Below are 55,431 nucleotides of genomic sequence, written 5' to 3'. Positions count from 1 at the left end.
CGTACGACGGGAGCGTACGGACCCCATACGTCCACGCGCACCAGGCGCCGGTCCACGGCGACCGTGACCGGCCCGGCGGGCCCCGGCGCGAACCGCCGCGCGATCCACAGCGGTACGCCCTCGGCCCGGGCCCGGGCCCCCAGAGCGGCCACCTGATCCGGCCCGCCGCACCGCCAGACCGCCAACTCCCCCAGCCTGTGGGCGAACTCGGCGGCCCGGCGCACCCTCACCGGTGTGGTGGTGCCGGTGACGCGGGTGACGGGGACGATCCCGGTCCCCTCCGCCACCCGCTGGAGCGGGCGCTCCGCCCCACCGCCCCCGAGCCACCACCCGCGCTGGAACGCCTCGGCCATGGCGCCGAAGTTCAGCTCACTCGACGGTGTGGTCCTGCCGCCCCTCCGCAGCCGGTCCTCGGTCAACTCCACGGTCCGCGCCAGCGGATTCCACGACTGCTCGCTGTAGAGAACCTGGCTCACCACAACCCCCATCCCCCGCGGCCGGCTCAGCACGGCCCACCTTCACACGCTCCGCTCCCGCCCCGCTGTCGGGGCGTGGCGCTCTGCCGGGCCATGCGTGCGGCTTTCTTCGCTTCGCGGTGCCTGTCGCCCAGCCGCGTCGAATGATGTCAGGAGACTCCCTCGACGCGGCAGTTGGGCCGACCGTGCCGGGCTTTCGGTGCAGGTGCCTACGGCGTAGCCGCGGACATCGAGATCGGGCGGGCTCACATCATCGCGCGGTTCTGCCCGCTCCCCTCTCGCTGTGGCGTACGGCACAGGGAGCAGCCGCATATGACCGCCGTCCGTCATACAAATCGGCGTACTCAAGACGTCCTTGCAGTGAACGACTAGCATCCGCCGGAAACCGTGGCCGGGGCGAAGTGACGGAATGAGGGCTGGACATGACGGAACCGAGGATCGCCGTCGCCGTGGTGACCATGGGCAACCGCCCCGCCGAGGTCGACGCGCTGCTCGAGTCCGTGGCCAAGCAGGACCTCGCCCCCACCCGGATCGTCATCGTCGGCAACGGCTGCCCGCTGCCCGAGTTCGCCGAACGGCTGGGCCTGCCCGGCGAGGTCACGCCGATCGAGCTCGACGAGAACCTCGGCTGCCCCGGCGGGCGCAACGCGGCCCTCGCGCGGCTGCGGGAGTTCGGGGACGTCGACGTCGTGGTCGACCTGGACGACGACGGGCTCCTCGTCGACGCCGACGTACTGCGCCGCGTACGCGACCTGTACGCCGCCGACGACCGGCTCGGCATCGTCGGCTTCCGCATCGCCGACGAGTACGGCGAGACACAGCAGCGGCACGTGCCCAGGATCGGCAAGTCGGATCCGCTGCGGGGCGGTTACGTCACCGGCTTCCTCGGCGGCGGGCACGCGCTGAGCATGGCGATGCTGGACGAAACCGGGGACTGGCCCGCCGAGTTCTTCTTCGCCCACGAGGAGACGGACCTGGCCTGGCGGGCGGCCGACGCCGGCTGGCGCATTCTCTACGCCCCCGAACTCCTCCTCCAGCACCCGAAGACCTCGCCCGCCCGGCACGCCATCTACTACCGCGTGACCGCCCGCAACCGCGTCTGGCTGACCCGCCGCCGACTCCCGCTCGCCCTCGTTCCCGTCCACCTGGGCATCTGGATCCTGCTCACCCTCGCCCGCAACCGGTCGCCCGCCGGCCTGCGCGCCTGGTTCGGCGGCTTCCTGGAAGGCGTACGGGAACCGGCGGGCGAGCGACGCCCCATGCGCTGGCGCACGGTGTGGCGGCTCTGCCGACTGGGCCGGCCGCCGGTCATCTGACCGAAGCCATTGGTCGCCGGTCAAAAAGCCAAAGCCATCGGCCGCCGCTCATGTGGCCAAGCCCATCGGCCGACAGTCACGCGACCACGCCATCGGCCGACCGTCATCCGACCAGGCCCGTCGACTGACGGGACGCGGGCCCCGGCCGTTCACCTCTGACGACCGGGACCCACACGCGCCCCCGGATCCGGCCACGGCGGCGACGCTCCCCCGAGCTGCGTGTCTACGCACGCACCGTCGGGCCGGACCCGATGTAGTGAGATTAAGCCATGTTGACGGAACGCCAACAACTGGCCAAAGGTGTTTTTTGACACTCGATCACTTCGCGTCGGCATAACACTCCACCACCGCAGTGGTGAACGGAAACCGCACCGGCGTCTCCCCGAACGTCAGCCGCCCGGCCAGGTCCGCCGCCTCGCGGATCGCCGTCACCACCGCCTCGGCCTCCTCCTCGGGACAGTGCACGATCACCTCGTCGTGCTGGAAGAAGACCAGTTCCGCCGCCATGCCCGCACAGGTCTGCCGCAGCGCGGCGAGCAGCAGCAGGGTCCAGTCGGCGGCGCTGCCCTGGACGACGAAGTTGCGGGCGAAGCGGCCCCGGGCACGGGCGTTGGTGGAGGCGTAGCCCGGCACCCACTCCTGCGGCCCGGAGCCGTCGGCCGACTCCTCGCGCGCCTCCGGTATCGGGATCCCCGCCTCCTCGGCCGCGTCGTCCGACGCCCCGGCCGCCGGGGGACACGTCCGCCCCAGCCAGGTCCGCACGAGCCGCCCCTCCTCCCCGGCCCGCGCCGCGTCGTCGACGTACGCCACCGCCCTCGGGAAACGGCGTCTGAGCGCGGCGAGGTTCTTGAGTCCGTCGCCGGAGGTCTGGCCGTAGACGGCGCCCAGCACGGCGAGCTTGGCCTGATCGCGGTCGCCGGAGAATGCGCGGTCGGAGACGGACTGGTAGAGGTCGTCCGCGCGCCCGGCCACCTCCATCAGCCCGGGATCACGCGAGATCGCGGCGAGCACCCGCGGCTCCATCTGGTCGGCGTCGGCCACGACGAGCCGCCAGCCCGGGTCGGCGACCACCGCACGCCGGATGACCTTCGGAATCTGCAGCGCGCCCCCGCCGTTGGTCACCCACCGCCCGGTGACCGTCCCGCCCGCGAGGAACTCCGGCCGGAACCGCCCGTCCCGCACCCAGTCCTGCAGCCAGGACCAGCCGTGCGCCACCCAGATGCGGTACAGCTTCTTGTACTCGACCAGCGGTTTCACGGCCGGATGGTCGAGGGACTCGATCTCCCAGCGGCGCGTCGATCTGATCCTGATCCCGGCCTGCGCGAAGGCTTTGACGACGTCCGCGGGGAGATCGGGCCGCACCCGGCGCCCGAACGCGGCCGACACCTCGTCCGCCAGCTCGGCCAGTCGGCGCGGCTCCCCACCGCCGGCATACCGCTCACCCAACAGCTCGTGCAGCACCCGGCGGTGCACCTCGGCGCTCCAGGGCAGCCCGGCCCGGTTCATCTCGGCGGCGACGAGCATGCCCGCCGACTCGGCCGCGGTCAGCAGCCGCATCCGCTCCGGGTGGGCGGTCGCCTCGTGCCGGCGCTGCTGGTCGGCGTACACCTCGACGAGGTCGGCGAGCGGCACATGGACCGCCTGCGGCTCGAAGAGCGAGGACTGCGAGCCGGGTTCGGCGGCCCGCTGGGGCGGGTCGGGCGGCACGGGGCGGCCGCGCAGCCGGGCGAGGGCGGCGGCGGCCGACCTCGGCTCGCCGTACCGCCCCTCGTGACCGAGCAGGAGCGTCTCGGCGTCCTCGATGTCGTAGCACCGCTCGACTCGCACCCCCGTGGCGAGCAGCCGCGGATAGACCTCGGCGGTGGACCGCCACACCCACCGCGCGACCTCCGGCCGCCCCCGCACGGCCGCGGCCGCGTCCGCCTCCCACCGCACCGGCCCCGCGGGCAGCCCGTCCGGACCGAGGGGGGCGATCTCCACGCCGCCGTCCTCGGCCGGAGCGAGCGCCCACCGGTCGGTCATGCTGCGAGTGTGGCACCCGGGTCTGACAACGCCCTCAGCCCTGCTCCTCACCCTGCTTCTCGCCCCGCTCCTCGCCTTGTTCGTCGGCTGCCTTCCGGGTCGTCTCCTCACCGCTCTTCAGGAACTGGGAGAGCAGTTCGACGACGTACTCCTCCATCGCCTCCTTGGAGAGGCCGAGGCCGGACAGGACGCCGGTGCCGTTCTCGAACTCCAGCAGGGCCAGCAGGATGTGCTCGGTGCCGATGTAGTTGTGGCCGAGGCGCAGGGCCTCGCGGAAGGTGAGCTCCAGGACCTTCTTGGCGGCGGAGCCGTACGGGATGAGCTCGGGAACCTCGTCGGCGGCCGGCGGCAGCGCGGCGGTGGCGGCCTGGCGCACGGAGTCCAGGAGGATGCCCTGCGCCGTGATCGCCTTCGCGGCCAGGCCGTCCGGGTCGGCCAGCAGCCCGAGGACCAGGTGCTCGGGGCGGCCCTCGGCGTTGCGTGCCGCGATGGCCTCGTTGTGGGCGGCCACCACCGCGTTGCGGGCACGCGGCGTGTAGCGGCCGAAGCCCTGCTGCGGGTCGAGGTCGATCGACTCCTTCGGCACGAACCGCTTCTGCGCGGCCTGCCGCGTGACGCCCATGCTCCTGCCGATGTCGGTCCAGGAGGCACCCGATCGCCGGGCCTGGTCCACGAAGTGGCCGATCAGATGGTCGGCCACCTCACCGAGGTGATCACCGGCGATCACCGCGTCCTGGAGCTGGTCGAGGGGCTCGTCGTGGACCTTCTTGATGGCCGCGATGAGTTCGTCGAGTCGTACGGATGACGTGATGGTCGGGTTCGTCGACATGTGTCAACCGTAGGTTGACGCGACCGGGTCGTCAACCCGTGGTTGACATCGACTCTCTGAGTGGCTTGGCGAAGCAGCGGCTGTCGGAATAGCCGCGATAGGGACCGAAGTTGGCCGTCCGCTCATATCCGCTGGAGGTGTAGAGCGCCATGGCCTCCGGCAGGGGCGTGCCCGTCTCCAGCACCATGCGGATCCGTCCGGCGGTCCGCGCACTGTCCTCCAGCGCCCGCAGAATCCGGCGGGCGAGTCCCTGACCCCGCGCCTGCGGCACCACGTACATGCGCTTGACCTCGGCGTCGCCGTCCGCGTACCCCTCCTCGTCCTCCTCCTGGGCACGCCAGCCGCCGCAGGCAACGGGCTCGTCGTCGCGGTAGGCGACGAGGAAGAGGCCGTCCGGCGGGTCGAAGTGGGCCGGGTGCAGGGGGGTCATGTCGTCGTAGCCGTAGCGCCGCATGTACTCGGCCTGCGCGAGGGCGGAGAGCTGCACGGCGTCGGAGTGGTCGAAGCGGACGCGGCGAATCTCCCACATGGAATCCATGACGGCGGAAAGTAGGCGCGGCCCGCCGGCCTCCACAACGGAATTACGATCCCTTGGTGAGCACGCCCAGCACAGTCGACCGCGCCTTCGAGGCCGCCCTCTACGCCACCGGCCACACCGCCCTCGACGCCGGCGCCTCCCTCCTCGCCGCCGACACCGCGGCGGACGCCGAACTCACCCGGCGCGGACAGGAGTTCGTGGCGGCCGCCTGGCGGCGCGGCTGGCAGCCGGCCGATGTCGTACGGCTCGTGCGGCGCGACCTGGACGACGTGCACGTACGACTGCTCGCGGCGCTGATCCGAGCGCAGCAGCCGTACGACGGCCCCCGCGGCCCGCGCTGGAACGCCCAGCTCGACGACCTGCCCGCCGAGGCCCCGCCCCGCACGGACCGCTTCTCGCACGCGACCGCCGTCCTGGAGCTGTACCGCCTCCTGCTGCGCCTGCCCACGCTGGAAGCCCTGGACCAGGCGGCCGAGCCGGCCACCCGGGCCGCCGGGCCCGAGTCCCGCATGCTCACCCGCATCCGCGCGCTGCTGGCGAAGGCGGAGGCGACCGGCTTCCCCGAGGAGGCGGAGGCGCTCACCGCCAAGGCGCAGGAGCTGATGGCCCGGCACAGCATCGACGACGCGCTGCTCCCGACGCCCGACCACGCCCCGAAGGACACGCCCGGCGCCTGCCGGATCGGTGTGGAACCGCCGTACGAGCAGGCCAAGGCCGTCCTGCTGGACGCGGTGGCGACCGCCAACCACTGCCGTGCCGTGTGGAACGAACCCTTCGGCTTCTCCACGGTCGTCGGCTTCGAGGCGGACCTGGAGGCGGTCGAGCTTCTCTACACCTCGCTGCTCGTGCAGGCCCAGACCGCGATGACGAAGGCGGAGGCGGCCCAGCGCGCGGGCGGCCGCAAGCGCACCAAGACGTTCCGGCAGTCGTTCCTGGCGGCCTACGCCCACCGCATCGGCACCCACCTGACCGCCGCCGCGCGGACGCAGGTGACCCAGGACCTGCTCCCGGTCCTCGCCTCCCGCGAGGTGGCGGTCACCGACCGCCTGGACCGCATGTTCCCGGAGACGACCACGACCCGCCTGCGCGGCGTCAGCGACGAGGCGGGCTGGGTGGAGGGCTCGGAGGCGGCCGACCGGGCCCGGACGAAGGCCCGGCGGCCGCTGCGCTGAGCCGCGTCAGTGGCCGGAGTGCGGGAGCCGCGTCAGTCGCCGGACTGCTGGAACCCGGTCACCGAGGCCTCCGGGGTCTGCCCGTCGCTCTTCAGCGCGATGTCGCCGTACGACCACTTGAAGCTGTGCGGCTCGGCCGCCCCGGGCAGCGAGATCTTCACCGACTTCACGGCGAGGCTCTTGGTGCCGCCTCCCTCGCCCCGCACGTAGGTGAGGGTGAAGGAGGTGGAGGCCTCCTTCGCGAGGGTCGTCTTCTTCGTCACGGCGGCCTCGTCGGGCGCGACGGTGGTCACGGCGCTGCCCGCGTCGAGCTCGACGCCGGGCAGCCCGTCCAGGACGCACGTGGCGCCGCCGCGGTTGGTGACGGTGACGGGCACGTTGCCGGTGTCCCCGGCGGCGGGGGCGGCGTTGGCCGGCCCGAACTGCACGGCCAGCTGGTCGGCGCAGGCGGAGGCGGCCTTGCTTTCCTTGCCGCTGTCGGCGTCCGCGGCGTCTGAGCCGTCGTCGCAGCCGGTCAGCAGGAGGGCCGCGGCGAGGGCGGCGACGGTGAGGGAGGTGGCGCGCATGGAGTCCTTCAGGGAGTGACGTCGGAGATCGCGTGCAGTCCCCGAATCAAACCTCACGATCCCAGACCCGCCGTGGGCAGCCCTGTCGGCAGCGCGTCGCCCTCCGCCCTGGTGTACGTCTCCGCGCCCAGGCCGCCCTCCCAGGTCACCTTCAGCGAGGTCTTGCCGACGGAGTCCACCATCCCGGTCGCCCGGTCCTTGCTGCCGTCGCTGCACTTGAGGCGGATCATCCGCATCCCGTCCTCCTCACCGGCGGTCCCGCTGCACACGGTCCCGCCGGTCGCGAAGAGCCCGGCCTCCTTGCCGGTGACGACCAGCGCGACGGCCTTGCCGTCGGTCGTGGCGAGCCAGTTGCCCTCCAGGCCACCGGCCGCGGAGCCCGACCCTCCCGTACCGCCGCCCGTGTCGGCACTGGCCGATGCGGAGGCGGAGGCGCTGGGACCGGAGTCGCCCGTGGGGGTGGCGTCGGAGTCGGAGCCACCGTCGCCGCCGCAGGCGGTGAGGGCGAGCGCGCCCGCCAGGGACGCGGCCACGGCCGCGACCCGCATCCGCCGGCCCGACATCGTGCGCGTACGCGAGAAAGTCGCCGAGGTCACTGGAAGCTCCCAAGCTGTAGCGGTCGGCATACGGCCGAATCGGCCTACATGGCCGAAACGACCGCAGCAAGTTACCAGGGAGTCCGGTCGGCGCCCCAGCACCCGCCCGACCTACCAGGACGCCTTGCGCACCCCCGGCAGATACCCGGCATGCGCCTGCCCCCGCAGACTCACCCGGGACAGCCCGAACGTACGGAAGTAGCCACGCGGCCGCCCGTCCACCTGGTCCCGGTTGCGGACGCGCGTGGCGCTGGCGTCCCTCGGCTGCCTGCGCAACTCGCGCTGGGCGGCGAGCCGTTCGGCATCGCTGGACGACGGCCGCCGGATGATCTCCTTCAGCTCGGCCCGCCGCGCGGCGTACCGGGCCACGATCTCCTGCCGCTGCTGGTTCTTCGCGATCTTGCTCTTCTTGGCCATCAGACCTTCACTCCCCGGGCGCGGATACGGGCGACGGCCGCCTCGACTCCGATGACGTCGACCGTCTTGATCCCCTTGGCACTGAGCCGCAGCCGCACATGCCGGCCTTCACTGGGCAGCCAGTAGCGCTTGGTCTGGATGTTGGGGTCGAAGCGGCGGGAAGTCCGCCGGTGCGAGTGGGAAATGGTGTTGCCGAAGCCGGGCTGGGCGCCGGTCAGCATGCAGTGGGCGGACACGGTGACGAACCTCTCCTCAGTCGCTGCTGTTAATGGAATTCATTTTCAGTAAGATAGCAGCATGGCACGCAACGAACTCCGCCCGGTCATCAAGCTCCGGTCCACCGCCGGCACCGGCTACACCTACGTGACCCGCAAGAACCGCCGCAACGACCCGGACCGCATGACCCTGCGCAAGTACGACCCGGTCGCCGGCCGCCACGTCGACTTCCGAGAGGAGCGCTGAGCACCACCATGCGCAACGGAATCCATCCGCCCTACGGCCCCGTCGTCTTCCGTGACCGGGCCGCGAACCACGCCTTCCTCACCCGCTCGACGATGACCAGCGAGAAGACGATCGAGTGGGAGGACGGCAACACCTACCCGGTCGTCGACGTCGAGATCTCGAACGTCAGCCACCCCTTCTACACGGGCACGGCCCGCGTCCTGGACACGGCCGGCCGCGTGGAGCGCTTCGAGCGCCGCTACGGGAAGCAGGGCTGACGAGGTGGCCGTGATGTCCGGTCTCTCCGTCGTGATCGTCGGCGGGCTGCACACCGACGCCCGCAAGGCGGCGGTCGCGCACCTGCTCGCCGACGTTCCCGACAGCGTCGTACTCCACCACGACCTGGCGACGGCCGCCGCCGGCACGGTCGTCCGCACGATCCGCGACGCCGCCGGCCTCGTGAGCGCCGGCGAGGCGCCCCTCGTCAACGACTGCGCCTGCTGCGCCCTGCGCGAGGACCTGGTGCCGGAACTGATCCGGATCCGGGACGTGGGCGGCACCCGTATGGCGATCGTCGAGCTCTGGGACTCCGTGGAGCCCAAGGCGATGGCCGAGGTCGTCACGGCCGGCGGGCTCCAGGTCACCGGCGTGATCACCGCGGTCGACCCGGCGCTCGTCCTGCCGTACCTGGGCAACGGCGACGACCTGGCCGAGGGCGGGCTGGCGGCCGCGGCGACGGACCAGCGCACGGTCGCCGACACCTTCGCGCGCCAGCTGGAGTACGCCCCGGTCCTGGCCGTCGCCGACTCCCCGGAGGCCGACGACGAGGACCGCGAGCTGCTGGCCCAGCTCCACCCGACGGCCCGCCAGGTCCCGATCGGGCACGGCGACCCGACGCCCGCCCCCGCCGACGACCTGACGGTGCCGGCCCCGCGGCGCCGTCCGCTCACCCCCCTCGCACAGGCGGCGTTGGCCGGCTTCGACGTCGAGTCGGCCGCCGCGGCCCAGCACCCGGCGTGCGCCCTGCTCCCCGCCGAGGCGGACGCGCACGGCATCTCGACCCTCGTCTGGCATCGGCGCCGCCCCTTCCACCCGGAGCGGCTCTACGAGGCGCTGGAGGACATCACCTGCGCGGCCGCGCGCAGCCGGGGCCGGTTCTGGCTCGCCGACAAACCGGACGTACTGCTGCACTGGGACGCGGCGGGCGGCGCCCTGTGCGTGGAGAGCGTGGGCCCGTGGCTCGCCTCGCTGCCCGACGCGGCCTGGGACATGGTCCCGCCGGTCCGCCGGGCCGCCGCCGCACTGGACTGGCACCCCGAGCACGGCGACTGCTGCCAGCACCTGGTCTTCACGTCCCCCGGCCTGGACCGGGACGGCCTCGCCGAGCTCCTCGAGTCCTGCCTGCTCACGGACGCCGAGTACGCCGCCGGGCGCGACGCCTGGAAACAACTCCCGCCCGCCTTCGACACACTCCTGGAGGTCTGACCCCATGCCCCGCAAGCCCGACCGCAAGCCGGCCAAGCCCCGCCCCAACCCCTTGGACCAGGCCGGAATCACCTACGTCGACTACAAGGACACCGACCTCCTGCGGAAGTTCATCTCCGACCGCGGCAAGATCCGCAGCCGCCGGGTCACCCGGGTGACGGCCCAGCAGCAGCGCCGACTGGCCACGGCCATCAAGAACGCCCGCGAGATGGCCCTGTTGCCGTACGCGGACCGCTGAGGGGGCCCCTCGATCAACCTCCCCAACCGGAAGGGCACTTGGGGTTTGGAACAACAACGCCGCGGAACGCGTCTCTTCCTAGTGCACGAGGGATTCGAGGCGTCCGCAGGAAGCAGGACGCATGTGATGCGATCCCGGGGGCATGCGCTGGAACGCATATAGGGCCGCGTACGTCACAGGAGTAACCGCAGGAACACCCCGCGTGCACGTGCATCTGCTCATGTAGCTGCACGTGAAACAGAGCTATGATCCGGGAGCAGTTTGACCACTGCACCTCAACACCACTGCACCGCCGGGGAGCGACCTGTGGACCGCGACGTGTACAACGGCATGGCAGCCACGGCTCTGACCGGGGTGGCCTGGCAGAAGAGCAGGCACAGCAACTCCCAGGGCTCCTGCGTGGAGTTCGCCCGCCTTCCCGGCGGCGACGTGGCAGTGCGCAACTCCCGCTTCCCGGACGGCCCGGCCCTCGTCTACACACGTGCCGAGATCGAGGCGATGCTCCTCGGCATCAAGGACGGCGAGTTCGACCACCTGGTCGCGGGCTGACGCCGACGCCGCGTAGGCGCAACCCGGGGCAATCGGGATCTTACGTGCAGTAACGCGCGTAGAACCGCAGCGTCATTCGACGCTGCGGTTCGTCATTCGACCGGGCTGGCAGCCGTCCCCGGCGCCCCGGCCGCCTGCAGCCGGAACAGGGCCCAGACCACCTTGCCGCTGAGCGTTCCCGCCAGCGGATGCCACCCCCAGCTGTCGCTGAAGGAGTCGACAAGGAACAACCCCCGCCCGGACTCCGCCGAGAAGTCGTCGGAGTCGCGCGCGACCGGACTGTCGTCACTGGGATCGCGCACCGCGCACACCAGCCGTTCCGTCCACCGCATCAGATGCAGCCGGACGGGCGGCGCCTGCTCGGGCATGCGCTGCGCACCCGCCGGCAGCGCATGTCGCAGCGCATTGGTCACGAGCTCCGAGACCACGAGACAGACGTCGTCGAAGCGATAGCCCAGTTCCCACTGGTCAAGGGTGCGCCGGGTGAACTTCCGCGCCTCGCGCACCGCTTCGTAGCGGGCGGGCAGCGCACAGGAGGCGGCGTTGGACACGGCTGCGGGATCCAGCGGCGGAAGGCCCTGCCGTAACGGCTCGAGCATGGTCGATCCATTCGTCCCCATGCGAGGCACTCCCGGGAATTCGCGGTCGTTGCGATGCAGCGGTTGCGCGGGACCATGGTTTCGGATGCGCAGAGCAGATGCAAGGGCAGATGCACGTGCACGTGACCGAATTGGACGCTCCCGTACCGCTTGTTGGCCATTTTTTCCGCCAACTTCACGCCCTCTCCTTGTCTTCCGCTGTCTTCTTCGTGAGCGGAATCCTTGACTTCTTTCCATCTCTGTAATCGGACGAGTACTGCTCGAAGTGATTTAGTGGCAGACTGCGGGCCCTGAAGACGGTTGGGGAGGCTGGCGAACGTGAGCGCGGGAGAGCCCGGATCGGTGGTGCGGCGCATGCTGCTCGGCTCGCAACTGAGGCGACTGCGGGAAGCACGCGGGATCACGCGCGAGGCTGCGGGTTACTCGATCCGCGCCTCCGAGTCGAAGATCAGCCGGATGGAGTTGGGCCGGGTGAGCTTCAAGACGCGCGACGTCGAGGACCTGCTGACGCTGTACGGCATCACGGACGAGGCGGAGCGCAACTCGCTCCTCTCCCTCGCCCGCGAGGCCAACGTCGCGGGCTGGTGGCACAGTTACTCGGACGTCCTGCCCAGCTGGTTCCCCACCTACGTCGGCCTGGAGGGCGCGGCCAGCCTCATCCGGGCGTACGAGGTGCAGTTCGTGCACGGTCTGCTGCAGACCGAGGACTACGCCCGCGCGGTCGTGCGGCGCGGCATGAAGGGCGCGAGCGAGGCGGACGTCGAGCGCCGCGTGGCGCTGCGTCTGGAGCGGCAGAAGTACCTCGTCGCCGAGAACGCCCCCGAGTACCACATCGTCCTGGACGAGGCCGCCCTGCGCCGTCCCTACGGCGACCGCGCGGTGATGCGCGGTCAGCTCCAGCACCTGATCGAGATCTCCGAGCATCCGAACGTGCGGCTACAGGTCATGCCGTTCGGCTTCGGCGGCCACTCCGGAGAGTCCGGCGCCTTCACGATCCTCAGCTTCCCGGAGTCCGACCTCTCGGACGTCGTCTATCTGGAGCAGCTCACCAGCGCGCTCTACCTCGACAAGCACGAGGACGTCGCCCAGTACGAGCGGGCACTCAAGGAGCTCCAGCAGGACAGTCCGGGGCTGGACGAGAGCCGGGATCTTCTCCGGGGACTCCTTCAACTCTCTTGAAACACAAGTACGATGACGTGTGATCAGGCCGTGAAGACGATCATGGTGGGCGATCGTGAATGACGGTCAAGTCGATCGGATCAAGTCGATCGGGCGTCTGCTACGGATTGAGGGATCACATGTCGTCGTACTTCACCGACCTGGCTCAGCAGTACATCGACGGTGAGTGGCGCCCGGGTACCGGCTCCTGGGACATCATCGACTTCAACCCGTACGACGGCGAGAAGCTGGCGTCCATCACCATAGCCACGGTCGACGAGGTGGATCAGGCCTACGAGGCGGCGGCCCGCGCCCAGAAGCAGTGGGCCGCGACCAATCCGTACGCCCGCCGCTCCGTCTTCGAGAAGGCGCTGCGTCTGATCGAGGACCGTGAGCAGGAGATCGCCGAGGTGATCACCGCCGAGCTCGGCGGCACCCGGCTGAAGGCGGGCTTCGAACTCCACCTCGCCAAGGAGTTCCTGCGCGAGGCGATCCACCTGGCCCTGCGCCCCGAGGGAAAGATCGTCCCCTCTCCGGTGGACGGCAAGGAGAACCGCGTCTACCGCGTCCCGGTCGGTGTCGTGGGCGTCATCAGCCCCTTCAACTTCCCCTTCCTCCTCTCCCTCAAGTCGGTCGCCCCGGCCCTCGCGCTCGGCAACGCCGTGGTCCTCAAGCCGCACCAGAACACCCCGATCTGCGGCGGCTCCCTGGTGGCGAAGATCTTCGAGGACGCGGGGCTCCCGGCCGGCCTGCTGAACGTCGTCATCACGGACATCGCGGAGATCGGCGACGCCTTCATCGAGCACCCGGTCCCGAAGGTCATCTCCTTCACCGGCTCCGACAAGGTCGGCCGCCACGTCGCCACCGTCTGCGCCTCGCACTTCAAGCGCTCGGTCCTCGAACTCGGCGGCAACAGCGCGCTGGTGGTCCTCGACGACGCCGACGTCGACTACGCGGTCGACGCGGCGGTCTTCAGCCGGTACGTCCACCAGGGCCAGGTCTGCATGGCCGCGAACCGCGTCCTCGTGGACCGCTCGGTCGCCGAGGAGTTCACCGAGAAGTTCGTCGCCAAGGTGAAGACCCTCAAGGCCGGCGATCCGCGCGACCCCGAGACCGTCATCGGCCCGGTCATCAACTCCTCCCAGGCGGACGCGATCTCGGCCACCGTCGAGCAGGCGATCGCCGACGGCGCGACAGCCCTGGTGCACGGCACGACGACGGACAACCTGGTGCGGCCCTCCGTCCTCACGGACCTGCCGGCCGACTCGCCCCTGCTGAAGCAGGAGGTCTTCGGCCCGGTCGCCTTCCTCGTCCCCTTCGACGGCGAGGAGGACGCCGTACGCCTTGTCAACGACACCCCGTACGGCCTGAGCGGTGCCGTCCACACCGGGAACATCGAGCGGGGCGTCGCCTTCGCCAAGCAGATCGACACCGGCATGTTTCACGTCAACGACGGCACGGTCCACGACGAGCCGATCGTCCCCTTCGGCGGCGAGAAGCACTCCGGCCTCGGCCGCCTGAACGGCGAGACGATGCTGGACGCGTTCACGACGACGAAGTGGATCTCGGTACAGCACGGGCGCAGCGGCTTCCCGTTCTGAGCCGACCACGGGCCGCTACCCGGGGCTGATCCCGGCCCCGGCGCGGCGCCGTCCTAATCTGGACCGCATGTCAGCGATCCGTCTCCTCGTGCTCGGCGCGGTCCGGCAGCACGGGCGGGCCCATGGGTACCAGGTGCGCAACGACCTGGAGTACTGGGGCGCGCACGAGTGGTCCAACGCCAAGCCCGGCTCGATCTATCACGCCCTGAAGCAGATGGCCAAGCAGGGGCTGCTGCACGCCCACGAGATCGCGCCGTCCACGGCAGGCGGTCCGCCGCGTACGGAGTACGAGATCACCGAGAAGGGCACCGAGGAATATCTCGGGCTGGTCCGGCAGTACCTCACCAGCTACGACCAGCGGCCGGACGTCCTGACCGCCGCGCTCGGCTTCATGGTCGACCTGGACCGCGAGGAGGTCCTCGCCCTCCTCGAGGAGCGGGTGCGCAGTATCGAGGGGTGGCGTAAGGCCGTCACCGAGTACTACACACCCGAGGAGGGCCCGGGGCAGCTCGGCCACATCGGCGAGATCATGAACTTCTGGGTCCACTCCGCCGACACCGGCGCCGAGTGGACCCGCGGCCTCATCGAACGCATCCGGGGCGGCGCCTACACCTTCTCCGGTGAGGGCGACCCGTTCGTCGCGGTCCTCGCCGAGGACCAGGAGAACCCGTACGCGACGGGGGACCGGCACCCGGAGGACGACCGCTAATCAAGTTTGACTAAGTGGAGGCCCGGGTATTAGCTTCGAGCTTGTAGTCAAGTTTGACTAGCGAGGGAGCGGCACGTGGCCGACACGGCGATCATCGTCGAGGACGCACGCAAGACCTATGGCACCAAGCACGCCCTGGAGGGGCTCGACCTGCAGGTGACCCGCGGCACCGTGCACGGAGTGCTCGGCCCGAACGGCGCGGGCAAGACGACCCTGGTCCGGATCCTGTCCACCCTGCTGCGGCCGGACGGCGGCCGCGTCGAGGTGGCCGGGCACGACGTGGTCCGGCAGGCGTACGAGGTACGTCTGCGGATCGGCCTCCTCGGCCAGCACGCGGCCCTGGACGAGGAGTTGGGCGGACAGCAGAACCTGGAGATGTTCGGCCGCCTCTACCACCTGGGTGCCCGCCACGCGCGCGTGCGGGCCGGCGAGCTCCTGGAGCGCTTCGGCCTCGCCGACACCGGCCGCAAGCCGGTCAAGCAGTACAGCGGTGGCATGCGCCGACGACTGGACCTGGCGGCCTCACTCATCACCGACCCGGAGGTGCTCTTCCTGGACGAACCCACCACCGGCCTCGACCCGCGCGGCCGCGCCGAGGTCTGGTCCGCCGTCCGCTCCCTGGTCGGCGGCGGCACCACGGTCCTGCTCACCACCCAGTACCTGGAGGAGGCCGACCAGCTCGCCGACCGCATCTCGGTCGTCGACGCCGGCCGCGTCATCGCGGACGGCACGGCCGACGAACTGAAGGCGCTGACCGGCGGCGACCGCATCGACGTCGTCCTGCGCGACGCCGGCCAACTGGGCGCGGCGGTGGCCCTGTTGCCGATATCGAAGGACGACATCTCCGTCGACCCCGACCGCCGCCTGCTCAGCGCCCCGGTCACCGACCGGATGGCGGCGCTCTCCGGCGTCGTACGCGCCCTGGAGGAGGCCGGAATCGAGGCCGAGGACGTCGCGCTGCGCCGCCCGACGCTGGACGAGGTGTTCCTGCATCTCACCGGGGACGACAGCCGAGTGAAGGAGGCCGCGTGAGCACGAACACCTACGCCCTGACCGACTCCTGGACCATGACCCGCCGCGAACTCGCCCACTGGGCGCGGCAGCCCGTGCAGGTCGTGGTCAACCTGATCTTCCCGGTGATGCTGCTGCTGATGTTCGGCTACCTCATCGGCGGCGGCCGGGGCGTCCAGGGCTCCTACATCGACTACCTCCTGCCCGGCATGCTCGCGCTCACCATGGCGTTCGGGCTCGAGGGCACGATGATCGCGGTCACCCAGGACCTCAACAAGGGTGTGATCGACCGCTTCCGGTCCATGCCGATGGCCAACGGCGCGGTGCTGGTGGGCCGTTCGGTCGCCGACATGCTCCAGTCGGCGCTGGCCCTGTCCGTCCTCATGGGGGTCGGGTACGCGCTGGGCTGGCGTGCGGACGGCGGCCCGGGGGCCTTCCTGGGCGCCTTGGGCCTCCTCCTGCTCTTCCGCTTCGCCATGCTGTGGATCGGCATCCACCTGGCCCTGGTGGCCGGTAAGCCGGAACTGGTGCAGGCCGTGCAGATCCTGGTCTGGCCGATCGGCTTCCTGTCCAACGCGCTCGCCCTCCCGGGGGCGATGCCCGGCTGGCTCGGCAAGGTCGTCGAGTGGAACCCGATGTCCCATACGGCGACGGCGGCGCGCGACCTGTTCGGCGGCACGGGCACGGAGCACGTGGGACCGGCGATCGTATGGCCGCTGGCGCTCCTGGCGGTGTTCTTCCCGCTCGCGGTACGGCGGTTCGCACGGCTGAGCCGCTGACAATCACCAGCGGCATCCAGGACACCCAGGACAGGCCCTAGTGGTGGAAGCCGGTGGCCGCCCCCTTGTCCCGCGTCAGGGGGTGCGGCTGCCGGCGCAGCTCCGGCAGGACCCGGCCGAGGTCCTCGACGAACAGCTCGGCGAGGTCCTCGGAGAAGCCGTTGCGGCAGACGACCCGCAGGACGGACAGGTCCTCGCGGTTCGGCGGGAAGGTGTACGCCGGGACCAGCCAGCCCTTCTCGCGCAGCCGCCGCGAGACGTCGAAGACGTCGTACGCCCGCACGTCCGGGGCCGTGGTGAAGGCGAAGACGGGCAGCTGGTCGCCCCGGGTCAGCAGCCGGAAGTCGCCGAGTTCCTCGACGGCCCCGGCGACCTTCCCGGCCACGTCCCGCGAGGCCTGCTGCACGGCCCGGTACCCCTCGCGGCCCAGCCGCAGGAACGAGTAGTACTGCGCCACGACCTGCGCGCCCGGCCGGGAGAAGTTCAGCGCGAAGGTGGGCATGTCACCGCCCAGGTAGTTGACGCGGAACACGAGCTCCTCGGGCAGCGACTCCCGGTCCCGCCACAGTGCCCAGCCGACCCCGGGGTAGACCAGCCCGTACTTGTGCCCCGAGGTGTTGATCGAGGCGACCCTCGGCAGCCGGAAGTCCCAGATCAGGTCCTCGTCGAGGAAGGGCGCGACCATGGCGCCGGACGCGCCGTCGACATGCACCGGGACGTCCAGCCCGGTCCGTTCCTGGAGGGCGTCGAGGGCCGCGCACAGCTCCGCGATCGGCTCGTACGAACCGTCGAAGGTGGAGCCGAGGATCCCGACGACCCCCACGGTGTTCTCGTCGCACAGCTCGGCCGCCGCCTGCGGATCGAGATGGAACCGCTCTCCCTCCATCGGGACCAGGCGGGGCTCCACCTCCCAGAAGTTGCAGAACTTGTCCCAGCAGACCTGGACGTTGACGCCCATCACGAGATTGGGGCGCGCGCCGGGGTACCGGTCGGCGTTGCGCCGCGCCCAGCGCCGCTTGAGCGCCATTCCGGCGAGCATGCACGCCTCGCTGGACCCGGTGGTGGAGCAGCCCACGGCCGTCGAGGGGTCGGGCGCGTTCCACAGGTCGGCGAGCATCGCCACACACCGCTTCTCCAGCTCGGCGGTGCGCGGGTACTCGTCCTTGTCGATCATGTTCTTGTCCCGGCACTCGCCCATCAGCACCCCGGCCTGCGGCTCCATCCAGGTGGTGACGAAGGTGGCCAGGTTGAGCCGGGAGTTGCCGTCCAGCATCAGCTCGTCATGGACCAGCTGGTAGGCCGTCGACGGGGGCAGGGGAGTCTCGGGCAGCCGGTGCCTGGGCGGGGCCTGGGTCATGCCGCCGGCCGGATTCGTCTCGCCGTAGAACGGGTTGACGGCGAGCCTGCGCCCGGCGCCCTTGTCGTCAGGTGCTTCGCTGTCCCCACGATGCAGTGGCATGCCTACGACGGTAGGTCCGCGCGGCCGGGCTTGCACCTCACGTCGCGTGAGGACCCATGGTGGGGTGCGTACCGAGAAGGGAGCGGAAGTGAGCTACTTCGTGGGACAGGTCGCCGGCTTCGCCGCGGTGACGGTGCGCACCCTGCACCACTACGACGACATCGGCCTGCTCGTGCCCAGCGAGCGCAGCCACGCGGGTCACCGGCGCTACAGCGACGCCGACCTCGACCGGCTGCAGCAGATCCTGTTCTACCGCGAGCTCGGCTTCCCTCTGGAGGAGGTCGCCGCCCTGCTCGACGACCCGGAAGCGGACCCGCGCGAACACCTGCGCCGGCAGCACGAACTGCTGACCGCCCGGATCGAGAAGCTGCAGAAGATGGCGGCGGCCGTGGAGCACGCCATGGAGGCACGCAAGATGGGCATCAATCTCACGCCGGAGGAGAAGTTCGAGGTGTTCGGGGACTTCGACCCGGACCAGTACGAGGAGGAGGTGCAGGAACGGTGGGGCAACACCGACGCCTATCGGCAGTCACAGCAGCGCGCCGCCTCGTACACCAAGGAGGACTGGCAGCGGATCCAGCGCGAGGCCGAGGAACTCGGCCGCCGCTTCGTCGCGCTCATGGAGGCCGGTGAGCCGGCCGACTCCGAGGCGGCCATGGACGCCGCCGAGGAGCACCGCCAGGGGATCGCCCGCAACCACTACGACTGCGGGCACGAGATGCATGCCTGCCTCGGCGAGATGTACGTCTCCGACGAGCGGTTCACCCAGAACATCGACCAGGCCAAGCCGGGCCTCGCCGTCTACATGAGGGACGCGATCCTCGCCAACGCCGCCCGGCACTCCTCCTAGGCTCCTGGCCCGGGACCCGTACGGGTCACTCCCGGGCCAGGACCACCGCGGTCCCGTAGGCGCACACCTCGGTGCCCACGTCGGCCGCCTCGGTCACGTCGAAGCGGAACGCCAGCACGCCGTTCGCGCCACGCGCGCGTGCCTGCTCGACGAGCCGCTCCATGGCCTGGTTGCGGGTCTCCACGAGCGTCTTGGTGAGCCCTTTGAGCTCACCGCCGACCAGCGACTTCAGCCCGGCGCCGATCTGGCTGCCGACGTGCCGGGAACGCACGGTCAGTCCGAAGACCTCGCCGATGACCTCGGTGACCCGGTAGCCGGGGATGTCGTTCGTGGTCACTACCAGAACGTCGGGCTGGGGTCCCTGCCCGCCGCCGTACTCTTCGATGCCCATGACTCACAGCTTTGTCCCAGCGGAGGCACAGTGCATCCTGAACGGGTCCATGGAACCTGGGCGTCCAGTGCAGCGTTGATAATTTGAGCAGTCAGCACGACCCGCCCGCCCCTTCCCCCGCAGGAGCCACAATCCCGTGACCACGCTTGCGCTCGGCCCCGAGTGGCTCGATCCGAACTACCTGATCGAGACCTTCAGTCTCCCCGGCATCCTGCTGATCGTCTTCGCCGAGTCCGGCCTCTTCGCGTTCCTGCCCGGCGATTCGCTGCTCTTCACGGCGGGCCTCTTCGTGGCTCAGGGGCAGTACATCACCCAGCCCCTGTGGCTGGTCTGCACCCTCATCGTCCTGGCCGCCGTCATCGGCGACCAGGTCGGCTACATGATCGGCAAGTTCCTGGGCCCGAAGCTCTTCAACCGCCCCAACTCCAAGCTCTTCAAACAGGAGAACCTGGACAAGGCCCACGAGTTCATGGAGAAGTACGGCCCGAAGGCGATCGTCCTCGCCCGCTTCGTGCCGATCGTGCGCACCTTCGCCCCCATCGTGGCGGGCGCCGGCCGTATGAAGTACCGCACGTTCTTCACGTACAACGTCATCGGCGGCATCGCCTGGGGCACCGGCGTCACCCTCGCGGGCTACTGGCTCGGCCAGATCGACTTCATCAACAAGAACGTCGAGGCGATCCTCGTCCTGATCGTCTTCGTCTCCGTGGTCCCGATCATCATCGAGTACCTGCGGGAGCGCGCCAAGAAGAAGCGCGAGGCGGCCCAGGCCCCGGCCCCCGCCCAGCAGCAGCACATGGGGATCGACGACGCGACGACCCAGCTCCGCCGCATCCCGTCCGAGGACCAGCCCCAGCAGCAGCCGTACGGCGACCAGGGGCAGGGCGGCCGGCAGCACTACGGCAACCAGGGCGGGCAGCAGTACGGCTACGACCAGCAGCACGGCTACGACCAGCACGGCTATGACCAGCAGCACTACGGCCAGCAGCCGCAACAGCAGCAGCCGTACGCGCAGCAGTACCCGCAGGGCTACGGCCGGCAGCAGCAGCCTTACGGCGGCCAGCAGGACCAGCAGTACCCGCCGAACCAGGGGTACTGAAAGGCCCTGAGGGGCGCGGGGCTGTATCGATGTGCGGCTCCGCCGCGTGGGCGCGTCAGAAACCTCGCGTCCGCTTTGCGGCCCGCCGCTTCTCCGGCGACCCGATCCGCAGGAACAACCGGGAGATCTCGGACCCGAGGTTCACCCCGATCGCAATGGCCATGGCCAAAGAAGCCGCCGTGGCCAGCGAAACCAGCCCCGCATCCACCTTGTTCTGCGCGATCGACAACAGCCCGAAATACGTGGCCGACCCTGGCAACAGGGGCCCGATCGCCGCAGTGGTGTACGGCAACGCCGACGCGAACCGGTACCGCGCCATCAGCTGCCCGAACAACCCCACCAACCCCGCCGCGACAGCCGTGGAGGCAACCGGCGACAGCTCACCGGCGTAGTGCAGTGCGCCGTACACCACCCACGCGACACCGCCGTTGAGGGTCACGGCGAGCACGGTGGACCGTTCCTGCTGGAGCAGCACCGCGAAGGTGAGCGACAGCAGCATCGACGCGCCGATCTGCCAGTACGGCCGCTCGGAGATGTTCAGCAGCGCGTCGGGGTCGGGGCCGGCGCCCAGGTTCACGCCGAGGTACAGGATCACCAGCACACCGACGACGATGCCGACGAAGAAGTACATGACCTCCAGCAGACGCGCGGCCGCGGTGATGTAGAAGCCGGTCAGCCCGTCCTGCACGCCCGCCACCAGCGCCCGCCCGGGCAGCAGCGCGAACAGCCCACCGGTGATGACCGCGGACGCCTTCACGTCGACGTGCGCCAGCGTCAGCGCGACCCCGATCGCGGCCGGCGGCATCGCGGCCACCGTGAACTGGTAGAACTCCGGCAGCCCGCGCCCCGCGCACAGCCACGCCAGCCGGTCGCCGAGCATCGCGCCCAGCATGGCCGCGATGAAGACGATCACGTCACCGCCGACCAGCACGGAGGCCGCACCCGCGAGCAGCCCGCTCGCCCCGGTCAGCACCCAGGTCGGGTACGGGTGCCGGTTGCGGCGGATCTCCGCGAGCCGCCTGTAGGACTCCTCCAGGGAGATGTGGCTCTCCGGGTCGCTGAGGTCGTCGACGAGCTGGTACACGGCGGCCAGGCGCGTGTAGTCGGTGCCGCGCCGCCGTACCGTGCGCGACGCCGTCACCGGGTCGTCCACCAGCGACGGCTGGTACGAGATCGACAGCAGGGTGAAGGTGACGTTCGGCTCGCAGCGGTCCAGGCCGTAGGACCGGCAGACCGCGAACATCGCCGCCTCGACGTCCTCCGCGCCCTCACCGCCCGCCAGCAGCAGCTCGCCGATACGCAGGGTCAGGTCGAGCACGCGCGGGACGGCCGGACCCTCCTCCTCCGCCTTCGGCATCCGCTCCGGCGCGGGCCGCTCGGCGACCGGCATGCGCAGCATCGTCCGCATCCGGTCCTGCCAGGGCAGGTCCTTGGTCAGGCTGATCCGCGGTATGCCGCCGGCGGGTGTGAACGCGGGCGGGGCGTCCTCGACGCTGTAGCCGCGCGGCGTGCTGAACGCGGATCCCTCGGGCTCCTGGACCGGCGCCTGCGGTACGCCCAGCCCCTGGGGGAGGGCGAACTCGGACGTCGTCTCCGACTCACTGTCCACCACCTCGACGCCGGCGGGCGGCGTGAAAGCCATCCTCGCCTCGTCCGACTGCGGCTTGCGGTCCTCCGCGTCCGTCACCTGCGTAGCACTCCCTGTACGACACCTCCTGCCGCACTCAGTATGCGCACAGACACGCGAACGGGCTGCACGCACGCGCGTACAGCCCGTTCACTTGGCTGAGAGCCACCGGTGGCTCAGTGGCCGCCCTGGTCCTTGAAGCGCTTGTAGGACCGCTCGATCTCGGCCTCGGCCTCGGTGCGGCCCACCCAGTCGGCGCCCTCGACGGACTTGCCGGGCTCCAGGTCCTTGTAGACCTCGAAGAAGTGCTGGATCTCCAGGCGGTCGAACTCGGAGACGTGGTGGATGTCACGCAGGTGCTCCTGGCGCGGGTCCGTCGCCGGCACGCACAGCAGCTTGTCGTCACCCCCGGCCTCGTCCGTCATCCGGAACATGCCGATCGCGCGGCACTTGATGAGGCAGCCCGGGAACGTCGGCTCGTCAAGAATGACCAGCGCGTCCAGCGGGTCGCCGTCCTCGCCGAGGGTGTTCTCGACGAATCCGTAGTCGGTCGGGTAGGCGGTCGAGGTGAAGAGGCGACGGTCCAGGCGGATCCGACCGGTCTCGTGGTCCACCTCGTACTTGTTCCGCGAACCCTTCGGGATCTCGATCGTGACGTCGAACTCCACCGGTGGCTCCTCCATGATCAGCACATAGTTCTGGTGGTTAAGTGTCCCTCACGCAGGTGTGTGATCGCGAAAGGGGCTGGTGTTCGTGCCAGAGCTGAGGCCTTGGCGAGCCGCGAGACCGCATGTGACGCGGTTCGCGGGCGCCGTACGACCGAGTCTGGCTCGGGCCGCCGAGGCCGTACGCCCACGTCTCGAGCGCACCGCGACGGCCGCGAAACCCCGGCTCGCACGGCTCGCGCGAGCCGTCTCACCGCAGGCCGCGCGGACACGCAAGCCGAAGACCTGGCAGTACACCGCGGGCGCCGCCACCGCCGGACTGGCGCTGGCCGCCGGAGTGGTGACCGCCGCCGGCCCCTGGGACTCCACCGGTCAGCGTACGGCCGAGCGGGACCGGGCGGCCGCCCAGGAGCGTACGGGTGGCGCAGATCACGGCCGTAATGCCGATACGTCGGACACCTCCGACACGGCAGCCCACGCACCTCTTCCCGCCCCCAGCGCGGCCTCCGTCCTCACCGGCCTGGGCGGCGGCACCAGCAGCGTGAAGGCGGCCCCGAACGGCAAGGCCCTCGCCGGCGTCCTGGGCCCGCTCCTGGACGCCCCGGAGCTCGGCACCCGCAGCGCGGCCGTCGTCGACGTGGCCACCGGCAAGCGCCTCTACGGCGAAGGAGCCTCCGAGCCCCTCATCCCGGCCTCCACCACCAAGATCGTCACCGCCGCGGCCGCCCTCACCGCGCTCGGTCCCGACCACCGCCTCACCACCCGCACCGCCCTGGAACCCGACACCAAGGAACTCGTCCTGGTCGGCGGCGGCGACCCCACGCTGACCGCCCGCAAGGACGCCGGCGGCTGGGCGAGCCTGCGCGAACTGGCCGCCGACACGGCCGAGGCGCTGAAGAAGCACGACCTGCGCGAGGTCACCCTCTCCTACGACACGACCCTCTACACGGGCTCCGACCTGCACCCCATCGGGGTGAACGGCAACCTCGCCCGGGTCACCGCCCTGATGGCCGACGAGGCCCGCACCGACGACTCCATGAGCGGCCCGGTGCGCCGGGTGCCCGACCCCGCGAAGGACGCGGCGGCCAAGTTCGCGTCCTTCCTCGCGGACCACGGCATCAAGACCACCTCGCCCGGTCCGTCCAAGGCGACCAACCGCGCCGAGTCCCTCGCCGAGGTCTCCTCGCCCCCGCTCTCCGCCCTGGTCGAGCGCATGCTCACCAACAGCGACAACGACATCGCCGAGGCCCTGGCCCGCCAGACGGCCGTGGCCAGCGGCGAGCGCGCCGACTTCGACGGCGCCGACCAGGCGATCCGGGCCCGGCTGAAGAAGCTCGGACTCCCCGTGGACGGTGCCGTCTTCAAGGACGGCAGCGGCCTCAACCGCGACGACCGACTGACCGCCGGCCTCCTCGCGGCCCTCCTGGCCAAGGCGTCCGACCCGGCCCACCCGGAACTCCGCCCCACCCTCACGGGCCTGCCCGTAGCAGGCTTCACCGGCACCCTGACCAGCCGCTACACGGACGGCGCGGCAGGCATCGTCCGAGCCAAGACAGGCACCCTGACCGGCGTGAACACCCTGGCCGGCACGGTGGTCGACCAGGACGGCCGCCTGCTGTCCTTCGCCTTCCTGGCAACGAACACGACGGACCCCGGGGCGGCGCAGTCGGCCCTGGACAGAACGGCTACGGCGTTGGCGTCGTGCGGCTGCGGCTGAGGGCGCGGCGGGTGCACACGGCCTGCGGCGCCGGGCCCCGCACAAGTCACCGTCGATCGAGCCGACCCCTCACGGCCTGCCCCAAGTGGGAACGCTCACGTACGGTTGACGCATGACGAGCATCGGTGGTGCCGAGATGGTCGACTGGAATCTCGCGGTGGCAACCGCGACCCGGCTCGTACGGCCGGGCCCCGAGGTGAGCCGCGACGAGGCCAGGGCCGTCGTCGCCGAGCTGCGCCGACATGCCAAGGCCTCGGAGGAACACGTCCGGGGCTTCACTCGTATGGGCACGGACGACATCCACGACACCCCCGTCCTCGTCGTCGACCGCCCCGGCTGGGTGCGGGCGAACGTCGCCGGGTTCCGCGAGATCCTCAAGCCCCTGCTCGGCAAGATGCAGGAGCGGCGCGGCGGCAGCCCCGGCGGGGCGATGCTCGGCGCCGTCGGCGGCAAGGTCACCGGCGTGGAACTCGGGATGCTGCTGTCCTTCCTGGCCTCCCGCGTCCTCGGCCAGTACGAGACCTTCGCCCCCGCCACCCGCGAGCTCCCGGCGGGCGAGAACGGCGGCGGAAGGCTGCTGCTCGTCGCCCCGAACATCGTGCACGTGGAGCGCGAACTCGACGTCCACCCCCACGACTTCCGCCTCTGGGTGTGCCTGCACGAGGAGACGCACCGCACGCAGTTCAGCGCGGTCCCGTGGTTGCGGGACCACTTGGAGGGCGAAATCCAGTCGTTTTTGGGGGAGACCGACGTCGACCCCATGACCGTCCTCGAACGCATCCGCGAGGCCGCCCAGTCGCTGGCCGGCAGCCGGCCCGAGGCCGAGGAGGACGACGGTGGACGCTCCTTCGTGGAACTCGTGCAGACCCCGGCCCAGCGGGAGATCCTCGGCCGCCTCACCGCGGTGATGTCCCTCCTGGAGGGCCACGCCGACTTCGTGATGGACGGCGTCGGCCCCCAGGTCGTGCCGAGCGTCGCCGAGATCCGCGAGAAGTTCCAGCAGCGACGCGCCAAGGGCGCCTCACGGCTGGACATCGCCCTGCGCAAACTGCTGGGCCTGGATGCCAAACTCCGGCAGTACCGCGACGGCGAACGCTTCGTACGAGCCGTCGTGGACCAGGTCGGCATGGACGGCTTCAACCGCGTCTGGACGTCCCCGAACACCCTCCCCACCAAGGCGGAGATCGCCAAACCGGCGGATTGGATCGCGCGGGTGCACCGCAAGGCGGAGTCGTGAATCACGCGCCGAGTCGCGTATCTCATACGACAGTCGTGCACCGAATCCGGCCGACGGCAGTCGAACGCCCCTCCAATCACCCGTCCGAGGGACCGTGAGCCATGGGTAGGCGTGCAATGCTCGGGGAACGGCCCGGTTCTGTCACCATCTACACACTCTGAGTGACCGAGCTCGGGCTCACCCCCCGAAAACTTCATGAAGGGAACCGGACATGGGTCCCCATCCTGCGGTCGCGGCGATACGCCTGGCGGTCCGCCGCGTCCTCCACGACATCCTCAACGAACACAGCCGCACATCCGACGCACCAGCGCCCGGCAGCCCGCGCGCGACCTCCTACGGGACGTCGCCCGTGCCATCGCCGACGGCGCTGTCCGTGACGTCCGCCACCACGTTCGCCACGGTCGTACACGACCCCACGATCTCCGCGGCCACCGCCCACGGCACCGCGCGCGAGCCGTCGTACGACCCCCCCGGCACACGCGCGCAGCAGCCCCCGCACACCGCCTCGTACGAGCGATCCCCCTCCCCGCTCGTGCTCGTGGCGTGCTCCGGCGGCGCCGACTCCATGGCCCTCGCCTCCGCGCTCGCGTTCGAGGCACCCAAACTCGGCATCCGCGCCGGCGGCATCACCGTCGACCACGGCCTGCAGCCCGGCTCCGACCTGCGCGCCGAGGAAGTCGTCCTGCGCATGCGCGAACTCGGCCTCGACCCGGTCGAGTCCATCGCCGTGACCGTCGGCCGCGAAGGCGGACCCGAGGCCGCCGCCCGCGACGCCCGCTACGCCGCCCTCGACGCCGCGGCCGCACGCCACGACGCCCTCGCCGTCCTGCTCGGCCACACCCGCGACGACCAGGCCGAAACCGTCCTGCTCGGCCTCGCCCGCGGCTCCGGCATCCGCTCCCTGTCCGGAATGGCCGCGGTCTCGGGGGCCGACGGCCGTTACCGGCGCCCCTTTCTCCACATCGACCGCCAGACCGCCCGCAAGGCCTGCATGGTCCAGGCCCTCCCCGTCTGGGACGACCCCCACAACTCCGATCCCGCGTACACCAGGTCGCGGCTGCGGCAGGAAGGCCTGCCCGCCCTGGAGAAGGCGCTCGGCAAAGGCGTCGTCGAAGCCCTCGCCCGCACGGCCCAGCTCTCCCGCGACGACGCCGACGCCCTCGACGCCTGGGCCCGCCAGGCCGAGGCCGCCGTACGCGACTCGGCCGGCCTCCTGGAGTGCGCGAAGCTGTACGCGCTGCCGCCCGCCGTACGCCGCCGGATCCTGCGCCGCGCCGCCATCGAGGCCGGGGCGCCCGCCGGCGCTCTGTTCGCCCGCCACATCGAGGAAGTCGACCGCCTGATCACCGGCTGGCGCGGCCAGGGGGCCATCAATCTCCCCGGCAAAGTCGTGGCTCAGCGCCAGGGTGGCAGACTGGTGATTCGGCAAGGCTGAAACCGGACCCTCCCACCGGCCCCCGCCGGGGGCGTGAGAGCGGCCCGGACCGGCCGGTGGGACGACCGAAAGTGATGCGGGTGGACGCGAAAGACATGGGCACGGACCTCAAAGAGGTGCTCATCACCAAGGAAGAGATCGACGCGAAGCTGGCCGAGCTGGCCGCGAAGATCGACTCGGAGTACGAGGGCAAGGACCTGCTCATCGTCGGCGTCCTCAAGGGCGCGGTGATGGTCATGGCCGACCTCGCCCGGGCGCTGTCCACCCCCGTCACCATGGACTGGATGGCCGTCTCGTCGTACGGCGCCGGCACCCAGTCCTCCGGTGTCGTGCGGATCCTCAAGGACCTCGACACCGACATCAAGGGCAAGCACGTCCTCATCGTCGAGGACATCATCGACTCCGGCCTGACCCTGTCGTGGCTGCTGTCCAACCTCGGCTCCCGCGAGCCGGAGTCGCTCAAGGTGTGCACCCTGCTGCGCAAGCCGGACGCCGCCAAGGTCGCCATCGACGTCGAGTGGGTCGGCTTCGACATCCCCAACGAGTTCGTCGTCGGCTACGGCCTCGACTACGCCGAGAAGTACCGCAACCTCCCGTTCGTCGGTACGCTCGCGCCCCACGTCTACGGCGGCTGACCCCGCGGTCCGCGAACCCGGACCCGAAGGGCCCAACCCTCGTACGAAGATCGGGAACCCCGGCGGGCCTCGCGGCGTTGGAGCATGCAGACGGGCTTGTCGGCCCGCCCGTGCGGCTACGGGCGTCGAAGCTGGGGTACCGTCAGAAGAACTGTCTTATCAAACTCACTATGGCAGGAGGGACGGGGCGACACCGCTCCGTATGGATGGACGTGAAGCGATACTTCCGTGGGCCGGTCATGTGGATCGTGCTGGCCGTCCTTGCCGTGGTCGTGTTGATGCAGGTCGTCGGCTCGTCCGGCGGCTACAAGACGGTGGACACCGGCCAGGTCATTCAGGCGATCAATGAGAACAAGGTCGAGTCGGTCAAGCTGACCACCGGCGACGAACAGATCGTCAAGGCCCAGCTCAAGGACGGCGAAAAGGTCGAGGGCGCCACCAAGATCCAGGCGTCCTACATTGGCGACCAAGGCGTGGACATCGCCAACACGCTGCAGAACAAGTACCAGCAGAAGCAGATCCCCGACGGCTACACGGTCTCGCCGTCCAAGCAGAACCCGTTCGTCGGCATCCTGCTCTCCCTGCTGCCCTTCGTCCTCATCGTCGTCGTCTTCCTGTTCCTGATGAATCAGATGCAGGGCGGCGGCTCCCGGGTCATGAACTTCGGCAAGTCCAAGGCGAAACTCATCACCAAGGACACCCCGAAGACGACGTTCTCGGACGTCGCCGGCTCGGACGAGGCCGTCGAGGAACTCCACGAGATCAAGGAGTTCCTCCAGGAGCCGGCGAAGTTCCAGGCCGTCGGCGCCAAGATCCCCAAGGGCGTCCTGCTGTACGGCCCGCCCGGCACCGGCAAGACCCTGCTCGCGCGCGCCGTCGCGGGCGAGGCGGGCGTGCCCTTCTACTCGATCTCCGGTTCCGACTTCGTCGAGATGTTCGTCGGTGTCGGTGCCTCCCGAGTCCGTGACCTGTTCGAGCAGGCCAAGGCGAACGCCCCGGCGATCGTCTTCGTCGACGAGATCGACGCGGTCGGCCGCCACCGCGGCGCCGGCCTCGGCGGCGGTCACGACGAGCGCGAGCAGACCCTGAACCAGCTGCTCGTCGAGATGGACGGCTTCGACGTCAAGGGCGGCGTGATCCTCATCGCCGCGACGAACCGACCCGACATCCTCGACCCGGCTCTCCTGCGCCCCGGCCGTTTCGACCGCCAGATCGCGGTCGACCGCCCGGACATGCAGGGCCGTCTGGAGATCCTCAAGGTCCACCAGAAGGGCAAGCCGGTCGCCCCGGACGTCGATCTCTCGGCGGTCGCCCGTCGTACCCCCGGCTTCACCGGCGCGGACCTGAGCAACGTCCTCAACGAGGCCGCGCTGCTCACCGCCCGCTCGGACAAGAAGCTGATCGACAACCACATGCTGGACGAGGCCATCGACCGCGTCGTGGCGGGCCCGCAGAAGCGGACCCGGATCATGTCGGACAAGGAAAAGAAGATCACCGCGTACCACGAGGGCGGACACGCCCTGGTCGCGGCGGCCTCCCCGAACTCCGACCCGGTCCACAAGATCACGATCCTGTCGAGAGGCCGAGCCCTCGGCTACACGATGGTTCTGCCGGACGAGGACAAGTACTCCACGACCCGCAACGAGATGCTGGACCAGCTGGCCTACATGCTGGGCGGCCGCGCGGCCGAGGAGCTCGTCTTCCACGACCCGACCACGGGTGCGGCGAACGACATCGAGAAGGCCACGGCCACGGCCCGCGCGATGGTCACGCAGTACGGCATGACCGAGCGTCTCGGCGCCATCAAGTTCGGCGGCGACAACACCGAGCCGTTCCTCGGCCGTGAGATGGCTCACCAGCGCGACTACTCGGAAGAGGTCGCCGCGCTGGTGGACGAGGAAGTCAAGAAGCTCATCGAGAACGCGCACAACGAGGCCTGGGAGATCCTGGTCGAGAACCGCGACGTCCTCGACAACCTCGTGCTGCAGCTGCTGGAGAAGGAGACGCTGGGCAAGGAGGAGATCGCCGAGATCTTCGCCCCGATCGTCAAGCGTCCGCCCCGGCCCGCCTGGACCGGTTCCTCCCGCCGCACGCCGTCCACCCGTCCGCCGGTGCTCTCCCCGAAGGAGCTCGCACTGACGAACGGCGCCAACGGCGCGACCCCGGCGATCAGCACCGCCAAGTCGACGGTCACGGAGCCCGCCCCGGCGACGGAGCCGGCCCCCGAGGAGCGTCCGGAGAGCTGACACCCCGGCTCCCGGTGACCCCACCGGGCCCGGAATGGATGCCGCGCCCCCCTGGTTCTAGCCTGGGGGGCGCGGCATTTTTTGTATGCCCGCAGTTCAGACGCGTGACCCACACGCGCCACCCGCACAGGAACGAGGCACCACATGACCGACCCCGTGACGCTGGACGGCGAGGGCAGCATCGGTGAGTTCGACGAGAAGCGCGCCGAGAACGCCGTACGCGAACTGCTGATCGCGGTCGGCGAGGACCCGGACCGTGAGGGGCTCAGGGAGACGCCGGCGCGGGTGGCGCGGGCGTACAAGGAGATCTTCGCGGGGCTGTGGCAGAAGCCCGAGGACGTGCTGACCACGACGTTCGACATCGGGCATGACGAGATGGTGCTCGTGAAGGACATCGAGGTGTACTCGACCTGTGAGCATCATCTGGTTCCGTTCCGGGGCGTTGCTCACGTCGGATACATTCCGGCCACCTCCGGCAAGATCACGGGGCTGTCCAAGCTGGCCCGACTGGTGGACGTCTTCGCCCGTCGGCCGCAGGTGCAGGAACGTCTCACTACGCAGATCGCCGACTCCCTGATGGAGATGCTGGAGCCGCGGGGCGTGATCGTCGTCATCGAGTGCGAGCACATGTGCATGTCGATGCGCGGCATCCGCAAGCCCGGCGCGATGACCATAACGTCGGCGGTGCGCGGTCAGCTGCGGGACGCGGCGACGCGCAATGAGGCGATGAGCCTCATCATGGCCCGCTGATACGCGGTGTGCCGGCTCCGAGGAGGCGCGGTGGGGTGCGCGGTGTGCTGATCCCGCGCTACACCGTCGGCGCCGCCCCGGCCCCATTGTGCTCGTCGTCCTCCGGAAGCTTGCACACGCGCTCCAGGAAGATGGCTGCCGCTATCACGGCGATGCCGGCCAGGACCGAGAAGCCGGCATAGATGGCCTGGTCGCGGCGGGCGGGGATGTCGAGGGATTCCAGCAGGAAGACGCCGGTGCCGCCGTACATGCCGGAGACGAGGGCGGCGACCAGGGCGCTGGCGTGGCCGAAGACGACGGCGCGGGCGGCCATCAGGGGGTCGACGCCCTTGGCCTCGGGGCGGCGTTCGCGCTGGGCCTTGAGGCGGGCGCGGATCGAGATCGCCGTGGCCAGGAGGACCACGGCGATCAGGGCGAGGACGATGGGTGCGGCCAGCGGGACGCTGGGCAGGGTCCCGACGGAGTTCCACAGGCGGGCGCCCGCCCAGGACAGGACTCCGGCGACGATGAACACACCGGCCAGCATCCTGATGCGCAGCTCTCTCACGGCGTCCCTTCAGCTCCCCCGAGTACCCACGGAATGTGTCGTCTTGACCTTAACGACTATTCGGGCAGCTGGAGTTCCAGGTCCTGGCGCGGTACGACGCCTTCGCGGGTGATGCCGGCCAGAAGGTCGGCCACCGGGCCGCGGCCGGGAAGCTGAGCCTGCGGCTCGACGTCGTGCCAGGGGGCCAGGACGAAGGCGCGCTCGTGGGCGCGCGGGTGGGGGAGGGTGAGGTTCGGGTCGTCGGAGACGACGTCGGCGTACGCGACGATGTCGACGTCGAGGGTGCGCGCGCCCCAGCGCTCGTCCCGTACGCGGTGGAAGGCCTCCTCGACCGCGTGGGCCCGCTCCAGCAGGGAGGACGGGGGGAGCGTGGTCTTGAGGACGACGACCGCGTTGAAGTAGGACGGCTGGCTTCCCGGCTCCACGCCCCACGGCTCCGTCTCGTACACGGGGGACACGGCCTTGATGCGGACGCCGGGGGTGTCCTCCAGCGCGTCGATGGCGCCCTGGAGGGTCTCCAGGCGGTTCCCCAGGTTGGCGCCGAGGGAGATCACGGCCCGTTTCGGGTTGCTGAGGGTGGTGTCGGCGGCGTCGACCTGCTCGACGACGGAGGCGGGTACCGGCTGTACGGTCGGGTCGCTGTGACCCTCGGTGAAGGACGCGGTCATACTCGGCTCCGGGTGATGGTGACGGTCACGTCGTCGAAGGGGACCGTGATCGGCGCGTCCGGCTTGTGGACGGTGACCTCGGCCTCCTGGACCTGTTCGTGCTTCAGGCAGGCCTGGGCGATGCGCTCCGCGAGCGTCTCGATGAGGTTGACGGGCTCGCCCTCGACGACGGCCACGACCTCCTCCGCCACGATGCCGTAGTGCACGGTCTTCGCCAGGTCGTCGTCGGCGGCGGCGGGCCGGGTGTCCAGGCCCAGGACGAGGTCCACGACGAAGGTCTGGCCCTCCCTGCGTTCCTCGGGGAACACACCGTGGTACCCGCGGGCCTTCAGGCCGCGCAGCGCGACACGATCCACGCGAATCACTCCTGCAATCGTCGGTGACGGCCGGTCGCTGCCGCGTGCGGGCGGCACACCGGCCTCGAACGAATCTACCTGCGGGCACTGACAGGGCCGGGCCACGGGGGCGTGGGCCCGGTCCGGGGCCAGGAGGATTCATCGCGCGTTTCCCCTGGGGAATCCGGTGGCTCACGGGTTGGTAGCCGCGCCTACCCGTAGACGCGTGATTCCAACCACTTCTTGGTCCCGGCGGAGCCCCGCGGCCCCTCTTGCGAGTGGCACCCCGGGCGTCGTATCCGTGTGCGTCCCTGTATGTCCGTACGTTGCCTGGGTTCGTCCCTGTGGACGTCCCTGAGGGGCGCCTACCCACTCAGGGGGTGCCGGCGTCGCCTTCTTCCGCGTCGTTTTCGGCCAGAACCGGGGAGGCGTGGTGGGACCACATCTTCCAGCCGTCGGGTGTGCGCCGGAACACGTTGGTGGCGACCACGAGCTGGCCCACGAGCGGGCCGAGTTCCTCCCCGCCGTCAGGGGCGGGGCCGCCGCTGAGGATGTTCTCGGTGCAGGTCACCAGGGCGGTGTCGCCGGTGACGGAGACGTGCACGTCGGTGAGGAAGAACTGGATGTAGTCGGTGTTCGCCATGATCAGGGCGTACGACCTGAGGACCTCGCCGCGTCCGGTGAGCACCGGCCAGCCGGGGTGCACGCAGGAGATCACGCCGCTGTCGGCCGGGTCGTGGTACTCCTCGTCGACGCCGAGGTCGGCCGGGGTGAGCCAGAGCGAGGAGAGCTCTTCGAAGTCGCCGCGCTCCATGGCCTCGTAGAAGGCGGTGTTGGCGGCTTCCACCTGTTCGACGTCGGTGTGGGGGGCGCTCACCGGGCTCCTTCAGCGCTGTTCGCGCTGGGCGCGTTCTCGGCGGCACGCGCCTCCTCGATGGCGCGTGCGACGCGCACCGCGTCCGCCGTGGCGCGCACCTCGTGCACGCGCACCGCCCACGCGCCGGCGTGCGCCGCCAGCGCCGAAACGGCGGCCGTGGCGGCGTCTCGCTCGCGCGCGGGCGGCGGGGCGCCCTGAGGGCCGGCGAGGACGCGGCCGAGGAACCGCTTGCGGGAGGCGGCGACGAGGAGGGGGTGGCCGAGGCCGAGGAGCCGGTCGAGATGGGCGAGGAGGACGAGGTCGTGCTCGCCGTCCTTGGAGAAGCCGAGACCCGGGTCGACGACGATGCGGTCGGGGGCGATGCCGCCCTCCAGCACGGCCTCCACGCGCGCGTGGAGCTCGGCGGTGACTTCGGCGACGACGTCGGCGTACACGCCCTTGACATTCCCGCCCTGCAGGAAGCCGCGCCAGTGCATGACGACGAAGGGGGCGCCGGCGTCGGCGACGACCGGGATCATCGCGGGGTCGGCGAGGCCGCCGCTGACGTCGTTGACGAGGGCGGCGCCGGCGGCGAGGGCCTGCTCGGCGACGGAGGCGCGCATGGTGTCGACGGAGACCGTGACGCCCTCGGCGGCGAGGCCGCGGACGACGGGGACGACGCGGCGCAGTTCCTCGTCTTCGTCGACCCGGGTGGCGCCGGGGCGGGTGGACTCACCGCCGACGTCGACCAGGTCGGCGCCCTCCTCGACGAGGGCGAGGCCGTGCTTGACGGCGGACGTCGTGTCGAACCAGCGGCCGCCGTCGGAGAAGGAATCGGGGGTCACGTTGACGACTCCCATGACCGCGCACCGGTCCCACTCGGGAAGGCCCGCGACGCGCCCGCGTCCGCTCTGCTTGCTCATACGTTCAGCGTAGGCCCAAGCAGGGGCCGGAACGTGCGGTGGCCCGAGCGGAAGCCTGGGGGACGGGCTTCCGCTCGGGCCTGTCGCGGGTGGCCGCGCCTATGCCGCGCGGACCTCCCGCTCCGCCACCTGGTGGGGGCAGGGGCGCCGAGCGGCCGTGCGGCGGCGAAGGAAGCGCGGCAACGGCAGTGCCAGGTTCACGAAGCCCTCCGCCTGCATGGCGGCGAAGCCGAGGCGGGGCAGGTCGCCGGAGGCCCGGTAGACGACGAAGCGGGGCTCCCAGCGGGGCTGGAACTTGGCGTTGAACTTGTACAGGGACTCGATCTGGAACCAGCGGGAGAGGAAGACGAGCAGGCCCCGCCAGGCGCGCAGCACCGGGCCCGCGCCGATCTTCTCGCCGCGTGCCAGAGCGGAGCGGAACATGGCGAAGTTGAGGGACACGCGCGCGATGCCGAACTTCGGGGCGGCCTGGAGGGCGGCCACGATGAGGAGTTCGTTCATGCCGGGGTCGGCCGAGCGGTCGCGGCGCATCAGGTCCAGGGAGACCCCGTCCGTGCCCCACGGCACGAAGTGGAGGATCGCCTTGAGGTCGCCGTACTCTCCCGGCTCCTCGTCGGCCTTGTGGGCGGTGGCGATGAGGCAGTCGCCGTCGGACGGGTCGCCGACGCGGCCCAGCGCCATGGAGAAGCCGCGCTCGGTGTCGGTGCCGCGCCAGTCCTCGGCGGCGCGGCGGATGCGCTCCAGCTCGGCGTCGCCGAGGTCACGGACACGACGTACCCGGGTCTCGTAACCGGCGCGCTCGATGCGCTTGACCATCTGACGTACGTTGCGCATCGCGCGGCCGGCGAGCGAGAAATCCGGGACGTCCACCACCGCCTCGTCGCCCAGTTCGAGGGCGTCGAGCCCGGTCTCGCGGGTCCACACCTCGGCGCCGGTCTCGGAGCAGCCCATGACGGCCGGGGTCCAGGAGTGGGCCTTGGCCTCGTCCATGAAGCGCTCGATGGCGCCGGGCCAGGCCTCGACGTCGCCGATGGGGTCGCCGCTGGCCAGCATCACGCCGGAGACGACGCGGTACGTCACCGCGGCCTTGCCGCTGGGGGAGAACACGACGGCCTTGTCGCGGCGCAGCGCGAAGTGGCCGAGGGAGTCGCGGCCGCCGTGCTTGGCGAGCAGGGCGCGCAGGCGCGTCTCGTCGTCCTCGGTGAGGTGGGCGGCGGGGTGTTCGGGGCGGAAGGCGAGGTAGATCGTGGTGACCGCGGTGATCCAGCCGAGCGCGCCGAGGGAGAAGGCGACCGTCCAGGAGGTGTTGCCCTGGTAGTCGACCGGGCCCTCGAAGCCGAACAGGCCGTACAGGACGTGGCTGATGCGGTCGGCCAGGCTGGGGTCGCCCACCAGCGTGCCCGGGTGGGCGCTGACGATGACCAGCCCGAGGGCGAGGGAACCGGCGCTCATGAGGACGAAGTTGGCCAGCGCGCGCCACCTGCTGCGCGGGTCGGGCAGCGCCGCGAACTGGTCGCGGTGGCGCAGCAGCGCGGTGAGCAGCACGACCGAGATGAGCACGCCCACGACGGAGTGGCGGTACATGAACTGCGCCACGGCTCCGGCCGGCAGCAGGACGACCGCCGCGCGCCAGGCCCGGCGCTTGCCGCGCTTGAGGCCGTGGGCGAGCAGCAGCAATAGCACGCCCGCGCTGAGCGACAGTGCGGCCGCGAACGGCCCGAACGCGCCCGGAAGCACCTCGGCGATGGCGTGCATACGGCTGTGCCGGAAGCGCGGGAAGACGCCCGCTGCGATGTTCAGCAGGCCCACCAGGGCGCAGGCCCTGCCGACGAGGGCGGGAACGGCCTCGGGGCGCGGGCCGCGCAGCAGCTGCCGTACGCGGCTCGTCAGATGGCCAACCTGGCTCGATCGTTGAGGAACCTTGCCCGACATTTCCACATCTGTCCTGACAGACATCGCATCCCAGTGTTCCGCGAGAGACCTTGGATCCGGTGCCGATTCGGGCATCCGGCGACATTGCGCCCTCTAGGACGGTGTCTCGAGGGGAGAGGTTCACTCGGCTCCCCAAAACCGTTTCAAAGGCCAAGGAAAGTCCGGGGCAAGCCCTTGCGAAGGTGCGGGGGAGGCAGCGCGCAGGAAGCGCGGAACCGGGCGGAAAGTGCGGACAGGTAACCATCGATGGGTCTCACGAGCGACAAGGTGCTGGCGCTGGCGGTTCTGTCCGCCGTAGGGCTGTTCGTCGGCACGGTGTGGCTGTGGCCGCGCCTGGCGCGGCGCGGCTGGCGGGCGGTGAGCGGACGCGTGGGCCTGTTGTTCTCCACGCAGTTGGCGCTCTTCATGGCGGTCGGCCTCGGCGCCAACCAGGCCTTCGGGTTCTACGCCAGCTGGGCCGATCTGTTCGGGCAGGAGAAGGATCAGGGCGTGGTCGTGGACCACACGCCGGAACGCGGGCCGCTGCGGGTCGTGGACACGCGTCGGGTGCCGGGGGCGGCGAGCTCCAGTCCGCCGTTGGGCGGTCAGATCCAGAAGGTCGACATCGTGGGCCGGACGTCGCACATCGCCACGCCCGCCTTCGTCTATCTGCCGCCCGAGTATTTTCAGCCGGAATACCGCACGCGCAGGTTCCCGGCGGCCGTCGTCCTCACCGGCTATCCCGGTACGGCCCAGGCGCTGGTGGACAAGCTCGACTATCCGCGTACGGCCGCCAGGCTCGCCGCTCAGGGCCGTATGGAGCCGATGATCCTGGTGATGATGCGGCCGACCGTGGCGCCGCCCCGGGACACGGAGTGCGTGGACATTCCCGGGGGCCCGCAGACCGAGACGTTCTTCGCGGCCGATCTGCCCGAGGCCGTGAACAGCCACTACAGGGTGGGCGGCGGGCCCGGCAGCTGGGGAATCATCGGTGACTCGACCGGCGGCTACTGCGCGTTGAAGCTCGCGATGCACCATCCGAAGGTGTACGCGGCGGGGGCGGGGCTTTCCGCGTACTACAACGCGCCGATCGACGCCACGACCGGCGATCTCTTCCAGGGCGACGAGGAACTGCGCAATCGCGCGAACCTGTGGTGGTACCTCAAGCACATGCCGGCTCCGGACACTTCACTGCTCGTCAGCAGCAGCAAAGTTGGAGAATCCAACTACAAGGCCACGCTGAAGTTCATTGAGCGCGTGAAGGCCACGAAGCTGACACGCATCTCGTCGATCATCCTCGAAAGCGGCGGGCACAACTTCAACACCTGGCGACGGGAGATTCCGGGGACGCTGGAGTGGATGAGCGGGCGGCTGAGCGGCAGGTGAGATGGCCGACGGGAGGGCCGCGGGGATGGCCGTCGGGATGGCCGGAGAGATGGCCGGCGGGGCTTTGTGATCTTGGTTCTTGGTTAATTCTGTGCCGGATCTGATTCCTGATGCCGTGTGAACGACTCGCGATGGCTGTCTTTTTACGGGGCGGGGCAACAAGATTCGCCTACGCGCGGTAAGTTTCTGGCCATGCCACGTGGACGTCACCGTCATTCCCCGCCCTTGCACAGGCTGCTGCCCCCGTCGGCGATCGCAGGCGTCTCCGTCGTCTGCGCCCTCGCCCCCTGGGTGTTCACCGAGGCCTTGGTGCTGCGCGGCCTTGCCGGGGCCGCCGCGGCGACGGCGGTCGTCGGTGCGGTCGTCATGCGCCGCTGGGACACTCAGGCCGGCAAGAAGGTGGCCGACCTCACGCGCGCGCGTGCGAGTGACGAGTGGCGGTACGAGGAACGGGTCGCCGAGCTGGAGACCGACCTCGAGGAGTCGCGCGAGCTGCGCATGAAGCTGGAGCAGCGGCTGCGGGGCAAGCGGGCGGAGCTCGCGGGACTGCGCAACGAGCACGCGGCGCTGCTGCGCCGGTACGCCACGGCGGAGACCGAGCGGGCGAGCGTCCTGGAGGAGCGCCGGGTTCTGGAGATAGAGGCGACGGCGCCCACGCGCGCGTTGCCGCCGGCGCCGGTCGACGCCTCTTCGGCGGAGGAGACGGGGGCTGTGGCTGCCCCTGCCGAGGCCGAGGCGGAGGGTGCGGGGACCGAGTCCGCCGAGGAGACCCCGGCGACTCCGGCGGTCTTCTCGCCGGAGGGATCCCGGCTGTTCCTGCGGGCCAAGGCGGCGTTGGCGCGGTTCGACGGGGAGGAGCCCGCGGAGGACGGCGAGTCCGTGCAGGACGCCGAGTCCGTGCAGGCGGCCGATTCCACGCAGGACACCGAGCCCGTGCAGGTGGCCGAGTCCGTCAAGGGCAGCGAGTCCGTCAAGGACGAGCCTCCGAACAACGAGCCCCCCAAGGGCTACGGCCGGTCCAACGACGAGTCCGCGAAGGACGGTTCGGGAGCCACCGAGGCGCAGACCGCGGCGGCACGGACCACCGAGGCCCAGCACGTCGGCGGATCCGAGAAGGAGCCCGCGCTGGAGGACGAAGCGCAGGGGAAGCCCGAGGCGGTCGACGGGCACGAGCGCGCGGCCGCCAACACCACGGCAGACGCCCTGACCAAGACGGACGCCCTCGCCAAGACGGGTGCCGTCGCGGAGACGGGTGCCGTCGCCACGGCGGACGCACCCGCCGTGGCCCGTCCCGCCCTGCCCCCGGCCGGTTCGATCCCGTCGCAGCAGCCCGCGGGTCACTTCATCGCGCCGACCGCCGTGGCCGTCGTCCCGGCGACGCCCGTACGGCGCCCGATGATCGACGGCGGCTTCGACTTCTTCGGTACGAAGAGGGGGGCGGCCATGCCCTCCGCGCTGGAGTCGGTCCAGAACGAGGACCTCGCCGACGTCGTCGGCCAGGAGGCCCTCGCCCTCCACAAGGCCGAGTCCGAGGCCGAGTTCAAGCCGGCGGACGAGGAGTCCCGGGGGATCGGTCAGGTCATCGACCTGACGGCGCACGACGAGACGGAACAGATCGATGTGCAGGGGCTGCGCAGCGCGGTTTCCTGACGGCGGGGCAGGGTGACGCCGGTCGGTGCCCTTTCGGGGCGTGACCGGCCTCAGGCCATCCACCGGTCCGGCCGCGCCACCTTCCGTCCCGTACGCGACCTCTCCGCCTGCCCCCGCAGCAGTTGCGCCGCCTCCTCGGCGCCCCTCAGGCGGGCTGTCACCGTCTTGTTCGCCCCGGTGTCCACGTGGACGTCGGCGACGCCCCACACGCGCTCCCAGGGCCCCTGGGACAGCCGTACGCTCTGGACCTTCGCGTGCGGGACGAGCGCGAGGCTTCGCCGGAACAGGCCGGTGCGGGCGGCGAACACCGCGTCCGTGACGGCCAGGCCGTATCCACGCCACCACAGCGGCACGCACCGGCCCGCCCGCCGCGGCGGACGCGACAGGGACGCGTGCGGGGGGACGCGCACACCGGGCAGCACGCGCGCGACGACCGATTCGGCGACCTCGCGCGGGGCGACCGGGAGCAGGACCGAGTTCGACGAGCCCGCCACGTCCAGCTCCACCCGCACCCAGCCGCGCCGCCGCCACAGCAGCGGCTCGACGATCCGTACGGTCTGGACGCGGCCGGGCGGCACCGTCTCGTGCGCCCGGTCGAGCAGACCGTGGTCGAGGCGCAGCCCGTCCGGCGACTCGCCCACCGTCCAGTCGTACTCGGTGACGAACCGCCCCACGCTGCTAGCCCCCGCCGCGCCGAACAACGGCACTGCGGTCGCGAGCACCGTCCATACGCTTTCGGTGGCCAGCCAGAGGACGGTCGGTACGACGATCGCGGCGGCCAGCGTCCCCCAGGTGGCGCCGGTCAGGAGGAGGGAGACGGCCAGGACGCCCGGTGGCACGCGCAGCAGTCGCTGGGACGGCGCCTCGCCGACCTCGTGTGCCGTCTCGGGCGCGAAACCGGCGGCGCGTGCGAGGAGTTCCGCGCGGAGCGCACGCGCCTCCTCCTCGCCCAGGAAGGCGAGTTCGTCCTTCTTGTCCGTGCCTATGACATCCAGCTTGAGCTTCGCCACGCCCGCCACGCGCGCGAGGAGCGGCTGGGTGACGTCGATGGCCTGGATGCGTTCCAGCCGGATGTGCGCGGTGCGCCGGAACACCAGACCGGTACGGATGCGCAGGTCCGTCTCTGTCACCGCGAAGTGTGTGAACCACCAGGTGAGGAAGCCGTACAGGGCGGCCGCGGGGACGAGCACGGCGAGCGCGAGCAGGAGGGTCGTCGTGGTCAGCCTGGTCAGCTGGCGCTGCGCCTGGTCGGGGTCGTGCACGGCCCAGCCGATCAGCACCGCGACCGGCGCCCACGCGCGCCTGAGCGGCGTCACGGGGTGCAGCCGCCGTTCGGTCACGGGTCGCAGCTCGCTCACGGCGTCGTCGACGCCGGGCGACGTCACAGGCCCGCCGATCGTGCCTCGCCCAGCTCGGTGAGCCGGTCGCGCAGCCGCTCGGCCTCGGCCGGGTCGAGGCCGGGGATGGTGGCGTCGGTGGCCGCCGCGGCCGTGTGCAGCTGCACGCTGGCCAGGTCGAAGTGCCGCTCGACGGGGCCGGAGGTGACCTCGACCAGCTGCATCCGGCCGTACGGCACCACCGTCTCCTCGCGCCACAGCACGCCCCGGCTGATCAGCAGGTCGTCGGCGCGCTCGGCGTAGCGCCACGAACGCCAGTTGCGGCCGAGCATCACCCAGCCCCATGCCATCAGTGCCAGGGGCAGCAGCGCGAAGGCCGCCCAAGCGGGCCCGGCGAACAGGTTGAGCACCACGGCGAGGCCGATCGTCAGCAGTCCCAGCCACACCACCAGCAACAGTCGGCGCATGCGGAGCAGCCGGGGCGGCAGCCCGGTCCACCTCGGCTCGGCCTCCACGTGCTCGGCCCCCGCCTGCTCGTCCCCCGCTGTCCCCGTGTTCTCCGGGCTCCCCGTCTCCATGAGGCCAGCGTACGTAGGAGAGACTGTGTCCATGACTCCCACGACGGAGACCATGGTCGGTATCGGCGGCGCCGCGGAGAGCACCGACATGGTGCTCAACATCGGGCCCCAGCACCCGTCCACGCACGGCGTGCTGCGCCTCAAGCTCGTGCTGGACGGCGAGCGCATCACGCGCGCGGAGCCCGTGATCGGCTATATGCACCGCGGCGCGGAGAAGCTCTTCGAGGCCCGCGACTACCGGCAGATCATCATGCTCGCCAACCGCCACGACTGGCTGTCGGCGTTCTCCAACGAGCTGGGCGTCGTGCTCGCCGTCGAGCGCATGCTCGGCATGGAGGTGCCCGAGCGGGCGGTGTGGACCCGGACGCTGCTCGCGGAGCTCAACCGGGTGCTCAACCACCTGATGTTCCTCGGGTCGTACCCGCTGGAGCTGGGCGGGATCACGCCGATCTTCTACGCCTTCTCGGAGCGCGAGGAGCTCCAGCACGTGATGGAGGAGGTCTCCGGCGGGCGGATGCACTACATGTTCAACCGGGTGGGAGGCCTGAAGGAGGACCTGCCGGCCGGGTGGACCACGCGCGCGCGTGCCGCCGTCGCCGACGTGCGCTCGCGCATGGACCGGTTCGACGACCTGGTGCTCGGCAACGAGATCTTCCGGGGGCGCACGCGGGGCGTGGGCGCCCTCACGCCCGAGACCGTGCACGCGTACGGCGTGAGCGGGCCGATCGCGCGTGCCTCGGGCGTCGACTTCGACCTGCGCCGGGACGAGCCCTATCTCGCGTACGGCGAGCTGGGGGACGTCCTGAAGGTCGTGACCCGGGACGAGGGTGACTGCCTCGCCCGGTTCGAGTGCCTGCTGGAGCAGACCCACAACTCCCTCGACCTCGCCGACGCCTGCCTCGACCGCCTCGCCGGGCTGCCGCCCGGGCCGATCAACCAGCGGCTCCCCAAGGTGCTGAAGGCGCCCGAGGGGCACACGTACGCGTGGACCGAGAACCCGCTCGGCATCAACGGCTACTACCTCGTCAGCAAGGGCGAGAAGACCCCGTACCGGCTGAAGCTGCGCTCCGCCTCGTACAACAACATCCAGGCGCTGGTCGAGCTGCTGCCGGGGACGCTGATCGCGGACATGGTGGCGATTCTGGGGTCGATGTTCTTCGTGGTCGGGGACATCGACAAGTAGGGACTGATCGCGTCGACAAGTAGGGACTGATCACGCCGACAAGTAGGGACTGATCACCTTGACGAGCAGTGGCTGATCAATCCGTCAGTACGTCCGGAATTCCAACCGACTGCACCAGCCAGCCGAAGTCCCCGAGCCCGCCCATAGCGGTGAGCTCGGCGGCCTCGCCCGCGGTCGCGAGGGCGCGTACGTAATCGGCGGGGCGGGTGGAGGCCAGTTCCAGTGGGGGGCGTGCGCCTGTGATGCCCAGGGCGCGCAACGCGTCGCGTTGTGAGAGCAGGCGCGTACCGGGCAGCGCGCACGCCGTCGCGCACGCGTCCAGTGCGACATGTGCCGTGATGTCGCAGGAGCCGTCCGGCACCGGCGCCGTCTCGCGCCCCTCGCGGAAACCGGTGAGCGTGCCGAAGGGCGGTCGCGCGTCGGCCCGGTGCGCGTAGTCCACGGCGACCGCGAGCCCTCGGTCCAGTGCCGCGACCACGCCCGCCCAGGCCTCGTCCCGCGGCAGCCCGATCTCGGCCCGCAGCCCGGCCGGCTCTTCCCCGTCCCGCGCGCCCTCCGCACCGCCCAGCGGCCACCACCGCGCCAGCCACTGCGCCTCCGCCCCGGCGACCGGCTCCCCGAGGCGCTCGGTCCCGTCCCGCCGTACGAGAACCAGGCGGGGTACGCCCGCGGAGTCCACCTCCGCGACCTCCACGGGGACGTTGTCCAGCCACTCGTTGGCGAACAGCAGGCCCTGGATCCGCGGCGGCGGCTCGGGCAGCCACTCGATCCGGTAATCCAGGGTCTGCGGCCGGTCGGCGATCTCGACGGCGTACGCACGCGTGCGTGCCGCCACGTCGGCGGGCAGGGCGGCCAGTACGCCCGTGATCAGCTCGCCCCGCCCCGCCGCCATGTCGACGAAGTCGAGCGACGCGGGCCGGCCCAGGGCCTCGTCGACCCGGCACAGCAGCCGGGCCACGGCACCGGCGAAGAGGGACGACGCGTGCACGGACGTACGGAAGTGGCCGGCCGGTCCCTCGGGCCGCCGGTAGAAGCCGCCCGGCCCGTACAGGGCGGATTCCGCCGCCGCCCGCCACCCGCGCCACTCGTCCGTCGCCTCTGCCGTCACCGGCCCAGGCTAAGCGCACAGGAGAACGCAGCCTCCACCTTGCGGAGTACGCGCGCGTGGTGCGGATCGGCCCTCCGGTTGACCCCTGCACGCATCTCGCTTCCCTACGCTGGGTTACGTGCAGCGCCTCTATGACTTCATCCGCAGGCACCCGACATGGGTCGACAGCTTCTGGGCCGTCTTCCTCTTCGGGATCTCCGCGGTCACCGTGGCCGTCCGGGAGGAGGCCGGACAGGACCTCTCGGGCACGGACTCGGAGGCGGTCATCATCCCGGTCGTCCTCCTGCTGTGCCTGGTGATCGCGTTGCGCCGGCGCATGCCGGAGAAGATGCTGCTGCTGGCCATCGGCGTGGGACTGGCCCAGCTGGTGCTGAACGTGGCGACGACACCCGCCAACTTCGCCTTCCTGGTGATCACCTACACCGTGGCCGCGACCGGCGCCCGCTGGTCCTCCCGGCTCGCGCTGGGCGCCGGCCTGTGCGCGGCGCCGCTGGCACAGATGCGCTGGCCGGAGAAGGACTCCAGTGTGATCGGCAACGTGGCCCTGGTGATCTTCCTGACGGTGCCGTTCGCGCTCGCCTGGGTGCTCGGCGACTCGATCCGCACCCGCCGCGCCTACTACGAGCAGCTGGAGGAGCGCGCGACCCGGCTCGAAAAGGAGCGCGAGGCGCAGGCCAAGGTCGCGGTTGCCGCCGAACGCGCCCGGATCGCGCGCGAGCTGCACGACGTGGTCGCGCACAACGTCTCCGTGATGGTGGTGCAGGCCGACGGCGCCGCCTACGTCCTCGACGCCGCCCCGGACCAGGCCAAGAAGGCCCTGGAGACCATCTCCTCCACCGGCCGCCAGGCCCTCGCCGAGATGCGCCGCCTGCTCGGCGTGCTGCGCACCGGCGAGCACCAGGAGGGCGGCGAGTACGTCCCGCAGCCCGACGTCGAGCAGATCGACGAACTCATCCAGCAGTGCCGCACGTCCGGCCTCCCGGTCGACTTCAAGGTCGAGGGCACGCCGCGCCCCCTGCCCAGCGGCGTCGAGCTGACGGCGTACCGCATCGTGCAGGAGGCGCTGACGAACACGCGCAAGCACGGCGGTCCGAACGCGGGCGCGAGTGTGCGCCTGGTCTACTTCGACGACGGCCTCGGCCTGCTCGTCGAGGACGACGGCACGGGCGCCCCGCACGAGCTGTACGAGGAGGGCGGCGCCGACGGCCAGGGGCACGGCCTGATCGGCATGCGCGAACGGGTCGGCATGGTCGGCGGCACCCTGGACGCGGGCCCCCGGCCGGGCGGAGGATTCCGCATCAGTGCGCTGCTGCCGCTCAAACCAGCACACTGACGCCTGCGCATGCCCCTTGTTGACACCTGTAACGCCGCTGTAGACGGATACGGAAGACACGGAAGAGGACCCCGATGACGATCCGCGTGATGCTCGTCGACGACCAGGTGCTGCTGCGCACCGGGTTCCGGATGGTGCTCGCCGCCCAGCCGGACATGGAGGTCGTCGCGGAGGCGGGCGACGGCGTCGAGGCCCTCCAGGTGCTGCGGGAGACCGCTGTCGACGTCGTCCTGATGGACGTACGCATGCCCAAGCTGGACGGCGTGGAGACCACCCGCCGCATCTGTCAGGAGGCCAACCCGCCCAAGGTGCTGATCCTGACCACCTTCGACCTCGACGAGTACGCCTTCTCCGGGCTGAAGGCGGGCGCCTCCGGCTTCATGCTCAAGGACGTGCCGCCCGGCGAACTCCTCACCGCCATCCGCTCGGTGCACAGCGGTGACGCGGTGGTGGCCCCGTCGACGACCCGGCGCCTGCTGGACCGGTTCGCACCCATGCTGCCGTCCACCGGCAAGGAGCCCCAGCACAAGGAGCTGGAGCGGCTCACCGACCGCGAGCGCGAGGTCATGGTGCTGGTCGCGCAGGGGCTGTCCAACGGCGAGATCGCGGCCCGGCTGGTGCTGTCCGAGGCGACCGTGAAGACCCACGTGGGCCGCATCCTGACCAAGCTGGGGCTCAGGGACCGGGTGCAGGTGGTCGTCCTCGCGTACGAGACGGGCCTGGTGCGGGCCGGCGGGCACGGCTGAGCATCGGCGCGAGGAGGCACGGCCGAGCCTCGGTGCGCGGGGCACGCCTCACGCACAGCGGGCGTGCCCCCGCGTCAACCGGTGCCCACTAGGGTCTGCGCATGCTCCTGTGGATCAACGGCCCTTTCGGCGGCGGCAAGACGCAGACCGCGTACGAGATCCAGCGCCGCCTGCCCGGCAGCGTGGTCTGCGACCCCGAGCACCCGGGATTCGGGCTGCGGCGGATGCTGCCGCCGCAACTGCGTGGAGACTTCCAGGACTTGACCGCTTGGCGACAGGGGGTCGTCGAGGTGCTCGACCTCGCGCTGACCAAGCACGACGGCGTGGTGATCGCCCCCATGACGGTCACGAACTCCGACTACTTCGCCGAGACCGTCGGGCGGTTGGGCGAACTCGGCCATGACGTACGGCACTTCACCCTCCTCGCCGAGCGCGAGACGGTCCTGCGGCGGCTGCGGGAACGTGGCTTCGGACACCTCCTTCGGTATGTCGCCGGAAAGGACGCCCCGCTGCGCCGGGAGACCTGGGCCGTGCAGCAGCTCGACCACTGCCTGGAGCGGCTGCGTGAGCCGGAGTTCGCCGAGCACCTGTGGACGGACCGCTCGACGGTGCCGAAGACGGCGGACCGCATCGCCGTGCTGGCCGGGCTGCGGCTGCGGCCCAACACCGAGGGCACGCTGCGGACGCGGCTGCGGCAGGCGGGGGTCGGGATCAGGCACATCCGGTTCGACTGACGGTCACCTCAGGAGCGTGACGGTCACCTCAGGAGCGCCTCGAGGAAGTCGCTGCCGAGCCGCGCCACCGCGGTGACGTCCAGCTGGTGCAGGACGTACCGCCCTCGGCGGCGGGTGGTGATCAGGCCCGCCTTCTTGAGGACGCCCAGGTGCCGGGATATCTCGGGCGCAGTCATGCCGTGGATCTGCACGAGTTCGCCCGTGGTGTAGGTGCTGCGGGCGAGGTTGCGGCAGAGCTGCATCCGCGCCGGGTGGGACAGCGCGGTCATCCGCAGGATCAGCTGGTCGACGGCGGGGGGCGCGGCGAGGCCCGCGGAACCGACCGGGTAGTGCAGGACCGGCTGCCAGCCGTGCCGGTGCAGCACCGCCAGATGCGGCCAGCCCAGGCTCGTCGGCACGAGCAGCAGGCTGCTGTCCTTGATGACGGTGTGGCCCTGGCGCAGCTTGTCGATAATGATCCTTCCGGCGGCCTCGTCGACGCTCACCGCCGGGGACACCGCGGTCAGCGCCTCGGTCAGCCCCTTGTGCCGCAGAAGGTCGGTCTTGTGGCGGGCGTCGGCCGCGAGCTGGTGGCGCAGGCGGGACCACGCCTCGGCGAAGAACGCCTCGTCGCAGTCCTGGAGGAACTGCCGCAGCCAGGACCGGATCCGCGGCGGATCCGCCAGCAACCGCTCACTGAACCGCAACTGCTGCGGCCCACGCGCGGCGGCCAGCTCCAGAGCACGTCGGTGCAGCTCCGCGTCGGCCAGCACCGGAGGCCCCTGCGTGGCGTACGGCAGCGCGCAGGTGAACTCCAGTGCCGCGTCCACGAACTGCTCGTCCGTCAGCTTGTCCAGCAGGTCCAGGTCCTCGGCGAGCGTGGCCCCCGGGAGTGTGTTGCCGCCCGGGACGCCGGCGAAGGGCAGGAACAGGTCCGAGAACGTCGTCCGCCACAGGAAGTCGGCCTCGCACATCCGGTCGGCCAGGTGTGGGTCCAGCCGGGCCGTCACGCTCGTCACCCAGCCCTGCAGGCCCGGGTGGTGCCCCGCCTCCGACAGCGCGTGCAGCGCCATGCCGAGCTCGGCCAGGGGCGAGGGCACGACGGCCAGCCGCTCCGGCCGCAGCCCCGCGATGTCGATGCTCACGCTCATGCCCTCATGGTGCACCCCGCCACTGACAACGCGGCCGTCGATTGACGGCGGCCGTCAATCGACGCGACGTGGCCGCCGTACACGGGCAAGCCTGGGATCACCGGGGCAGCCGCGGAGCCCGATCCCGACATACGTCATGCCTCCTACGTCCCGAGAAGGCGCTACACCATGAGCATCACGCAGCACCACCTCCTTGACGCCCACCGTGCCTGGCAGCACGGCGAGGCGGCCCCTCCGGCGCCGGGCACCCTCGACCGGCAGGTCGTACGCGAGTGGCGCGCGTACCGGCGGTTCCGGGCGGTCGTCGCCGGACGCCCGGCCCCTGGGCGGATACGACAGGCCCTGGGCCGCCGGCTGCGTCCGCGGGCCCGCTCTACCTGCTGACCTCCTCGGCCAGCACGGCCACGAACCGGGCGACGGCCTCCTTCACGTCCTCGGCCGTCCACTCCAGGCCCGCGGCGCGGACGCAGACCTCGGTGCAGGCCAGCCCCGGGCCCTTCTGATCCCAGGCGCCCGCGAACAGACCCGTCCTCGTCTCCTCCGCCTGCCGGATCGCGGCCTCGGAGAGGACGTCGACGTCGTACGGCAGCCAGAGCTGGAACTCGTTCGTGTGCGGCACCTCGGGATGGACGCGTGCCCACGGCACCCCGGCCGCGGCGAACCCCTCACGCAGCGCGGCGGCCACCACGCGTGCGTGGGTCACGTACTCCGGCAGCCGGGGCAGCTCCCGCTCCAGGCCGACCAGCGCCGACAGCGCCGTGGGGAACTGCTGGAACAGCATGCCGCCGTAGCGGTGCCGCCAGACCTTCGCCTCCTCCACCAGCGTCCGAGGTCCGGCGAGCGCGGCGCCCCCGTATCCGCGCAGGGACTTGTAGAACGACACGTAGACGCTGTCCGCCAGGCCCGCGATCTCGTCCAGGGGGCGGCCGAGGTGGACGGTCGACTCCCACAGGCGCGCGCCGTCGAAGTGCACCACCGCGTCGCGCTCCCGCGCTGCCTCCACCACCTCGACGAGCTCGTCCCAGGACGGCAGCAGGAAACCGGCGTCGCGGAGGGGAAGTTCCAGCACCAGTGCCCCGAAGGGCTCCTCGAAGTCGCGGACCTCGGCAGCGGTCGGCTGCCTCGGCTCACGCGTCAACTGCACCGGGCGCAACCCGCTGACCTGGCTGAACGCGTTCCGCTCATACACCTCGGGGTGGGCCATCGCATGCAGGGCGACGGTCGGGTCGCCGGTACGGCCCGCCCAGCAGCGCAGGGCGACCTGCTGGGCCATCGTGCCCGTCGGGAAGAACGCGGCGGCCTCCTTGCCGAGCAGCGCGGCCGTCTTCTTCTCCAGGGCCTCGACGACGCCGCTGCCGTAGAGGTCGGCCCGCTCGTCCAGGTCGTACACGTCCTGCGCCGTCTCCAGGAGCGCGAGGCGCTCGCGGAGCGAGCCCAGGAAGTCGAGGTGCGAGAGGACGCGCTCCGCGCTCCTGAATGCGCCTATGCGCCGCTCGAAGCGCTGCTCGCGCCGTTCGTCGTCCGTGATCCGCGTGCTCTGCTGTGTGCCCTGCTCCGCCGTATCGGTCATGTCCCGGATCATCCCGCCCGACCAGCCGCGTGGGCACCCGAGTTTCGACCGACGCCCTCACCCGTCCATACGTGCGGGAAAGGCGTGGGGAAACCCACAGCCTGTGGACAACCGAACGCCCCTCGAACCAATCGCGTTAACATGACGAGAAATCGTCCGGTACCCGGAGCGGACTGGAACGGGAAGGCCGCCTTCGCGTGAGTACAAGCCAACAGCCAGATCCCAAGGACCGCCCCGCGCGGCTCACCGTCGGTGTCGTCGGCGCCGGCCGTGTGGGCCCCGCGCTCGCCGCGTCCCTTCAGCTCGCCGGGCACCGCCCGGTGGCCGTCTCCGGAGTCTCCGACACCTCCCGGCGACGGGCCGAGCGGATGCTCCCCGACGTGCCGCTCGTGCCGCCCGCCGAGGTCCTCGCGCGCGCCGAGCTGGTCCTGCTGACCGTCCCGGACGACGCGCTGCCCGGGCTGGTCGAGGGCCTCGCCGAGACCGGGGCCGTACGGCCGGGGCAGCTGCTGGTGCACACCTCCGGGCGGTACGGCGCCAAGGTCCTGGACCCCGCCCTGCGCGCGGGCGCGCTGCCGCTGGCCCTGCACCCGGCGATGACGTTCACCGGCACCCCCGTGGACGTGCAGCGCCTGGCCGGCTGCTCCTTCGGCGTCACCGCGCCCGAGGAGCTGCGGCTGGCCGCCGAGGCCCTCGTCATCGAGATGGGCGGCGAACCCGAGTGGATCGCCGAGGAGATGCGCCCGCTGTACCACGCGGCGCTCGCGCTGGGCGCGAACCACCTGGTGACGCTGGTCGCCCAGTCCATGGAGCTGCTGCGCGAGGCGGGTGTCGCGGCCCCCGACCGGATGCTGGGCCCGCTGCTCGGCGCCGCGCTCGACAACGCGCTGCGCTCCGGTGACGCGGCGCTGACCGGTCCCGTCGCGCGCGGGGACGCGGGCACCGTCGCCGCGCACGTCACGGAGCTGCGGCGGCATGCCCCGCAGACCGTCGCCGGCTACCTCGCGATGGCGCGCGCGACCGCCGACCGGGCGCTCGCCCACGGACTGCTCAAGCCGGAGCTCGCCGAGGACCTGCTCGGGGTACTCGCCAACGGGACCGACGGGACCAACGGCGCCGAGGGAGACGCCCGATGACCACCACCCTGCTGCGCACCGCCGCCGAACTGCACGCACGCGTGCGGGCCGGCCGACGCGCCGTCGTGATGACCATGGGCGCGCTGCACGAGGGCCACGCCACCCTGATCCGCACCGCGCGCGACATCGCGGGGCCGGACGGCGAGGTCGTCGTCACCGTCTTCGTGAACCCCTTGCAGTTCGGCAAGGGCGAGGACCTCGACCGCTACCCGCGCACCCTGGACGCCGACCTCAAGGTCGCCGAACAGGCGGGCGCCGACGCCGTGTTCGCCCCTGCCGTCGACGAGGTCTACCCGGGCGGCGAGCCCCAGGTCCGCATCACCGCCGGCCCCATGGGCGAGCGCCTGGAGGGCGGCTCCCGCCCCGGCCACTTCGACGGCATGCTCACCGTCGTGGCCAAGCTGCTCCACCTCACCGGCCCCGACGTCGCCCTGTACGGCCAGAAGGACGCCCAGCAGCTCGCCCTGATCCGCCGCATGGTCCGCGACCTGAACTTCGGCGTCGAGATCGTCGGCGTGCCGACCGTGCGCGAGGAGGACGGCCTCGCGCTCTCCAGCCGCAACCGCTACCTCTCGACGGAGGAACGGCGCACCGCGCTCGCCCTGTCCCAGGCGCTGTTCGCCGGGCGCGACCGGCACGCGGCGCAGGAGGCGCTGCGCGCGCGTGCCCGCGAAGTGCCCGCCACACGCGCGCGTGCCGAGGCGCTCAGCGCCATAGGGGAGTCCCGCGCGGCGGCCGACGCACACGCCGTCGCCAAGGCCGTCCCCGGCGCCGCGGCGGCCGTCCGCGCGGCCGCCCGTCTGGTCCTCGACGAGGCCGTCCGCCTCGACCCGCCGCTCGAACTGGACTACCTCGCCCTCGTCGACCCGTCGGACTTCACGGAGATCACCGATCACGGGGACGACTTCACCGGCGAGGCCGTCCTCGCCGTCGCCGCCCGGGTCGGGACGACCCGGCTGATCGACAACATCCCCCTCACCTTCGGAGCCGCCTCGTGACCAGCACAGGCATACGACTGCACGCGCCCGCGCCCGGGTGGTCCATCGCCGCGGACGTCGTGGTCGTCGGCTCCGGTGTCGCCGGCCTCACCGCGGCCCTGCGCTGCGAGGCCGAGGGCCTGAAGACGGTCGTGGTCACCAAGGCCCGCCTCGACGACGGCTCCACCCGCTGGGCCCAGGGCGGCATCGCCGCGGCCCTCGGCGAGGGCGACACCCCCGAACAGCACCTGGACGACACCCTGGTCGCGGGCGCCGGCCTGTGCGACGAGGAGGCCGTACGGATCCTCGTGACGGAGGGCCCGGACGCCGTACGCCGCCTCATCGCGACCGGCGCCCACTTCGACGAGTCCGAGGAAGGCGGCCTGGAGCTCACCCGCGAGGGCGGCCACCACCGTCGCCGTATCGCCCACGCCGGCGGCGACGCGACCGGTGCGGAGATCTCCCGAGCGCTGGTCGAGGCGGTACGCGCGCGTGGCCTGCGCACGATCGAGAACGCCCTGGTCCTCGACCTGCTCACCGACGCCGACGGCCGTACGGCGGGCGTCACCCTGCACGTCATGGGCGAGGGCCAGCACGACGGCGTGGGAGCGGTCCACGCCCCCGCGGTAGTCCTGGCGACCGGCGGCATGGGCCAGGTCTTCTCGGCGACGACGAACCCGTCGGTGTCGACGGGCGACGGCGTCGCCCTGGCGCTCCGCGCGGGCGCCGAGGTGAGCGACCTGGAATTCGTCCAGTTCCACCCCACCGTGCTCTTCCTCGGCCCGGACGCGGAGGGCCAGCAGCCCCTGGTCTCCGAGGCGGTACGCGGCGAGGGCGCCCACTTGGTGGACGCCGACGGGGTGCGCTTCATGATCGGCCAGCACGAACTCGCCGAACTCGCCCCCCGGGACATCGTCGCCAAGGGCATCATGCGGCGCATGCAGGAGCAGGACGCCGAGCACATGTTCCTCGACGCCCGGCACTTCGGCGCCGACATGTGGGAGCACCGTTTCCCGACGATCCTCGCCGCCTGCCGCGCCCACGGCATCGACCCGGTGCACGACCCCATCCCGATAGCGCCGGCCGCCCACTACGCCTCCGGCGGCGTACGCACCGACTCGCAGGGCCGTACGACCGTCCCCGGCCTGTACGCGTGCGGCGAGGTCGCCTGCACGGGCGTGCACGGCGCCAACCGCCTGGCCTCGAACTCACTCCTCGAAGGCCTGGTCTACGCCGAGCGCATCGTGGAGGACATCGCGGCCTCCCGGGCGGCGAACGGCCTCCACGCGCGCGTGCCGCACCCGGTGCCCTACCCCGAGACTCCCGAGCACCCTCTGCTCGCCCCCGAGGCCCGTTTCGCGATCCAGCGGATCATGACGGACGGCGCCGGAGTCCTGCGCTCCGCCGAGTCCATGACGAAGGCCGCCGACCAGCTCCAGCGACTCCACACCGAGGCCCGCGACGCACTCGCCGAGAACGGCAAGACCGCCGAGCCCGGCGTCGACACCTGGGAGGCCACGAACCTCCTGTGCGTGGCCCGGGTCCTGGTGGCCGCCGGCCACCTCCGCGAGGAGACTCGGGGCTGCCACTGGCGCGAGGACGAGCCCGACCGCGACGACACGACATGGCGGCGCCACATCGTCGTACGCCTGAACCCGGACCGCACACTGGCCGTGCACACCACCGAAACCGCAGACTTCCCCCCGACCCGGCAGCCACAGCAGGAGCAGTGACAGAAGTGACCACCCCCGACCTTCCCCTCGCCCCGAACGGCGGCTGCGGCGACGACTGCGCCTGCGGTGCCGGCGACGAGGCCGCAGAGTACGCAGAGTGCGGCCTCGACCCCGCGCTCGCCCAGCTCCTGGCCGACGCGGGCCTCGACCCGGTCGAGGTCGAGGACATCGCCAACGTGGCCATCCAGGAGGACCTGGCGCACGGCGTGGACGTGACGACGGTCGCGACCATCCCCGAAGAGGCAGTCGCCACGGCCGACTTCGTCGCGCGCGAGGCGGGCGTGGTGGCGGGCCTCAGGGTCGCCGAAGCGGTCGTCTCGATCGTCTGCGAGGACGAGTTCGAGGTGGAGCGCCACGTGGAGGACGGCGACAAGGTGGAGGCAGGCCAGAAGCTCCTGTCGGTCACCACCCGCACCCGAGATCTCCTGACGGCCGAACGCAGCGCACTGAACATCCTGTGCCGCCTGTCGGGCATCGCGACCGCCACGCGCGCGTGGGCGGACGTACTGGAGGGCACGAAGGCAAAGGTCCGTGACACCCGCAAGACGACGCCGGGCCTGCGCGCGCTGGAGAAGTACGCGGTGCGCTGCGGCGGCGGAGTCAACCACCGCATGTCCCTGTCGGACGCGGCGCTGGTCAAGGACAACCACGTAGTGGCGGCGGGCGGCGTGGCCCATGCCTTCAAGGCGGTTCGGGAGACCTTCCCGGACGTCCCGATCGAGGTCGAGGTGGACACCCTCCACCAACTCCGCGAAGTGGTGGACGCGGGCGCGGACCTGATCCTCCTGGACAACTTCACGCCGGGCGACTGCGAGGAGGCGGTGGCGATCGTGCACGGCCGGGCAGCCCTCGAGGCATCGGGCCGGCTGACCCTCACCAACGCCAAGGCGTACGCCGACACGGGCGTCGACTACCTGGCCGTAGGGGCCCTCACCCACTCCTCGCCGATCCTGGACATCGGCCTGGACCTGCGAGCGGCGGAGTAGGAACGGGCATGCTCCTCACCATCGACGTGGGCAACACCCACACCGTCCTCGGCCTCTTCGACGGCGAGGACATCGTCGAACACTGGCGCATCTCCACGGACGCCCGCCGCACGGCCGACGAACTGGCCGTCCTCCTCCAGGGCCTGATGGGCATGCACCCGCTCCTCGGCGAGGAGCTGGGCGACGGCATCGACGGCATCGCCATCTGCGCGACGGTCCCCTCGGTCCTGCACGAGCTCCGCGAGGTGACCCGCCGCTACTACGGCGACGTCCCCGCGGTCCTCGTCGAACCGGGCGTGAAGACGGGCGTGCCGATCCTCACGGACAACCCCAAGGAGGTCGGCGCCGACCGCATCATCAACGCGGTCGCGGCGGTCGACCTCTACGGCGGCCCGGCGATCGTCGTCGACTTCGGTACGGCGACGACGTTCGACGCGGTGAGCGCGCGCGGCGAGTACGTCGGCGGTGTCATCGCCCCCGGCATCGAGATCTCGGTCGAGGCCCTCGGCGTCCGGGGCGCGCAGCTCCGCAAGATCGAGGTGGCCCGCCCGCGCAGCGTCATCGGCAAGAACACGGTCGAGGCCATGCAGTCCGGCATCATCTACGGCTTCGCAGGCCAGGTGGACGGCGTGGTCACCCGCATGGCCCGCGAACTCGCCGACGACCCCGAAGAGGTCACGGTCATCGCGACGGGCGGTCTGGCCCCGATGGTCCTGGGCGAGTCCTCGGTCATCGACGAACACGAGCCGTGGCTGACACTGATCGGCCTACGCCTGGTCTACGAACGCAACGTCTCCCGCATGTGACTCCGTCGGTCGGGCCGCTCACCAGTACCGCCCGCCGACCGGCTCGCCCGGCGTTGGCGCGGCCCTGCCTGGGCCGGCGTCGAGATGTGGCCGCGTACCCCCACGCACCCGCGGTCGCGTACGGCGGCAAGGGGACGTGCCGGGGGGTGTCCGCCCGCAGTGGCCGGCGTCAACACGCGGCACCTCCCGGCCTAAGTCCAGCCGCCGGTCCGAGGACGGACACCCCCCGGCACGGCCCCGACCCACAACCCACCCGCAGGCGCTACGCGAACCCCCACCCCACCCGCACAGGCCGCCGCAGGCACCCCCGGCGCACCCCACCACCCGAGTGGCTCCCCACGCCACACCCACCCCCCTATGCCGTGTTTGTCTGATTAGCGCGTATCGTCACCGCATGCCCACGCCATACGGATCCCGCGGCGGCATGGCGTTCGGCGCGGAGGAGCTGCGTGTGCTCCGCCGCGCTCTCGCCCTCGCCCTCCACCCCAGCCCCGCCTCGGCCGAAGACGTCCAGGACTGTCTCCGCCTCGCCGAGTCGCTCGACGAGGCGATGCGCGAGGGTGCCCGGTTGCGTGCGTTCTTGGTGGCCGACCTCGCCCGCTACCGCGCCGCCCTCCCCGGCACCGCAGCCGGCTACCTCACCCTCCTCGAAGAGGCCCTCACCGCCGGGTATCACCCGACCCCCGACGACCTCGCCGCCCTGAGGACCCTGCGCGGCAAACCCACCGCAGCCACCCTCCTCACCCGCTGCCGGCCACTCGCCGAACAGGACGCACGAGTCCACCTCCCGCACGCCACCGCACACCCGGCCCGCCGAGCCACCCCCGCCGCCCCCTCCATCCCCGCGTCCCGCACCCACCTCCAGGCCCTCCCCGGCGGCCTCACCGAGGCTTCCCCAGCCCCCACGGTCGTCCTCCCCGCCCAGGACACCGGCCAGGAGCCCGACAAGCCACCCCGGAGGAAGCCCGCCGAAAAGCCGGCCGCCCCCAAACCCGGCCCCGGCCCCGAGCCCACCCCGGCCGCCCCGAGGCCGCCGCGCCCCATCCCCACCCCGGGCGAGGTCTTCCCCCGCAGAAAACCGACCCCACCGCCCACGAACCCGCCCCAGCAACTCGCCGCAGGCTGAATCCGACGGCAAGGCGGCCCCCGGGCGGGTATCTCCGCGAGGCACCCGCCCACCCCACC

The 55,431-nt window shown here is 71.2% G+C and carries 57 protein-coding genes (1 of these 57 only partly in view); 33 read left to right on the top strand and 24 right to left on the bottom strand.

From position 1 onward, the window contains the following. On the bottom strand, positions 1-476 hold the 5' portion of the coding sequence (locus ABD932_RS19905; protein WP_345014604.1) for a hypothetical protein. The gene continues 589 nt to the left of window position 1, outside the view; only the first 476 of its 1,065 coding nucleotides appear in the window; its start codon is at positions 474-476; the stop codon falls past the left edge of the window. 422 nt (positions 477-898) lie between these two features. Here ABD932_RS19905 and ABD932_RS19900 point away from each other — a divergent pair, with 422 nt between their 5' ends. After that, positions 899-1,792 (top strand): glycosyltransferase family 2 protein, encoded by an 894-nt coding sequence (locus tag ABD932_RS19900; RefSeq protein WP_345014602.1) that lies wholly within the window; start codon positions 899-901, stop codon positions 1,790-1,792. A gap of 318 nt (positions 1,793-2,110) precedes the next feature. On the opposite strand, the gene ABD932_RS19895 is transcribed toward ABD932_RS19900, so the two are convergent. The 3 genes from ABD932_RS19895 to ABD932_RS19885 are packed head-to-tail and all read right to left on the bottom strand — an operon-like array spanning position 2,111 to position 5,181. Further along, complete coding sequence (locus ABD932_RS19895; RefSeq protein WP_345014600.1) at positions 2,111-3,814, bottom strand: bifunctional 3'-5' exonuclease/DNA polymerase; 1,704 nt, start codon at positions 3,812-3,814, stop codon at positions 2,111-2,113. A 34-nt stretch (positions 3,815-3,848) separates the two neighbouring features. Then, positions 3,849-4,643 carry a Clp protease N-terminal domain-containing protein gene (locus tag ABD932_RS19890; protein ID WP_345014598.1) on the bottom strand — a complete coding sequence of 265 codons (795 nt, stop codon included), beginning with the start codon at positions 4,641-4,643 and terminating at the stop codon, positions 3,849-3,851. Between the two features lie 31 nt (positions 4,644-4,674). Beyond that, complete coding sequence (locus tag ABD932_RS19885; RefSeq protein ID WP_345014596.1) at positions 4,675-5,181, bottom strand: GNAT family N-acetyltransferase; 507 nt, start codon at positions 5,179-5,181, stop codon at positions 4,675-4,677. A gap of 56 nt (positions 5,182-5,237) precedes the next feature. Here ABD932_RS19885 and ABD932_RS19880 point away from each other — a divergent pair, with 56 nt between their 5' ends. Beyond that, on the top strand, positions 5,238-6,353 hold the full coding sequence (locus ABD932_RS19880) for a DUF2786 domain-containing protein (RefSeq protein WP_345014594.1): 1,116 nt from the start codon (positions 5,238-5,240) through the stop codon (positions 6,351-6,353). A gap of 32 nt (positions 6,354-6,385) precedes the next feature. Here the strand turns inward: ABD932_RS19880 and ABD932_RS19875 are convergent, their stop codons facing one another. The 4 genes from ABD932_RS19875 to rpmB all read right to left on the bottom strand — a co-directional run bounded on the left by ABD932_RS19875 (position 6,386) and on the right by rpmB (position 8,168). After that, positions 6,386-6,919 (bottom strand): DUF4232 domain-containing protein, encoded by a 534-nt coding sequence (locus ABD932_RS19875; protein ID WP_345014592.1) that lies wholly within the window; start codon positions 6,917-6,919, stop codon positions 6,386-6,388. Between the two features lie 53 nt (positions 6,920-6,972). Further along, positions 6,973-7,515: a hypothetical protein gene (locus tag ABD932_RS19870; RefSeq protein WP_425587492.1), complete on the bottom strand. Its 543-nt coding sequence runs from the start codon at positions 7,513-7,515 to the stop codon at positions 6,973-6,975. A gap of 111 nt (positions 7,516-7,626) precedes the next feature. Next, positions 7,627-7,932 (bottom strand): 30S ribosomal protein S14, encoded by a 306-nt coding sequence (rpsN, locus tag ABD932_RS19865; protein WP_345014590.1) that lies wholly within the window; start codon positions 7,930-7,932, stop codon positions 7,627-7,629. Beyond that, a complete protein-coding gene (rpmB, locus tag ABD932_RS19860; RefSeq protein ID WP_126393989.1) occupies positions 7,932-8,168 on the bottom strand; it encodes a 50S ribosomal protein L28 in 237 nt (78 codons plus the stop codon). The genes rpsN and rpmB overlap by 1 nt, the downstream gene beginning before the upstream one ends. A gap of 61 nt (positions 8,169-8,229) precedes the next feature. Between rpmB and rpmG the strand changes: the two genes are divergently transcribed. The 5 genes from rpmG to ABD932_RS19835 all read left to right on the top strand — a co-directional run bounded on the left by rpmG (position 8,230) and on the right by ABD932_RS19835 (position 10,645). Then, positions 8,230-8,394, top strand: a complete 165-nt coding sequence (gene rpmG, locus ABD932_RS19855) for a 50S ribosomal protein L33 (RefSeq protein ID WP_030573688.1) — start codon at positions 8,230-8,232, stop codon at positions 8,392-8,394. An 8-nt stretch (positions 8,395-8,402) separates the two neighbouring features. After that, positions 8,403-8,651, top strand: coding sequence for a type B 50S ribosomal protein L31 (locus ABD932_RS19850; RefSeq protein ID WP_250086703.1), 249 nt, complete (start codon positions 8,403-8,405; stop codon positions 8,649-8,651). Between the two features lie 13 nt (positions 8,652-8,664). Beyond that, positions 8,665-9,858: a CobW family GTP-binding protein gene (locus tag ABD932_RS19845; RefSeq protein ID WP_345014583.1), complete on the top strand. Its 1,194-nt coding sequence runs from the start codon at positions 8,665-8,667 to the stop codon at positions 9,856-9,858. A gap of 4 nt (positions 9,859-9,862) precedes the next feature. Beyond that, a complete protein-coding gene (rpsR, locus tag ABD932_RS19840) occupies positions 9,863-10,096 on the top strand; it encodes a 30S ribosomal protein S18 (protein WP_345014581.1) in 234 nt (77 codons plus the stop codon). A 330-nt stretch (positions 10,097-10,426) separates the two neighbouring features. Beyond that, on the top strand, positions 10,427-10,645 hold the full coding sequence (locus ABD932_RS19835; RefSeq protein WP_126400040.1) for a DUF397 domain-containing protein: 219 nt from the start codon (positions 10,427-10,429) through the stop codon (positions 10,643-10,645). A gap of 92 nt (positions 10,646-10,737) precedes the next feature. On the opposite strand, the gene ABD932_RS19830 is transcribed toward ABD932_RS19835, so the two are convergent. Beyond that, complete coding sequence (locus tag ABD932_RS19830) at positions 10,738-11,265, bottom strand: ATP-binding protein (protein ID WP_425587491.1); 528 nt, start codon at positions 11,263-11,265, stop codon at positions 10,738-10,740. A 333-nt stretch (positions 11,266-11,598) separates the two neighbouring features. Here ABD932_RS19830 and ABD932_RS19825 point away from each other — a divergent pair, with 333 nt between their 5' ends. From ABD932_RS19825 to ABD932_RS19805, 5 genes are all read left to right on the top strand, one after another. Then, positions 11,599-12,423 (top strand): helix-turn-helix domain-containing protein, encoded by an 825-nt coding sequence (locus tag ABD932_RS19825; protein ID WP_126400042.1) that lies wholly within the window; start codon positions 11,599-11,601, stop codon positions 12,421-12,423. Positions 12,424-12,542: 119 nt separating this feature from the next. After that, positions 12,543-14,003 (top strand): aldehyde dehydrogenase family protein, encoded by a 1,461-nt coding sequence (locus tag ABD932_RS19820; RefSeq protein WP_345014577.1) that lies wholly within the window; start codon positions 12,543-12,545, stop codon positions 14,001-14,003. 67 nt (positions 14,004-14,070) lie between these two features. Beyond that, a complete protein-coding gene (locus tag ABD932_RS19815) occupies positions 14,071-14,712 on the top strand; it encodes a PadR family transcriptional regulator (RefSeq protein ID WP_345014574.1) in 642 nt (213 codons plus the stop codon). Between the two features lie 75 nt (positions 14,713-14,787). After that, positions 14,788-15,744, top strand: coding sequence for an ATP-binding cassette domain-containing protein (locus ABD932_RS19810; protein WP_345014571.1), 957 nt, complete (start codon positions 14,788-14,790; stop codon positions 15,742-15,744). Positions 15,745-15,779: 35 nt separating this feature from the next. After that, positions 15,780-16,502, top strand: a complete 723-nt coding sequence (locus ABD932_RS19805; protein WP_345015386.1) for an ABC transporter permease — start codon at positions 15,780-15,782, stop codon at positions 16,500-16,502. A gap of 37 nt (positions 16,503-16,539) precedes the next feature. Here the strand turns inward: ABD932_RS19805 and gad are convergent, their stop codons facing one another. Next, a complete protein-coding gene (gad, locus tag ABD932_RS19800; RefSeq protein ID WP_345014568.1) occupies positions 16,540-17,961 on the bottom strand; it encodes a glutamate decarboxylase in 1,422 nt (473 codons plus the stop codon). Between the two features lie 88 nt (positions 17,962-18,049). Here gad and ABD932_RS19795 point away from each other — a divergent pair, with 88 nt between their 5' ends. After that, entirely contained in the window at positions 18,050-18,811 is a 762-nt protein-coding gene (locus ABD932_RS19795) for a MerR family transcriptional regulator (protein ID WP_345014566.1), read from the top strand. Positions 18,812-18,836: 25 nt separating this feature from the next. Here ABD932_RS19795 and ABD932_RS19790 read toward each other — a convergent pair whose 3' ends face one another. After that, on the bottom strand, positions 18,837-19,202 hold the full coding sequence (locus tag ABD932_RS19790) for a YbjQ family protein (protein WP_345014563.1): 366 nt from the start codon (positions 19,200-19,202) through the stop codon (positions 18,837-18,839). A gap of 136 nt (positions 19,203-19,338) precedes the next feature. On the opposite strand from ABD932_RS19790, the gene ABD932_RS19785 reads away from it, so the two are divergent. Next, positions 19,339-20,301: a DedA family protein gene (locus tag ABD932_RS19785; protein WP_345014560.1), complete on the top strand. Its 963-nt coding sequence runs from the start codon at positions 19,339-19,341 to the stop codon at positions 20,299-20,301. Between the two features lie 55 nt (positions 20,302-20,356). Here the strand turns inward: ABD932_RS19785 and ABD932_RS19780 are convergent, their stop codons facing one another. Continuing rightward, positions 20,357-21,988 (bottom strand): threonine/serine exporter family protein, encoded by a 1,632-nt coding sequence (locus ABD932_RS19780; protein ID WP_345014557.1) that lies wholly within the window; start codon positions 21,986-21,988, stop codon positions 20,357-20,359. Positions 21,989-22,104: 116 nt separating this feature from the next. After that, the gene (locus ABD932_RS19775) at positions 22,105-22,596 is read right to left on the bottom strand and encodes an inorganic diphosphatase (RefSeq protein ID WP_015658794.1); all 492 of its coding nucleotides are present in this window, start codon (positions 22,594-22,596) and stop codon (positions 22,105-22,107) included. Positions 22,597-22,675: 79 nt separating this feature from the next. On the opposite strand from ABD932_RS19775, the gene dacB reads away from it, so the two are divergent. The 6 genes from dacB (at position 22,676) to folE (ending at position 30,613) form a co-directional block, all read left to right on the top strand. Next, positions 22,676-24,310, top strand: coding sequence for a D-alanyl-D-alanine carboxypeptidase/D-alanyl-D-alanine endopeptidase (dacB, locus tag ABD932_RS19770; protein ID WP_345014552.1), 1,635 nt, complete (start codon positions 22,676-22,678; stop codon positions 24,308-24,310). Between the two features lie 112 nt (positions 24,311-24,422). After that, positions 24,423-25,547 (top strand): zinc-dependent metalloprotease, encoded by a 1,125-nt coding sequence (locus tag ABD932_RS19765; RefSeq protein WP_345014549.1) that lies wholly within the window; start codon positions 24,423-24,425, stop codon positions 25,545-25,547. Positions 25,548-25,758: 211 nt separating this feature from the next. Then, on the top strand, positions 25,759-26,982 hold the full coding sequence (tilS, locus tag ABD932_RS19760; protein ID WP_345014547.1) for a tRNA lysidine(34) synthetase TilS: 1,224 nt from the start codon (positions 25,759-25,761) through the stop codon (positions 26,980-26,982). Positions 26,983-27,056: 74 nt separating this feature from the next. After that, positions 27,057-27,617 (top strand): hypoxanthine phosphoribosyltransferase, encoded by a 561-nt coding sequence (gene hpt / locus ABD932_RS19755; RefSeq protein ID WP_345015385.1) that lies wholly within the window; start codon positions 27,057-27,059, stop codon positions 27,615-27,617. Positions 27,618-27,823: 206 nt separating this feature from the next. Continuing rightward, positions 27,824-29,863: an ATP-dependent zinc metalloprotease FtsH gene (ftsH, locus tag ABD932_RS19750; RefSeq protein WP_126394005.1), complete on the top strand. Its 2,040-nt coding sequence runs from the start codon at positions 27,824-27,826 to the stop codon at positions 29,861-29,863. 144 nt (positions 29,864-30,007) lie between these two features. Continuing rightward, positions 30,008-30,613 (top strand): GTP cyclohydrolase I FolE, encoded by a 606-nt coding sequence (gene folE / locus ABD932_RS19745; protein WP_345014544.1) that lies wholly within the window; start codon positions 30,008-30,010, stop codon positions 30,611-30,613. 58 nt (positions 30,614-30,671) lie between these two features. On the opposite strand, the gene ABD932_RS19740 is transcribed toward folE, so the two are convergent. The 6 genes from ABD932_RS19740 to ABD932_RS19715 all read right to left on the bottom strand — a co-directional run bounded on the left by ABD932_RS19740 (position 30,672) and on the right by ABD932_RS19715 (position 35,874). Next, positions 30,672-31,160 carry a DUF3180 domain-containing protein gene (locus tag ABD932_RS19740; RefSeq protein ID WP_345014542.1) on the bottom strand — a complete coding sequence of 163 codons (489 nt, stop codon included), beginning with the start codon at positions 31,158-31,160 and terminating at the stop codon, positions 30,672-30,674. A gap of 56 nt (positions 31,161-31,216) precedes the next feature. Next, positions 31,217-31,828 carry a 2-amino-4-hydroxy-6-hydroxymethyldihydropteridine diphosphokinase gene (folK, locus tag ABD932_RS19735; RefSeq protein ID WP_345014540.1) on the bottom strand — a complete coding sequence of 204 codons (612 nt, stop codon included), beginning with the start codon at positions 31,826-31,828 and terminating at the stop codon, positions 31,217-31,219. Further along, complete coding sequence (gene folB / locus ABD932_RS19730; RefSeq protein ID WP_126394009.1) at positions 31,825-32,184, bottom strand: dihydroneopterin aldolase; 360 nt, start codon at positions 32,182-32,184, stop codon at positions 31,825-31,827. Before folB ends, folK begins: the two co-directional genes overlap by 4 nt. Before the next feature lie 352 nt (positions 32,185-32,536). Further along, positions 32,537-33,040 carry a nuclear transport factor 2 family protein gene (locus tag ABD932_RS19725; protein ID WP_345014538.1) on the bottom strand — a complete coding sequence of 168 codons (504 nt, stop codon included), beginning with the start codon at positions 33,038-33,040 and terminating at the stop codon, positions 32,537-32,539. Further along, positions 33,037-33,942, bottom strand: coding sequence for a dihydropteroate synthase (folP, locus tag ABD932_RS19720; protein WP_345014536.1), 906 nt, complete (start codon positions 33,940-33,942; stop codon positions 33,037-33,039). The genes ABD932_RS19725 and folP overlap by 4 nt, the downstream gene beginning before the upstream one ends. Positions 33,943-34,041: 99 nt before the next feature. Continuing rightward, entirely contained in the window at positions 34,042-35,874 is a 1,833-nt protein-coding gene (locus ABD932_RS19715) for a phosphatidylglycerol lysyltransferase domain-containing protein (RefSeq protein WP_345014533.1), read from the bottom strand. A 246-nt stretch (positions 35,875-36,120) separates the two neighbouring features. Here ABD932_RS19715 and ABD932_RS19710 point away from each other — a divergent pair, with 246 nt between their 5' ends. Both ABD932_RS19710 and ABD932_RS19705 read left to right on the top strand, forming a co-directional pair. After that, positions 36,121-37,239, top strand: a complete 1,119-nt coding sequence (locus ABD932_RS19710) for an alpha/beta hydrolase (RefSeq protein ID WP_345014531.1) — start codon at positions 36,121-36,123, stop codon at positions 37,237-37,239. A gap of 192 nt (positions 37,240-37,431) precedes the next feature. Continuing rightward, the gene (locus tag ABD932_RS19705; protein ID WP_345014529.1) at positions 37,432-38,889 is read left to right on the top strand and encodes a hypothetical protein; all 1,458 of its coding nucleotides are present in this window, start codon (positions 37,432-37,434) and stop codon (positions 38,887-38,889) included. A 50-nt stretch (positions 38,890-38,939) separates the two neighbouring features. Here ABD932_RS19705 and ABD932_RS19700 read toward each other — a convergent pair whose 3' ends face one another. Together ABD932_RS19700 and ABD932_RS19695 are read right to left on the bottom strand one after the other, a co-directional pair. Then, entirely contained in the window at positions 38,940-40,274 is a 1,335-nt protein-coding gene (locus ABD932_RS19700) for a PH domain-containing protein (RefSeq protein ID WP_345014527.1), read from the bottom strand. Beyond that, entirely contained in the window at positions 40,271-40,804 is a 534-nt protein-coding gene (locus tag ABD932_RS19695) for a PH domain-containing protein (protein ID WP_345014525.1), read from the bottom strand. Before ABD932_RS19695 ends, ABD932_RS19700 begins: the two co-directional genes overlap by 4 nt. A gap of 31 nt (positions 40,805-40,835) precedes the next feature. On the opposite strand from ABD932_RS19695, the gene ABD932_RS19690 reads away from it, so the two are divergent. After that, complete coding sequence (locus ABD932_RS19690; RefSeq protein WP_126394017.1) at positions 40,836-41,987, top strand: NADH-quinone oxidoreductase subunit D; 1,152 nt, start codon at positions 40,836-40,838, stop codon at positions 41,985-41,987. Positions 41,988-42,063: 76 nt separating this feature from the next. On the opposite strand, the gene ABD932_RS19685 is transcribed toward ABD932_RS19690, so the two are convergent. Next, positions 42,064-43,095, bottom strand: a complete 1,032-nt coding sequence (locus ABD932_RS19685; RefSeq protein WP_345014522.1) for an SAM-dependent methyltransferase — start codon at positions 43,093-43,095, stop codon at positions 42,064-42,066. Between the two features lie 118 nt (positions 43,096-43,213). On the opposite strand from ABD932_RS19685, the gene ABD932_RS19680 reads away from it, so the two are divergent. The 3 genes from ABD932_RS19680 to ABD932_RS19670 all read left to right on the top strand — a co-directional run bounded on the left by ABD932_RS19680 (position 43,214) and on the right by ABD932_RS19670 (position 45,908). Beyond that, entirely contained in the window at positions 43,214-44,428 is a 1,215-nt protein-coding gene (locus tag ABD932_RS19680; RefSeq protein ID WP_345014521.1) for a sensor histidine kinase, read from the top strand. A 74-nt stretch (positions 44,429-44,502) separates the two neighbouring features. After that, positions 44,503-45,174 carry a response regulator transcription factor gene (locus tag ABD932_RS19675; RefSeq protein ID WP_345014519.1) on the top strand — a complete coding sequence of 224 codons (672 nt, stop codon included), beginning with the start codon at positions 44,503-44,505 and terminating at the stop codon, positions 45,172-45,174. Between the two features lie 101 nt (positions 45,175-45,275). Beyond that, a complete protein-coding gene (locus tag ABD932_RS19670) occupies positions 45,276-45,908 on the top strand; it encodes an AAA family ATPase (protein WP_345014517.1) in 633 nt (210 codons plus the stop codon). A 23-nt stretch (positions 45,909-45,931) separates the two neighbouring features. Here the strand turns inward: ABD932_RS19670 and ABD932_RS19665 are convergent, their stop codons facing one another. Continuing rightward, on the bottom strand, positions 45,932-47,038 hold the full coding sequence (locus ABD932_RS19665; RefSeq protein ID WP_345014515.1) for a DUF5937 family protein: 1,107 nt from the start codon (positions 47,036-47,038) through the stop codon (positions 45,932-45,934). 168 nt (positions 47,039-47,206) lie between these two features. Between ABD932_RS19665 and ABD932_RS19660 the strand changes: the two genes are divergently transcribed. Next, positions 47,207-47,422, top strand: coding sequence for a hypothetical protein (locus ABD932_RS19660; protein WP_345014513.1), 216 nt, complete (start codon positions 47,207-47,209; stop codon positions 47,420-47,422). Here the strand turns inward: ABD932_RS19660 and ABD932_RS19655 are convergent. Beyond that, complete coding sequence (locus tag ABD932_RS19655; protein ID WP_345014511.1) at positions 47,412-48,608, bottom strand: threonine aldolase family protein; 1,197 nt, start codon at positions 48,606-48,608, stop codon at positions 47,412-47,414. The genes ABD932_RS19660 and ABD932_RS19655 overlap by 11 nt on opposite strands. Positions 48,609-48,805: 197 nt before the next feature. Here ABD932_RS19655 and ABD932_RS19650 point away from each other — a divergent pair, with 197 nt between their 5' ends. From ABD932_RS19650 to ABD932_RS19625, 6 genes are all read left to right on the top strand, one after another. Further along, the gene (locus ABD932_RS19650; RefSeq protein ID WP_345014509.1) at positions 48,806-49,744 is read left to right on the top strand and encodes a Rossmann-like and DUF2520 domain-containing protein; all 939 of its coding nucleotides are present in this window, start codon (positions 48,806-48,808) and stop codon (positions 49,742-49,744) included. After that, positions 49,741-50,742: a pantoate--beta-alanine ligase gene (panC, locus tag ABD932_RS19645; RefSeq protein WP_345014507.1), complete on the top strand. Its 1,002-nt coding sequence runs from the start codon at positions 49,741-49,743 to the stop codon at positions 50,740-50,742. The genes ABD932_RS19650 and panC overlap by 4 nt, the downstream gene beginning before the upstream one ends. After that, positions 50,739-52,454 carry an L-aspartate oxidase gene (locus tag ABD932_RS19640; RefSeq protein WP_345014505.1) on the top strand — a complete coding sequence of 572 codons (1,716 nt, stop codon included), beginning with the start codon at positions 50,739-50,741 and terminating at the stop codon, positions 52,452-52,454. Before panC ends, ABD932_RS19640 begins: the two co-directional genes overlap by 4 nt. Before the next feature lie 5 nt (positions 52,455-52,459). After that, on the top strand, positions 52,460-53,440 hold the full coding sequence (gene nadC / locus ABD932_RS19635; protein WP_345014503.1) for a carboxylating nicotinate-nucleotide diphosphorylase: 981 nt from the start codon (positions 52,460-52,462) through the stop codon (positions 53,438-53,440). Positions 53,441-53,448: 8 nt separating this feature from the next. Then, positions 53,449-54,246, top strand: coding sequence for a type III pantothenate kinase (locus ABD932_RS19630; RefSeq protein WP_250086640.1), 798 nt, complete (start codon positions 53,449-53,451; stop codon positions 54,244-54,246). A gap of 424 nt (positions 54,247-54,670) precedes the next feature. Beyond that, the gene (locus ABD932_RS19625; RefSeq protein ID WP_345015384.1) at positions 54,671-55,372 is read left to right on the top strand and encodes a hypothetical protein; all 702 of its coding nucleotides are present in this window, start codon (positions 54,671-54,673) and stop codon (positions 55,370-55,372) included. Positions 55,373-55,431: the final 59 nt, after the last annotated feature.

The sequence above is a fragment of the Streptomyces shaanxiensis genome, from assembly GCF_039537145.1.
Taxonomy (GTDB): domain Bacteria; phylum Actinomycetota; class Actinomycetes; order Streptomycetales; family Streptomycetaceae; genus Streptomyces; species Streptomyces shaanxiensis.
Note: the sequence above shows the minus strand (reverse complement) of the source record. Positions and strands in the feature narration are given on the sequence as shown.

Excerpts from the sequence above, each read along its gene's own strand:
- ABD932_RS19900 (WP_345014602.1), top strand. The coding sequence starts at position 899 with ATGACGGAACCGAGGATCGCCGTCGCCGTGGTGACCATGGGCAACCGC.
- ABD932_RS19895 (WP_345014600.1), bottom strand. The coding sequence starts at position 3,814 with ATGACCGACCGGTGGGCGCTCGCTCCGGCCGAGGACGGCGGCGTGGAG.
- ABD932_RS19890 (WP_345014598.1), bottom strand. The coding sequence starts at position 4,643 with ATGTCGACGAACCCGACCATCACGTCATCCGTACGACTCGACGAACTC.
- ABD932_RS19885 (WP_345014596.1), bottom strand. The coding sequence starts at position 5,181 with ATGGATTCCATGTGGGAGATTCGCCGCGTCCGCTTCGACCACTCCGAC.
- ABD932_RS19875 (WP_345014592.1), bottom strand. The coding sequence starts at position 6,919 with ATGCGCGCCACCTCCCTCACCGTCGCCGCCCTCGCCGCGGCCCTCCTG.
- rpsN (WP_345014590.1), bottom strand. The coding sequence starts at position 7,932 with ATGGCCAAGAAGAGCAAGATCGCGAAGAACCAGCAGCGGCAGGAGATC.
- rpmG (WP_030573688.1), top strand. The coding sequence starts at position 8,230 with ATGGCACGCAACGAACTCCGCCCGGTCATCAAGCTCCGGTCCACCGCC.
- ABD932_RS19850 (WP_250086703.1), top strand. The coding sequence starts at position 8,403 with ATGCGCAACGGAATCCATCCGCCCTACGGCCCCGTCGTCTTCCGTGAC.
- ABD932_RS19845 (WP_345014583.1), top strand. The coding sequence starts at position 8,665 with ATGTCCGGTCTCTCCGTCGTGATCGTCGGCGGGCTGCACACCGACGCC.
- rpsR (WP_345014581.1), top strand. The coding sequence starts at position 9,863 with ATGCCCCGCAAGCCCGACCGCAAGCCGGCCAAGCCCCGCCCCAACCCC.
- ABD932_RS19835 (WP_126400040.1), top strand. The coding sequence starts at position 10,427 with ATGGCAGCCACGGCTCTGACCGGGGTGGCCTGGCAGAAGAGCAGGCAC.
- ABD932_RS19830 (WP_425587491.1), bottom strand. The coding sequence starts at position 11,265 with ATGGGGACGAATGGATCGACCATGCTCGAGCCGTTACGGCAGGGCCTT.
- ABD932_RS19825 (WP_126400042.1), top strand. The coding sequence starts at position 11,599 with ATGCTGCTCGGCTCGCAACTGAGGCGACTGCGGGAAGCACGCGGGATC.
- ABD932_RS19820 (WP_345014577.1), top strand. The coding sequence starts at position 12,543 with ATGTCGTCGTACTTCACCGACCTGGCTCAGCAGTACATCGACGGTGAG.
- ABD932_RS19815 (WP_345014574.1), top strand. The coding sequence starts at position 14,071 with ATGTCAGCGATCCGTCTCCTCGTGCTCGGCGCGGTCCGGCAGCACGGG.
- ABD932_RS19805 (WP_345015386.1), top strand. The coding sequence starts at position 15,780 with ATGACCCGCCGCGAACTCGCCCACTGGGCGCGGCAGCCCGTGCAGGTC.
- gad (WP_345014568.1), bottom strand. The coding sequence starts at position 17,961 with ATGCCACTGCATCGTGGGGACAGCGAAGCACCTGACGACAAGGGCGCC.
- ABD932_RS19790 (WP_345014563.1), bottom strand. The coding sequence starts at position 19,202 with ATGGGCATCGAAGAGTACGGCGGCGGGCAGGGACCCCAGCCCGACGTT.
- ABD932_RS19765 (WP_345014549.1), top strand. The coding sequence starts at position 24,423 with ATGACGAGCATCGGTGGTGCCGAGATGGTCGACTGGAATCTCGCGGTG.
- tilS (WP_345014547.1), top strand. The coding sequence starts at position 25,759 with ATGGGTCCCCATCCTGCGGTCGCGGCGATACGCCTGGCGGTCCGCCGC.
- hpt (WP_345015385.1), top strand. The coding sequence starts at position 27,057 with ATGCGGGTGGACGCGAAAGACATGGGCACGGACCTCAAAGAGGTGCTC.
- ftsH (WP_126394005.1), top strand. The coding sequence starts at position 27,824 with ATGGACGTGAAGCGATACTTCCGTGGGCCGGTCATGTGGATCGTGCTG.
- folE (WP_345014544.1), top strand. The coding sequence starts at position 30,008 with ATGACCGACCCCGTGACGCTGGACGGCGAGGGCAGCATCGGTGAGTTC.
- folK (WP_345014540.1), bottom strand. The coding sequence starts at position 31,828 with ATGACCGCGTCCTTCACCGAGGGTCACAGCGACCCGACCGTACAGCCG.
- folP (WP_345014536.1), bottom strand. The coding sequence starts at position 33,942 with ATGAGCAAGCAGAGCGGACGCGGGCGCGTCGCGGGCCTTCCCGAGTGG.
- ABD932_RS19715 (WP_345014533.1), bottom strand. The coding sequence starts at position 35,874 with ATGTCGGGCAAGGTTCCTCAACGATCGAGCCAGGTTGGCCATCTGACG.
- ABD932_RS19710 (WP_345014531.1), top strand. The coding sequence starts at position 36,121 with ATGGGTCTCACGAGCGACAAGGTGCTGGCGCTGGCGGTTCTGTCCGCC.
- ABD932_RS19705 (WP_345014529.1), top strand. The coding sequence starts at position 37,432 with ATGCCACGTGGACGTCACCGTCATTCCCCGCCCTTGCACAGGCTGCTG.
- ABD932_RS19695 (WP_345014525.1), bottom strand. The coding sequence starts at position 40,804 with ATGGAGACGGGGAGCCCGGAGAACACGGGGACAGCGGGGGACGAGCAG.
- ABD932_RS19690 (WP_126394017.1), top strand. The coding sequence starts at position 40,836 with ATGACTCCCACGACGGAGACCATGGTCGGTATCGGCGGCGCCGCGGAG.
- ABD932_RS19675 (WP_345014519.1), top strand. The coding sequence starts at position 44,503 with ATGACGATCCGCGTGATGCTCGTCGACGACCAGGTGCTGCTGCGCACC.
- ABD932_RS19670 (WP_345014517.1), top strand. The coding sequence starts at position 45,276 with ATGCTCCTGTGGATCAACGGCCCTTTCGGCGGCGGCAAGACGCAGACC.
- ABD932_RS19665 (WP_345014515.1), bottom strand. The coding sequence starts at position 47,038 with ATGAGCGTGAGCATCGACATCGCGGGGCTGCGGCCGGAGCGGCTGGCC.
- ABD932_RS19660 (WP_345014513.1), top strand. The coding sequence starts at position 47,207 with ATGAGCATCACGCAGCACCACCTCCTTGACGCCCACCGTGCCTGGCAG.
- ABD932_RS19655 (WP_345014511.1), bottom strand. The coding sequence starts at position 48,608 with ATGACCGATACGGCGGAGCAGGGCACACAGCAGAGCACGCGGATCACG.
- panC (WP_345014507.1), top strand. The coding sequence starts at position 49,741 with ATGACCACCACCCTGCTGCGCACCGCCGCCGAACTGCACGCACGCGTG.
- ABD932_RS19630 (WP_250086640.1), top strand. The coding sequence starts at position 53,449 with ATGCTCCTCACCATCGACGTGGGCAACACCCACACCGTCCTCGGCCTC.
- ABD932_RS19625 (WP_345015384.1), top strand. The coding sequence starts at position 54,671 with ATGGCGTTCGGCGCGGAGGAGCTGCGTGTGCTCCGCCGCGCTCTCGCC.